Origin of the sequence: Actinoplanes nipponensis (genome assembly GCF_016862275.1) — a bacterium.
In the GTDB taxonomy this organism is placed as follows: Bacteria; Actinomycetota; Actinomycetes; order Mycobacteriales; family Micromonosporaceae; genus Actinoplanes; species Actinoplanes nipponensis.
Genome location: NZ_BOMQ01000024.1, coordinates 111,377 through 152,757 on the forward strand (window position 1 = coordinate 111,377; position 41,381 = coordinate 152,757).

The window sequence follows — 41,381 nt, forward strand, 5'->3', positions numbered from 1 at the left end:
CAGGTAGCCGTACGTCACGTGCTCCTCCTCGCCGGGCCCGGGTCACCCGCCGGGCGGGCTGTTCCCGGCCCCGGCGACATTACGCCGGACGGCGTCCCGACGTCGGAGGGGCACCGGGACGGCGGCCGCGCCGCCGCGGGTCAGCTCGCCGGCAGGGGCGCCGCCACGGGGCTGCGGTGCCCGTCGCGGTCCACCGCGCGCACCCCGAAGAAGACGTTGTCCTTCGACAGGTCGATCGTCACCGTGGTCACGTCCCCGACCGCCAGCACGTTCGTCCAGTCCGGCGCCGTCGTCTCGCGCCAGACCACCTCGTAGCCGGCCAGGTCGGCGCTGGTGCCGCGCTGCCAGCGCAGCGTCGTCTCGTTGGTCAGCTGCGTCGTGTCGATGACCACGCCCTTGGGGGTGCCGGGGGCCTGGGCCAGCGACCACAGCGCCGCCGCGTTCACCCGGGTCACCCGGGCGATGTAGCGGAAGTCGCAGAACTCCACCAGGTCGCCGTACTGGACGCCGTTCTCCACGCGGACGTTCTGGTGCTCGTGGGCGAAGTTCTCCCGGGGCTCGGTCAGGCGCGCGGCCGGGTAGCCGCGGAGCAGGAACGAGATGTGGTCGCTGCCGCGCAGGTAGCGGTCGCGGCGCCAGATGACCCGTACCCTCATGCCGGTCTGCGGGTTCTCCGCGACGTCGTGGACGAAGCGGCCGAGCTGGCGCGACGGGCCGTCGTTCTCCCCGCCGACCGACTTGCGGACGGTCGCCTCGGCGGCCGTCTCGGCGGTGGGCACACCCTCCACGAACAGCCGTACCGTGCGCGGGTCGCCGGCCGTGCCGTCGTGGGCGTCGCCGGTGCCGACGATGTCGTTGCTGAACATGGCCTGCACGTCGGTGCCGGCGTCCTTGAACTGCTGAGCCAGGTGGTCGGAGCCGTACAGGCCCTGCTCCTCGCCCGCGACGGCGGCGAACACGATGGTGGCCTCGGTGTGCCGGGTCGCCATCACTCGGGCCAGCTCCATGATCGCCGCCACCCCGGACGCGTCGTCGTCGGCGCCGGGCGCGTCGCTGGTGGCGTCCAGGACGTCGGAGGCCCGGGAGTCGTAGTGGCCGGTGACCACGTACACCCGGCCGGGGTCGGTGTCGCCGCGCAGCGTGGCTACGACGTTGGTGATCCGGGTCGGCGTCGGGATCCGCGGGGACACCGGCTGGATGAACGACTGCAGCTCGACGGTCATCCGGCCGCCGGAGGCCGCCGCGTACGTGCGCAGCTGCTCGTGGATCCAGTCCCGGGCCGCGCCGATGCCGCGCACCGGGTCGTCCTGGGCCGACAGGGTGTGCCGGGTGCCGAACGCGGCGAGCCGAGTCACGATGGCGCCGATCCGGTTCGGGTCGATCTCGCGCAGCAACGCCCGCAGCTGCCGGTCGGGTGACTGTTTGTGCAGGCCGTGGCCGGTGGCATGGGCCGCGCGCGCGCCGAGGACCGGGGTCGCTGCGACGGCTGCGGAGGCCGCCAGGAACGCGCGCCGCGACGGGATGAGCTTCTCGCGGTGATCCGTCATACCCCAGCATCGTCGTCCACCCGGGCCGAGATGTCCACGTTCATCGATGCCAGATGTCGGCCGGGACCCCGGCCGGGACGCGCCGCCCGGCGCGCCCCGGCCGCGAGCGCGGCGCCGGGACGGCTCAGCCGCCGCTGACCGGGTGGAACGGCTTCGGCAGGGTGCGCGGCACCGCGGTGCGGGCCGTCGTCGCAGGGGCGGCCGGCAGGTTGTCGAACATGGTGCGGCCGATCTTGGCGTGGGCCTGCACCGCCGGGTGGGTCGCGCCGTAGTTCTCGGGGTCGCCCAGACCCTCGGCGAACATCGCGTAGGTCAGCAGCGGCGCCCCGTCCGCGCTGAACATGATGCCGGCCTCGTGCCGGGACTCGCCCAGGTCGTTGAAGTCCGCGCCGTACTTCGTGGCCACCCGCTCGCGCTCCTTGGAGGACATCACCCGGCGGACCCCGTCGTGGTAGCCGTTGATCCAGCGGGTGATGCTCAGCAGGAAGTCGCACGACTCCGGCTTGAGCAGCGTCTTGGTCGCCAGCCGCCACAGCAGGTCGTGCATCTCCCGCGGGGTCGTCGTGCCCAGGAAGAAGCGGTTCGGGTTGGCCACCGGCTCGACCCGGGTGTGCACGAAGCCCTTGGCGGCCAGGATCTCGTTGATCTCCAGCGCCGGCGCCACCCGGCCGCACATGCGCACGGCCGTGTTGTCGGAGACCAGCAGCATCGCGGTCAGGAAGTTGGCCACGGTGATCTCGTCGCCCCACACCCGGTGCAGGTGGTAGATGCCCGAGCCGCCCAGGATGATGTCGGCCTGGAGGTCCAGCTTGGTGCCCAGGGTCAGCAGGCCCCGGTCGATCTTGTCCATGACCGCGGTCGCCACCGCGAGCTTCTGCACGCTGTAGCCGTACGTGACGTGGTCGGCGTCGTCCTCGACGATCGGCTTGAGCGCGCCGGTCGCGTCCACGGCGGCGATGTGGGTGTGCCACAGGCCGCCGACCTTGGCCTTCTCCTTCTCGTAGACCTTCTTGATGCTCGCCGGGCCGGCCGCCGCGGCCTGGGCGGGGGTGCTCACGCCGACCCCCGCGACCGCTGCGGCGGCGCCGAGACCGAGTGCCGAACGGCGGGACATGCTGGTTGACATCGTTCTCCCTCAATGGACGGACGGTGGACCACGCGGCAAGGTACACCACGCCCGCTCATGACCGGAGGTACCGCAGCACGGCCAGCACCCGGCGGTGGTCGGTGCGCGCCGGCGGCAGGTCGAGCTTGGTGAAGATGGCCGTGACGTGCTTCTCGACGCTGCGTTCGACCAGGTGCAGGGCCTCGGCGACGGCCACGTTGGAGCGTCCCTCGGCGAGCAGGGCGAGGATCTCGCGCTCCCGGTCGCTGAGCCGGGCCAGGCCGGCGTCGACCGCCGGCGCGGCGAGCAGCTGCCGCACCACCTCCGGGTCCAGGGCCGTGCCGCCGTCGGCCACCCGCCGCAGCGCCCCGACGAACTCGCCGGTGCTGACGATCCGGTCCTTGAGCAGGTAGCCCACCCGGCCCGCGTTCTCGGAGAGCAACTGCCGCGCGTAGCCGGTCTCGACCCACTGGGAGAAGACCAGGACCCCGACCCCCGGGTACGCCGACCGGATGGTCAGCGCCGCCCGCAGCCCCTCGTCGGTGAACGTGGGTGGCATCCGCACGTCCACGATCGCGGCGTCGGGCGGATCGGCGGCGACGGCGGCGAGCAGCCCGGCGGCGTCGGGAACCGCGCCCGTCACCTCGATGCCCTGCTCGGCCAGCAGCAGCGCGATGCCGTCGCGCAGCAGCGCGTTGTCCTCGGCGATCACCACACGCACGGTCGGCCTCCGATCGCCGGGGTCGTCGGGTGCGGGCGGCCCATCCGGCGTCACGCCCGCTCGGGAAGGATCATGGTTACGGTGGTCGGCCCGCCGGCGGGGGAGTCGACGGTCAGCGAGCCGTCCAGCGCGGTGGCCCGCCGCGCCAGCCCGGCCAGCCCGGTGCCCGTGGACGGTGCGGCCGCCCCCGGCCCGGCCACCGCGGGGCCGGCCGGTGCGGAGCCGGAGGTGAGCAGCGCTGCGCCGCCCTGGCCGTCGTCGGTCACGGTCAGGCGCAGGCAGCCGTTCCCGCCGCGCAGGTCGACCCGGACCCGGGTGGCGTCCGCGTGCCGGGCGATGTTGGTCAGCAGCTCCGCCACCGCGAAGTACAGCGCCGAGGCCGTCGCGTCCGGGGGCCGGGCGGCCAGGGACACCGTCACCGACGCGGGCACGGCGCTGCGCGCGGCCAGGGTGGTCAGCGCCACCTCGAGGCCGTCGTCCAGCGCCGGCGGGTGCATGCCGCGGACGATGTCCCGCAACTCGGCCAGCGCCTCGGTGACGGTGCCCCGGGCGTCCGCCGCGAGCGCGCGGACCGGCTCCTGGGTGCTGCGGCTCTCGATCCGGGACAGGGTCAGGCCGAGCGCGACCAGCCGGGCCTGCGTGCCGTCGTGCAGGTCGCGTTCGACGCGGCGCAGCAGGGCCGCCGCGTCCGACCGCAGGGCGGCCCGGCCCGCCTCCAGCTCGGCGATGCGCTGCTGGGACCGGCTCGGGTGCAGCAGCCCCCGGACCAGGAAGCGGTCGAGCAGCACCACCAGCCGCAGCCACCAGGGGGTCGCGAGCAGCAGCGCCAGCCCCTGCAGCGCGATCCACCAGGTGTGGCCCCAGGTGTCGCTGTCGAACGCGCGGAAGCCGTCCGGCAGCAGCCACCACCACAGCGGATAGGTCAGGCCCAGCGGGGCGAGCACCACGCCGAGCACACCCGGGTACGCCCCGGCGACCATGAGCGGCCAGCGCGCGAAGCAGTAGGCCAGGGCGCGCCACGCCGTGGGGTCGCCCGGCAGCGCGCGGATCCGTCCCCACCGGCCGCGGGCCGGCAGCGGGGGCGGGTCGCCCCAGTCCCAGCCCAGCATCGCGCGGGCCGGGCCGCGGAAGTAGCCGGGGGTGAGCCGGGCCAGGGCCAGCACCCCGACCAGCAGGGGCAGGCCGACAGTCAGCACCGACGCGGCGGCGGCGACGGTGCCGACCACGGCCAGGACGAAGGCGGGCAGGCCGATGAGGACCCCGGAGACCAGGTACGCCAGCTCCCGCCAGGTGCGGCCGGTCAGCCACGCCCTCAGCACGATCACCACCAAGCCCCCGGCCCGGGGCGCCCCGGCGATTGCCGGCCGGGTGCGGGGGCCCATCAGGAGACCACCTCGATGGGCGGGCGCCGCAGCGCGAGCGCGGCGGGCAGGGCGGTGCCGGCCAGGACCAGGGCCGTGCTGCCCAGGACGCCGGTGAGCAGCCAGCCCACCGGCATCCAGGGCCGCCAGGTGCCCAGCGCGGTGTGCAGCAACGGCAGGGTCGTCGTCGCGGCCACCGCCGCGCTGACCGCCAGCGCGGTTCCGCTCACCAGCAGAGCCTCGCAGACGACGACGGCCAGCGCGCGCCGCCGGGTCGCCCCGGCGAGCTGCGTGACCGCCAGGTCCCGGCGCCGGCCCAGCACCACGGTCACCAGCGTGTTGACCGCGGCCACCGCCGCGAAGGCGACGTAGACCGACGTGCCGGAATACTCCAGCCACCGTTCGGCGGCGGCCGGGGCGGCGCCGGTCTCGTGCTCGAACGTCTTCAGCATGATCACCTTGACCCCCGTGAAGGCGATCGCCAGGGTGAGCGGCACCAGCGCCCCGGACAGCGCCCGGGCCTGGACCGCGACGGTGTCGCCGGCCAGCCGGCCGGTGTCGCCGAGCCGCCGGCCCACCAGCGCGGTCACCCGGAGCAGGGCCGGGCCGAGCAGGCCGGCGCCGACGCACAGCGCGAGCATGACGAACAGGCCCAGCGCGTCGGCGGTCTCCGCGTCCAGCCGGGCGATGGCGGCGGAGAGCACGCTGCCGCCGGTCACCAGGACCAGGCCGGCCGTCGTGCGCAGGCCGCCGACCCCCCGCGGGGGCGCCGCCGCCTCGGCGAGCGCCGCCGCGGGCCGGACCCGCGACGGCCGGATCGCCGCGACCAGCGCCCCGGCCACCGAGGCGCCGACGGTGGCGGCCAGCGCGATAGGCAGGGCGGCCGGGTGCGGGTGGAAGGTCACCGCGGCCGGGGCCAGGCCGCGCGTGACCACGCCGTCGATCCAGGCCCGGCCACCGAGGGCGCCCAGCGGGACCCCGAGCAGCGTCGCGGGCACCGCGACGAGCGCCGCCTGCGCCGCCACCGAGCGGCGGACCCGGCCGGGGGTGGCGCCGAGCGCCCGCACCAGGGCGATGTCGCGGGCCTGCTGGGCGACCGTGGCCACCATGGTCACGCCGACGATGACGACGGTCAGGTAGATCGCGAGCGTGACGAAGACGACCGCGATGTCGGTGAGGCCGGTGTCGGTCACGGCCCGCCGGGCCGCGGCGCCCAACGGGGCCCGGTCGATCGAGGTGAGGATGCCGAGCCCGGCGGCCACCAGCGCGGCGGCCAGCAGCTGGGTGCAGAACGGGCCGAGGAACGACCACGGATTGCGCCGCAGCGCCTGCCGGATCATGCCGCCACCGCCGTCGACACGGCCCGCAGCCGGTCGGCGATGGCCGGCGCGTCCGGGGTGGCCGCGTCCGCGGCCACCGTGCCGGCGCGCAGCAGGACGAGCCGGTCGCTCCAGGCCGCCGCGGCCGGATCGTGGGTCACCATGAGCACGGTCACCCCGTCCCGGTCGACGGCGCGGCGCAGCAGGCCGAGGATCTGGCCGCCGGTGGTTGGGTCGAGCGCCCCCGTGGGCTCGTCCGCGAAGATCACCGAGGGGCCGGTGACCAGCGCCCGGGCGATCGCCACGCGCTGACGCTGCCCGCCGGACAGCTCGCCCACCGGCCGCGGGCCCGTGTCCGGGAGGCCGACGGCCGCCAACACCTCGTCGATGCCGCGCCGGCGCGGCCCGCCGAGCCGGGCGGGCAGCGCGAGGTTCTGCCGCACGGTCAGCTCGGAGAGCAGGTTGTAGGACTGGAAGACGAAGCCGACCCGGTCGCGCCGCCACCGGGTGAGCGGCCGCTCGCGCAGCCGGCTGATCTCGCGGCCGGCCAGCCGCACCGAGCCGGAGCTGGGCCGGTCCAGACCGGCGGCGCAGTGCAGCAGCGTGCTCTTGCCCGAGCCCGTCGCTCCCATGACCGCGACGAACTCGCCGGCGGCCACGGTCAGCGACACCTCTCGCAGCGCCACGATCCCCCGCGGGAAGACCCGCGCCACGTCCCTGAGCTCCAGCACCGGTTCCATGCCGATCAGCCTGCCCGCCGGGCGCCCCGGCGGCAGCGGGGCTGGCTGGTGTCCGTGGGTGCGGATAACCGCACCCCGGGCGTGGGCACTACGGCAGGAACTGCTCCTCGATCCTGGTCACCTCGCCCTTCTTGACGGTGAACCAGAACAGGGTGCCGTTCAGCAGGGTCCCGTAGTGTTTCGGGATCGCGGCCACCGTGATGGTGTCCTCGGTGCCCGGTCCGGCCTTCCCGACCGCCTTCACCACGACGTCCGGGGAGAGCGGCAGCTTCCGCAGCTTGGTGTTGTCGTTGACGATGAAGTAGTCGTTGTCGGGGGTGTCCTGCCCCGAGTCGGGGTACTTCTTCTGCCACGCCTTGGCGGCGGCCTCGCCGGTGAGGAATTCCACCAGGTCCATGGAGACCGCGTCGCTGCTCACCTTCTTGAGGTAGCCGGGCCAGCGGCCGTCGGCCAGCAGCGGAGCGGGCGGGGCCGAGGGCGTCGCGGCCGGGGTCGCGGTGGCCGCGGTGGGCGCGGGGCCGTCACCGAACTCGGCCGTGGCGACGGGCGCGGCGGCCGGCGGGGCCGCGGCCTTGTCGGGCGACTGCTGGGAGCAGGCGGTGAGGGTGAGCACGGAGACCGCGAGGCCGGTGACGGCGAGCAGTCTGGGCAGTCGTGACGGCATGAGCAGAACATCGCACACCCGCGCCACCCCTCGGGGGCGGGACCGGTCCTAGCTGTTCAGGGCCGCCTCGACGCCCGGCTCGAGCGGGCCGAGGAAGACCGGGTCGCGCCGGGACACCACGTCGGCGAGGGCCTTGACCACCGCGCCGCGCTCGCGCACCACGCTGTGGAGCCACGGCTCGCGGTAGACGCGGACGGTGTCGTCGCCCACCCCGGTCGCGTCGACGCCCAGCCGCCGGCACAGGGCCACCGCGCGGTCGATGTGGTAGCTCTGGGTCACCACGATGGCCGCGCCGACCCCGAACACCCGGCGGGCCCGGGCACACGAGTCGTACGTGTCGAAGCCCGCGTGGTCCAGCACGATCCGCTGGCTCGGCACGCCCCGGTCGACCAGCCACTGGAACATCGCCCCGGGCTCGTTGTAGCCCCAGTCCATGTGGTCGCCGGAGACCAGGATGGCGCGGACCTTGCCGGCGGCCAGCAACTGCCGGGCGATCTCCAGCCGCGCCGCCAGGAACGGTGACGGTTCGCCGCCGGGATACACCTCGGCGCCGAGCACCAGCGCCACCGGGGCGGCGGGCACGGACGCCACGCTGTGGACGCGGCCGTGGGCCTCCGCGCGGACCCAGAGGTCGCCGACCGCCATGGCCAGGACCGCCGCCGCCGCACTGAGCGCGCCGGCCACGACGGCGCGCCGGAACCAGATCCTGATCATGCGGTCACCATGCCAGCAGCCGTCAAGCGGGCCGCCGCGCGGGCGCGGCATGATGGTCGGTGATGATCACCTTGAACCGCATCGCCCCCGACGACGATCCGTTGCTGCTCTGGACCGCCCAGGACATGGCCACCGGGGCCCGGGCCTGGGCGCTCGGCGACGCCGCCGCCGTGGCCTGCCGGGACGTGTGCCGCCGCGACCGCCTGGCGCTGCGGGGCAGCCCGCCGGACGCCGCCGAGCTGCTGCGCCGGATCCGGGGGCAGGTGGCCGGCTTCCACCCGGTGGCGGACGTCGCTCTGATCGACGCGCTGGTGGAACGGGTGGACGGGCTGGCGCCGGTGGCCCGGTTCGGGTGGATGGACACGACCGGCCCGGCGCCGCTCCCGGCGCGCGCGGACCCGGCGCCGCGCTGGCTCACCGACGCCGAGCTGCCCGAGGTCGCCGCGCTGCTGGACGCGGAGCATCCCGGCTCGTGGGCGCGCCCCGGCGGTTCCGGCGTGCGGCGCTGGGCCGGCCTGCGCGACGCCGCCGGGGTGGTGCAGGCCGTGGCGGCCGACGCGTGGTCCGTACCGGAGATCGGTTTCGTCGCCGGGGTGGCGACCCGGGTCCGCGCCCGCGGGCGGGGCCTGGGCGCCACGCTGTGCGCGTTTCTCACCGGCGAGCTGATCACGGGCCGGAGCCGGGTGGCGCTGCTGGTCGACCGCGACAACGGCGCGGCGATCCGGACCTACGAGAAGCTGGGCTACCGGATGCGCCCGATCGCGGCGGCCCGGTTCAGCTGACGGCGTCGCGCCAGCTGTGCTCGGGCTCGTAGCCCAGCAGGCGCCGGGCCTTGTCGATCGAGAGCAGCGTCTCGTGCTCCCCGAGCTCCTTGGTCACCGGTACGCCGGGAAACACCTCCGCCGCCAGCGACGCGCTGGACCGGCTCATCACCGTGTCGGCGTTGGCGATGACGAAGACCTCCACGCCGGGGGTGTTGTACGCCAGCGCCCTGCGCACCGCCTGCGCGCCGTCCCGGGCGTCGATGTAGCCCCACAGGTTCCAGCTGCGGCTGCGCGGGTCCGCGTCGAACGACGGGAACTCGGCGTAGTCCTCGGGGTCCATGACGTTGGAGAACCGCAGCCCGGTCATCGTCAGCTCGGGGTTCCACCGGCAGAACTGCGCCGCCATCGTCTCCTCGAGGTGTTTGACCAGCGAGTACGTCGACTCGGGGCGGGCCGGGTAGGCCTCGTCCACCGGGATGTACGGCGGCGGCGTGGTGAACGGCAGCCCGAGCACGGTCTCGCTGGAGGCCCACACGACGTTCGTGATGCCGGCCAGCCGCGCCGCGGAGAACACGTTGTACGTGGCGGTGATGTTGTTGTGGAAGGTCGCCGCGTTCGGGATGAGTCCCGGCGCGGGGATCGCCGCCAGGTGCACCACCGCGTCGATCCTGTCGTAGCGGTCGTCGATGGCGGTCAGCGCCTCGACGGTCTGCCCGTAGTCGGTCAGATCGATCTTGAGGGCGGGGCGCGGGGCGGCGACGTCGAGGTTGACCACCTCGTTGCCGTGCGCGGTCAGGTCCGCGACCACCGCCCGTCCCAGCTTGCCGCTTCCGCCGGTCACCGCGATCCGGGTCATGTCAGTCCTCTCGGGTGTGCTGCTCCGCCCCCCAGGATTGCCGATCATCGCCGGGCCCGCTGGGTGACGGGGGTCAGCCGATCCGGAAGCGGGCGCTCAGCAGGCTGCCGGGGCGCGAGTTCGGGCCGACCAGCAGGTCGAACTCGCCGGGCTCGACCACCCGGCGGGCGTCGGCGGTGACCAGGGAGCAGTCGGCCGCGGCGAGCTGGAGGTCGACCGTCACGCTCGTCCCGGCGGGCACCGCCACCTGCCGGTACGCCTTGAGCTCGCGCGCCGCCCAGGTGACGCTGGTGACCAGGTCGCTGATGTAGACCTGCACGGTCTCCAGCGCCGGCCGGCTGCCCGTGTTGGTGAGCCGGACGCTGGCCCGGACCGTGCCGTCCGGGGCCACCCGGGGCTCGGCGATCGTCAGGTCGGCGTACTCGACGGTGGTGTAGCTCAGGCCCTCGCCGAAGGCGAACAGCGGGTCCTGGGTCAGGTCCGCGTAGCGGGTGCCGTGCTGGCCGCGGATCTGGTTGTAGTAGACCGGCTGCTGGCCGACGTGCCGGGCCGCCGACAGCGGCATCCGCCCGGTCGGCTCGATCAGCCCGAGCAGCAGCTCGGCCAGCGCCCGGCCGCCGCGCATGCCGGGGTTGAACGCCTGCACGACGGCGGCCGAGGCCAGCGCGGAGGGCGGCAGCGCGGCCGGCTTGGAGTTCAGCAGCACGAGCACCACCGGGGTGTCCAGCTCGGCCAGCGCGTCCAGCAGCGCGATCTGGCCGCCCTGCAGCTCCAGCGTGGCGGTGGACCGGCTCTCGCCGGTCAGCGCGACCGTGTCGCCGACCACCACGACCGCGTAGTCGGCGGCCCGGGCCGCGGCGACGGCCTCGGCGATCATCGCGGGGTCGGCGGTGGCCGGCTCGGAGATCGGCGGCCGGGGCTGCCCGTCCGGGTACGTGGCGCCGGCCGGGTCCGGCACCAGCCGCTCGATCTCGGCGCCGCGCGCGGTGGTGATCGTCCAGTCGGCCGGGGCGACCGCCCGGAAGCCGTCGAGCACGGTCTCGATCAGCTCGCGGGGCTGGCCGTCGGGCATCCAGTCGACCTGGCCGGAGGCGCCGGCCCAGTCGCCGAGCTGGGACTGCGGCGCGTCCGCGTTCGGGCCGATCACGGCGACGGTCCGCGCGGCGCCGGCGCTCGTGGCGCGGCCGTCGCGGCCGGCGGTCAGCCCGCCGGCCAGCGGCAGCGTGCCGTCGTTGCGCAGCAGCACCAGCGAGCGGCGGGCGATCTCCAGGTTGAGCGCGGCGTGCTCGGCGTGCCCGATCACCGCGGCCTGCCGCTCGGCGTCGGGGGCGCGCGGGTTCTCGAACAGCCCGAGCTCGAACTTGAGCCGCAGGATCCGCCGGACCGCGGCGTCGATCTCGGCCTCGGCCAGGCGGCCCTGCTCCACGGCGGCCTGCGCCCCCTCGAAGAAGCCCGGGGTGGTCATGACCAGGTCGTTGCCCGCCCGGACGGCCTGCGCGGCGGCGTCGACCAGGTCGGCGCAGACCTTCTGCTCCCACACCATCCGGCCGACGTTGTCCCAGTCGGTGACCAGCGTGCCGGTGAAGCCCCACTCCTGCTTGAGGACGTCGTTGAGCAGCCAGCGGTTGAGCGTGATGGGCACGCCGTCCATCGACTGGTAGCCGAGCATGAAGGTGGCGCAGCCCTCACGGGCCACCCGCTCGAACGGCGGCAGGAACCAGGAGCGCAGCTTGCGCGGGCTCAGGTCGGCCTCGCTGGCGTCCCGCCCGCCCTGGGTCTCGGAGTAGCCGGCGAAGTGCTTCGCCGAGGCCAGCACGGCGGTCGGGTCGGTCAGCCCGTCGCCCTGGTAGCCGCGGACCATCGCCGACCCCAGCTCGCCGATGAGGTACGGGTCCTCGCCGAACGTCTCGTCCACCCGGCCCCAGCGCAGGTCCCGGGTGATGCACAGCACGGGGGAGAAGGTCCAGTGGATGCCGGTCGCGGAGACCTCGATCGCGGTGACCCGGGCGACCCGCTCGACCAGGGCCGCGTCCCAGCTGGCGGCCATGGCGAGCTGGGTCGGGAACACCGTGGCGCCGGGCCAGAAGCCGTGGCCGTGGATGCAGTCCTCGGCGGTGATCAGCGGGATGCCGAGCCGGGTGTTCGCGGCCAGGTCGATGGCCTCGAGCATGCGCTCCGGGGAGGCGTGCAGGATGGAGCCGGCCAGCCGCGTGCTGACCGCGTCCTTGAGGTTGCCCCGGGCGTCCAGCTGCAGCATCTGACCGATCTTCTCGGCCAGGGTCATCCGGCCCAGCAGGTCCTCGACACGCCGTTCGACGGCGAGCGAGGGATCACGGTACGGGTCCGCAGGGGCCACGAGATTTCCTCCGAAACGCAACACATCGGTAAGCGTCGGAAGTGTCGCACAGCCCGGAACCGGTACCGGGGACCGCAGGGGTCGGATCTTCGGTCAACCGGTACCGGAACCGCGCAGGCGTCCTGGGTGGCCTCCTCGCGCCGGGCCGGGGGGTGGCGTGCCCGGCCCGCACGGCCACCGCGCCGCTGACCGCCGTCAGTACGCCGGGCAGATCCGCGCGCGCACCACGTCGAGGATGCGGGCCGCCTCGGCCTCGCCGAACCCGTCCGGGTGCCCGGGAGCGGCGAACCGCCGGCCGGTCTCGCGCACGAGGGCGGGTCGGTCCCCGGGATGCTGCCGGATGCTGCGGCACTGGAGCAGGCCGCGGTCGACGAGCGTGCGGAGGTCGGCGGCGCCGACGATGGCCGGGTCGATCCGGCGCAGGTCGGCGACGTAAGCCTCCGCGGCGGCGCGGTCCGGTGGGGCCGGCGCGCCGGGCGGTGGCGCTCCGGGTGGCGGCGGGGCGCCCGGCGGGAGGGCGGCGCCGGCCGGGGGCGGGGCCCCGGGTGGTGGCGGGCCCCCGGGCGGTGGTGAGGCGCCGGGTGGAGGGCCGGCGGGCGGCGGTGGGCCGGCGGGGGATGCGGCGGCGCAGCCGCCCGCGAGGGTGGCCAGGATCAGGCCGGCGACCAGGACGGGACGTGCTCCCACGGCTGCCTCCCCGGGGACGTGGGCGATCCCGCCACGGTAGCGACCGGCCCGCACCGCTGGCCGCACCACCGGTGCGGGCAGTTCCTGCTCCGCGACGGCTTGGTCGGTCACGCCGGGAGGTCCGCGACCTGATCGGGTGACCGCCTCACCATTCGAGGTTGCCGGATGGCTATGCGCGTTGATACGGTCCTCTGCATAGTCATGCGGAGGTAAGTATGGGAATCAGGGTCGCTGTCGCCGGGGCGAGCGGGTACGCCGGGGGCGAGCTGCTGCGCCTGATCGCCGGGCACCCCGAGCTCGACCTGGTCGCCGCCACGGCCCACAGCCAGGCGGGCACGCCGGTGGCCGCCGTACACCCGCAGCTCACCGGCCTGGACCTGGTCCTCGGCGCGACCGACGCGGCGACGCTGGCCGACGCCGACCTGGTCTTCCTGGCCCTGCCGCACGGGCAGTCGGCCGCGCTGGCCGCCCAGCTGCCCGCCGGGGTCAAGATCGTCGACCTCGGCGCCGACTTCCGGCTGCACGACGCCGACGCCTGGGGCCGGTACTACGGCGGCACGCACGCCGGCACCTGGACGTACGGCCTGCCGGAGCTGCCCGGGCACCGGGCGGCCATCGCCGCCAGCGACCGGGTGGCCAACACCGGCTGCTACGCGGCCACCATCGCCCTGGCCCTGGCCCCGCTCATCGCCGCCGGGGCCGCCGATCCCGCCGACGTGGTGGTGGTCGCCTCCTCGGGCACCTCCGGCGCCGGCCGCGCGGCCAAGGTCAGCCTGCTGGCCAGCGAGGTGCTGGGCGACCTTTCGCCCTACAAGGTCGGCGCGCACCAGCACGTTCCCGAGATCAAGCAGGCGACCGGGGCGACCTCGCTGTCGATGACGCCGGTGCTCGCGCCGATGCCGCGCGGCATCCTCGCCACCGTCACCGCCCGCCCGCTCGGCGACGCCGACCCGCGCGCGGTGCTCCAGGCGGCCTACGCCGACGAGCCGTTCGTGCACGTGCTGCCGGCCGGCGCCTGGCCGCACACCGCGGCCACGGCCGGCTCCAACTCGTGCCACCTGCAGGCCACCCTCGACGTCGACTCCGGCCGGATCGTCGTCGTCAGCGCCCTGGACAACCTCGGCAAGGGCGCCGCGGGCCAGGCCGTGCAATGCGCCAACCTCATGCTCGGCCTGCCGGAGACCGCGGGCCTGAAGGTATTCGGAGTCGCACCGTGACCGTCACCACCCCCAAGGGCTTCCGGGCCAGCGGCGTCGCCGCCGGGCTCAAGAGCGGCGGCGGCCTCGACGTCGCGCTCGTCGTCAACGACGGGCCGGACACCACCGTGGCCGGCGTCTTCACCGCCAACCGGGTCAAGGCCGCCCCCGTGCTGTGGAGCCAGCAGATCCTCAAGGGCGGGATCGTGCGCGCCGTGGTGCTCAACTCGGGCGGCGCCAACGCCTGCACCGGCAGCCAGGGCTTCCGCGACACCCACGCCACCGCCGAGCACACCGCCGCCGCGCTGCGCGGCGGGCCCAAGCCGCTGCTGGTCGGCGCCGGTGACGTCGCGGTCTGCTCGACCGGCCTGATCGGCGAGCTGCTGCCCATGGACAAGCTGCTGCCCGGGGTGAGCGCCGCGGTCAAGACGCTGCGGCCCGACGGCGGCGCGGCCGCCGCGAGCGCCATCATGACCACCGACACGGTGGCCAAGAACGCGGTCGCGCACGGCGCGGGCTGGTCGGTCGGCGGCATGGCCAAGGGCGCCGGGATGCTCGCCCCGGCCCTGGCCACCATGCTGGTCGTGCTCACCACCGACGCGGTGGCCGGCTCCGAGGCGCTGGACACCGCGCTGCGCGAGGCCACCCGGCTGACCTTCGACCGCATCGACGCCGACGGCTGCATGTCCACCAACGACACGGTGCTGCTGCTGGCCAGCGGCGCCTCCGACGTGCAGCCCACGCAGGAGGAGCTGACCGCCGCGGTCACCGCCGTCTGCGCGGACCTGGCGCACCAGCTGATCAACGACGCCGAGGGCGCCACCAAGCACATCGCCATCGAGGTGCTGGGCGCCGCCAGCGAGGCCGACGCGGTGCAGGTCGGCCGCACGGTCGCCCGCAACAACCTGGTCAAGACGGCGCTGTTCGGCAACGACCCGAACTGGGGGCGGATCCTCGCCGCGGTCGGCACCACGGACGCCGCGTTCGTGCCGGACCGCATCGACGTGGCCGTCAACGGCGTGTGGGTGTGCCGGGGCGGCGCCGCCGCGGAGGACCGCTCCAAGGTGGACCTGAAGGGCCGCGACGTGACCATCACCGTGCACCTGCACGAGGGCGAGATGAGCGCCACCATCCGCACCACCGACCTGTCCCACGCGTACGTGCACGAGAACTCGGCGTACTCCTCGTGAACGCCTCCGACAAGGCCGCCATCCTCATCGAGGCCCTGCCCTGGCTGGAGCGGTTCCACGGCACCACCGTCGTGATCAAGTACGGCGGCAACGCGATGATCGACCCCGAGCTGCAGCGGGCCTTCGCCGCCGACATGGTGTTCCTGCGCTACGCCGGGATCAGGCCGGTCGTGGTGCACGGCGGCGGACCCCAGATCTCGGCGATGCTCGGCCGGCTGGGCATCGCCAGCGAGTTCCGCGGCGGCCTGCGGGTCACCACCGCGGAGGCGATGGACGTGGTCCGGATGGTCCTGGTCGGCCAGGTGGGCCGCGAGCTGGTCGGGCTGATCAACGAGCACGGGCCCTTCGCCGTCGGCCTGTCCGGCGAGGACGCCCGGCTGTTCACCGCCGTGCGCCGGCCCGCGGTCGTCGACGGCGAGCCGGTCGACATCGGCCGGGTCGGCGACGTCGCGGCGGTCGACACCTCGGCCGTGGACGACCTGATCGCCGCCGGGCGCATCCCGGTCGTGGCGAGCGTGGCCCCCGACGCCGACGGCGTGGTGCACAACGTCAACGCCGACACCGCCGCGGCCGCCCTGGCCGTCGCGCTCGGCGCCCGCAAGCTGGTCGTGCTCACCGACGTGCCCGGCCTCTACACCAACTGGCCCGACACCTCGTCGCTCACCTCGCAGATCGACACCGACGCCCTGGAGAAGCTGCTGCCCGGCCTCCAGTCCGGCATGGCGCCGAAGATGGAGGCGTGCCTGCGGGCGGTGCAGGGCGGTGTCCCGGCCGCGCACGTGGTCGACGGCCGCGTCCCGCACTCCACACTGCTCGAAGTGTTCACCTCGGAAGGATTCGGCACGATGGTGACTTCCTCATGACCTCGTTCCGCGACCGGTGGTCGCAGAGCATGATGAACAACTACGGCACGCCGTCGCTGGGCCTGGTCAGCGGCTCCGGCGCCGTCGTGGTCGGTGAGGACGGCAAGGAGTACGTCGACCTGCTCGGCGGCATCGCCGTCAACGCCCTGGGCCACGCCCACCCGGCCGTCGTCGCCGCCGTCTCCCAGCAGGTCGCCACGCTGGGCCACGTCTCCAACCTGTACATCGCCGAGCCGCCGCTGGCCCTGGCCGAGCTGCTGCTGGCCCTGGCCGGCCGCCCCGGCAAGGTCATCTTCGGCAACTCGGGGGCCGAGGCCAACGAGGCGGCGTTCAAGCTGTCCCGGCTCACCGGCCGCACCCAAGTGGTCGCCGCCGAGGGCGGCTTCCACGGCCGCACGATGGGCGCGCTCGCGCTGACCGGCCAGCCCGGCAAGCGCGAGCCGTTCCGGCCGCTGCCCGGCGAGGTCACCCACGTCCCGTACGGCGACAGCGAGGCGCTGCGGGCGGCCGTCACCACGGAGACGGCCATGGTCGTCCTGGAGCCGATCCAGGGCGAGATGGGCGTGGTCGTCCCGCCGCCCGGCTACCTGGCCGCGGCCCGGGAGATCTGCACGGCCGCCGGCGCCCTGCTGGTGCTCGACGAGGTGCAGACCGGCATCGGGCGCACCGGGCACTGGTTCCACCACCAGAGCGAGGGCGTCGAACCCGATGTGATCACGCTGGCCAAGGGGCTCGGCGGCGGCCTGCCGCTGGGCGCGTGCATCGCCTTCGGCGCGGCCGCCGACCTGTTCCAGCCCGGCTCGCACGGCACCACCTTCGGGGGCAACCCGGTCAGCTGCGCCGCCGGGCTGGCGGTCATCCGGACCATCGCCGGCGAGGGCCTGCTGGACCACGTCAAGCGGGTCGGCGAGCTGATCCGGCGCGGCGTCGAGGGGCTGGGCCATCCCACCATCGCCGGGGTGCGCGGCGCCGGGCTGCTGCTGGGCATCGTGCTCACCGAACCGGTCGCGGCCGAGCTGGCCGCGCGGCTGGGCGACGCCGGCTTCCTGGTCAACCCGATCCAGCCGGACGTCATCCGGCTCGCCCCGCCGCTGATCCTGACCACCGAGCAGGCCGAGGCGTTCGTCGCGGCGCTCGGGGAGGTGCTCTCATGACCCGGCACTTCCTGCGCGACGACGACCTGACGCCGGCCGAGCAGGGCGCCGTGCTGGACCTGGCCGCGGCGATGAAGGCGGACCGGTTCGGCTACCGGCCGCTGGCCGGCCCGCGGTCGGTGGCCGTCTTCTTCGACAAGGTGAGCCTGCGGACCCGGCTGTCGTTCGAGACCGGCATCCCCGAGCTGGGCGGCAACGCCATCGTGGTGGACACCCAGGCCACCCACTTCGGCCGCGGCGAGTCGCTGCTGGACGCCGGCCGGGTGGTGTCGCGGTACGTGGCCGCGATCGTGTTCCGCACCTCCGGCGACGAGCGGCTGGCCGAGCTGGCCTCCGACGTGCACGTGCCGGTGGTCAACGCGCTGACCGACGGCTTCCACCCCTGCCAGCTGCTGGCCGACCTGCAGACGATCCGCGAGCGGCTGGGCGGCACGGCCGGGCGCACGCTGACCTACGTGGGCGACGCGGCGAACAACATGGCGCACTCCTACCTGCTGGCCGGGGCGACCGCGGGCCTGCACGTGCGGGTGGCCGGACCGGAGGGCTTCGACCCGGACCCGGCGGTGGTGGCGCGGGCCGCCGAGATCGCGGCCGGCACCGGCGGCTCGGTCCGCGTGCTGCGCGACCCGCGGGAGGCCGCGGCCGGCGCGCACGTGCTGGCCACCGACGCGTGGACGTCCATGGGCATGGAGCACGACGGGATCGACCGGCACACGCCGTTCCGGCCGTACCAGATCAACAAGGACCTGCTGGCCGCGGCCGCGCCCGACGCGATCGTGCTGCACTGCCTGCCGGCGCACCGCGGCGAGGAGATCACCGACGAGGTGATGGACGGCGCCCACAGCGCGGTCTTCGACCAGGCCGAGAACCGCCTGCACGCGCAGAAGGCGCTGCTCGCCTGGCTGCTGGAGCAGCAATGACCGGGCCGGGCACCCGGGCCGCGCGGCACGCGCGCATCGTCGATCTGGTCCGGGACAAGGCGGTGCGGTCGCAGACCGAGCTGGCCGACCTGCTGGCCGTCGATGGCGTCCAGGTCACCCAGGCGACCCTGTCGCGGGACCTGGAGGAGCTGCGGGCGGTCAAGGTCGGCGGGGTCTACGTGATCCCCGAGGACGGCCTGCCCGCGCTGCGCCCGGTGGAGCAGGCCCCGGCCCGGCTCATCCGGCTGCTGCGCGAGCTGCTCAACTCGGTGGACGTCAGCGGCAACCTGGTGGTGCTGCGGGTGCCGCCGGGGGCCGCGCAGTTCCTGGCCAGCGCGCTGGACCGCTCGGGCCTGCCGGACGTGGTCGGCACCATCGCCGGCGACGACACGATCCTCGTGGTGGCGCGCGACTCCGGCGACGGGCCGGGCGCCGCGCTCGCCGAGAAGCTGACGGCCTGGAGCCGGGCCGACCCCGAAGGGAGCACGTCATGATCGACTGCACCGAGCCTCGCTCGGCCGCACCTCGCCCCGGCCCGGACGGCGAGGGCCAGGAGGGCATGACAGAGGAGGCGCAGTCATGACCGCCGTCGAGGCACATTTCCCCGGCTTCGCCGACAACATGCAGAAGCTCGTCGGCCACGGCCTGGAGTTCTACCTGGCGTCCAACGAGTCGCTGCGCCCGTTCCTCAACGAGGCCCCGTACGGCCACAAGCTCACCTGGCTCGACTTCACCGACACCACCGGGGACAAGGGCTGGGACACCGGCGAGTTCCTCAACCTGTTCAACGTGATGAACGGCATCGCGTTCGGCGACCGGGGCATCCCGATGCCGCAGTGGGTGATGGTCGACCTGATCCTGATGCCGTCCGCCGCGGTCATCGCCGCGCTGCCGCAGTCGTCGTTCACCGAGATCCTCGAGACCAGCGCGTTCGACGAGGACGCCAAGCGGCACATGCGGGCCGTCTTCGACAAGGCCAAGCTGAGCTCCTACAACGGGCCGATCCCGATCGCCGGCTACTGCGCGGCGCCCAGCGCGGCCCCGGGCACCTGGGTCGGCTGGTCGCTGTGGTCGCTGTGGACCAGCGTCGGGCTGGGCAAGGCGCTCAAGGCGCTGGCGCTGTCGGCGTACCAGGCGCAGAAGCTGGACGGCGTCACCCAGTACGACAACAGCGCGCTGCGCGTGCACACCCGCTTCGGCCGGCTGCGCGTCATGGTGGCCACCGTGCCGTTCCACACCTCGCCCGGCTCGTTCGTCTACGAGAACGACTTCACCGTGCCGGTCACCGCGCCCGAGCCGGAGCCGACGTTCCTGCTCGACCCGTTCGACTACGAGCGGCAGCGGGCCATGCAGAAGGCCATCGAGCGCCACGAGTCGGTGTTCTACGTGCTCGCCCCCGGTCACCTGGTCCGGGACGGCCGGACCTACGTGCCGATCCTCGAGATCCCCGCCTGATAAGGAAACCTGATGTCCAAGCGCAAGATCGTCCTCGCCTTCTCCGGTGGCCTCGACACGTCGTACGCCCTGGTGTCCCTGCGCGAGCAGGGCTGGGAGGTGCTGACCGCCAACATCGACACCGGCGGCCTGCACAGCGGCGAGGGTGACGTGGTCCGGGCCCGCGCGGAGGAGCTGGGCTCGGCGCGGCACTTCGTCATCGACGCCCGCGAGGAGCTGTACGCCCGCGTGGTCACCTACGCGATCAAGGCGAACTACCTGCGCAACGGCGGCTACCCCTCGTGCGTCGGCGCGGAACGGCTGGTGCAGGCGGAGAAGGTCGTGCAGTGCGCGCTGGACAACGGCGCCGACGCGGTCGCGCACGGCTCCACCGGCGCCGGCGCCGACCACGTGCGATACGACTCGGTGATCCGGGCGCTGGCGCCGCAACTGGAGATCATCACGCCGATCCGCGACGAGCGGCTGACCCGTGAGTTCGAACGCGACTTCCTGCGGCAGCACGGCTTCGAGACCAGCGACAAGGTCACCACGTACTCGATCAACGAGGGCCTGATCGGCACCTCGATCGGCGGCAAGGAGACCTACGGCTCGTGGGACTACCTGCCCGAGGAGGCCTGGGAGAGCACCAGGTCCATCAAGGACGCGCCCGAGGACGGCGTCGAGCTGATCCTGGCCTTCGACAAGGGCGAGGTCACCTCGGCGACCACGCTCGACGGCGCCCCGATCGAGGGCACCGGCCCGGGCACGCCCAACTACGCGATCCTGCGCGCCCTCAACGTGCTGGCCGCCGAGCACGGCGTCGGCCGCGGCATCCACATGGGCTCCACCATGGTCGGCAACCTGGCCCGGGTCGGCTTCGAGGCCCCGGGCATGCTCACGCTGATCGCCGCGCACCGGGAGCTGGAGCGCCTGACGCTGAGCAACCGGCAGCAGGCCACCAAGCTGCAGCTCGGCAACACGTACGGGGACCTGCTGCACGAGGCGGTCTACTACGACCCGATCCTGGACGACTTCCGGGCGTTCCTGGACTCCAGCCAGGCCCGGGTCACCGGCGAGGTGCGGGTACGGCTGCAGAAGGGCAACGTCATCCCCCTCGGCAGCCGCAGCCCGTACAGCCTGCTGGACGCCGCGACCCGCCAGGGCGTGGTCTACGGCTACGGCTCGTCGCTGTGGACCGGCGAGCAGGCCCGCGCCTTCGCCCACATGTACGCCATTCCCGGCGCCATCGCGAAGAACGCGGGTCCGCAGGACAAATGACGTCAGGACAACCAGGCGGTCAGCACCCGCTCGCATTCGCGGATCTCGGCGACGGGGACGTACTCCTCGTCGGTGTGGGCCAGCAGCGGGTCGCCCGGCGCGTAGTTCACGGCCGGGATGCCGAGTTCGGCGAAGCGGGCCACGTCCGTCCAGCCGAACTTCGGCGCCGGCTCCTTGCCGACCACGGCCAGGAACTCGGCCGCCGCGGGCCGGTCGAGGCCGGGGCGCGCCCCCGGCGCCTGGTCGCGGATCTCCAGCTCGTAGCCGGCGAAGACCTCCCGCAGGTACGCGTAGGCCTCGGCGATGCCGCGGTCCGGCGCGAACCGGTGGTTGATGTCGATGACGCACTCGTCGGGCAGCACGTTGCCCGCGATGCCGCCGGAGATGTTCACGGCGTTCAGGCCCTCGTGGTACTGCAGCCCGTCGACCATCGGGCGGCGCGGCTCGTAGGCGTTGAGGATGGCCAGCACGGGGGCGGCGGCGTGGATCGCGTTGACCCCGCGCCAGGCCCGGGCGGTGTGCGCGGCCTTGCCGCGCAGCGTGATCCGCACCCGCATGGTGCCCTGGCAGCCGCCCTCGACCCCGCTGTTGGAGGGCTCGCCGAGGATGGCGAAGTCGCCGGCCAGCCAGTCGGGGTGGTTGCGCACGAGCCGGCCCAGCCCGTTGCGGACCGAGGCGACCTCCTCGTTGTCGTAGCAGACGAAGGTGAGGTCGTGGCGCGGCTCGGTGACGGTCGCGGCGATGCGCAGCTGGGTGGCCAGGCCGGCCTTCATGTCGCAGGTGCCGCGCCCGTGCAGCAGCTGGGCGTCGCCCTCGCCGGTGGTCCAGGTCGGCAGATTATCCTTGATCGGTACCGTGTCCAGGTGCCCGGCCAGGACGATCCGCTTGTCCCGGCCCAGGTTCGTGCGGGCCACCACGGCGTCGCCGTCGCGCAGCACCTCGAGGTGGCCGAGCTTGCGCAGGGAGGCCTCCACGGCGTCCGCGAGCGTGGCCTCGTCCCCGCTCACCGAGGGGATGTCGCAGAGCGCGCGGGTCAGTGAGACAACATCATCGTGCAGGTCGAGCGTCATGGCATCGACCCTATCGTTGGTACCGGGAAACGATTGAAGGAGTGAACGCGTGCCGGAGACCGAAGGTCCGACCAGGCTGTGGGGTGGCCGTTTCGCCGGCGGACCGGCGGACGCCCTGGCCCGGCTGAGCGTGAGCGTGCATTTCGACTGGCGCCTGGCGCCGTACGACATCGCCGCCTCCCGCGCCCACGCCCGCGTGCTGGCCGGCGCGGGCCTGCTCGACAACGACGAGCTGGGCCAGATGCTCGCCGCGCTGGACGACCTGGAGTCGGCGTGCGCGGCGGGGGAGTTCCGCCCGACCGTCGAGGACGAGGACGTGCACACCGCGCTGGAGCGCGGGCTGCTGGAACGCCTGGGCACGCTGGGCGGCAAGCTGCGCGCCGGCCGCTCCCGCAACGACCAGGTCGCCACCGACCTGCGGATGTACCTGCGCGACCACGCCCGCGGGGTGGCCGCCGCGGTCGTCGAGCTGGCGGACGCGCTGCTGGAGCAGGCCGGCCGGCACGTCGACACCCCGGCGCCGGGCCTGACCCACGTGCAGCACGCCCAGCCGGTGAGCTTCGGCCACTGGCTGCTGGCCCACGTCCAGCCGCTGCTGCGCGACCTGGACCGGCTGCGCGACTGGGACGCCCGCGCGGCGATCTCCCCGCTGGGCTCGGGCGCGCTGGCCGGCTCGTCGCTGCCGCTGGACCCGGCCGCGGTCGCCAAGGAGCTGGGCTTCCAGGCGCCGGCGCAGAACTCGATGGACGCGGTGTCGGACCGCGACTTCGTGGCCGAGTTCCTGTTCATCACCAGCCTGATCGGCGTGCACCTGTCCCGCCTCGGCGAGGAGGTGGTGCTCTGGACCTCCCAGGAGTTCGGCTGGGTGATCCTCGACGACGCGTTCGCCACCGGCAGCTCGATCATGCCGCAGAAGAAGAACGCGGACATCGCGGAGCTGGCCCGCGGCAAGGCGGGCCGGCTGATCGGCGGCCTGGTCGCGGTGCTGACCATGCTCAAGGGCCTGCCGCTGACCTACGACCGCGACATGCAGGAGGACAAGGAGCCGGCCTTCGACGCGATCGACACGCTGCTGCTCCTGCTGCCCGCGCTGGCCGGCATGATCTCCACCATGACGGTCCGGGTGGACCGCCTGGCCGCGGCCGCGCCGGTCGGCTTCTCGCTGGCCACCGAGGTGGCCGACTGGCTGGTCCGCAAGCACGTGCCGTTCCGCGACGCCCACGAGATCACCGGCCGGCTGGTGGCGCTGTGCGCGGCCCGCGAGTGCGAGCTGGAGGACGTCTCGGACGAGGACCTGAAGACGGTCAGCGAACACCTGGACCCGTCGGTGCGCGAGGTGCTCAGCGTCCGGTCGGCGCTGGCCGGGCGGACCACGCCGGGCTCGACCGGGCCGGGCCCGGTCGCCGACCAGCTCCAGACGGCGTCCGACAAGCTCGACAGCTGGCGGGAATGGTCCATCGAGCCGGTGGTGCCGCGCTAGTCCCCAATCCGGTATGGGTGGTCTTCTCCTCAGGTACGGGTGTGTGCCGACCACCACCGCACCACCGCCGCCCGCCACCACCACGCAGCTCCGATCGGCTCCGGCCCGGCGGGCGACCGCCGGGCTGAAGCCGTGGACGACACCGCCTGCGTAAGTAGTTGCTCACCTTGCCCGCCCGTCGCCATGCCCACCTTCGATCAGGCGCCGCCACCCGGAGAGGGCGGACGGTGCTCGTGGTGGAGGACGAACCGGCACTGGTCCGCATTGCCGGCAACGGCGGACATCACCGGGCTCGTGGCCCGCAGCGGCCAGGGTCGGCGGGCGGGCGGCGACGGCGGCCGCCGGTTGCTCGCGCCGGTCACCAGCGCAGCTTCACCGGGACCGGCCGGTCACCTTTCGGCGGGGGCTGAAAGGTGTGGCCGGTGGTTCCGGGCGCTCCGCACGATGGGGGCACCGGATTCATCGGTCGACAACGGAGGCACCCCATGCGCTCAGTGCTGCGGAACAGCGGGACCCGGCTGGCGATGGCGCTGCTGCTGGCCGTCGGCGGGCTGGTCGGCTTCACGCCGGCTCCCGCCTCGGCGGCGGCCTGCTACGCCGGCAGCTGCGACTACTGGGACCCCGGCACGGCGGGCTGCACCGCCGGCTCCGAGGTCCGGAGCGAGTTCTCGATACGCAGCTGGCGGTACAAGGTGATGTACTCGCCGGCCTGTCACGCCGGCTGGGCCGAGGTGACCTCGGGCGGCCCGTACGAATGCGTGGCCCCGTACCTGCACCTGCTCGTGCGCACGAGCTCCGTGGGCTCACCGGTGAGCCGCCGGGTGAAGTACATCCCCAGCTGCCTGGATGTGGGGCAGACGGCCCGCACGACCATGGCCTCGTACAACTACTGGCTGCAGACCTGCGCCTCGAACCTGGAGAACGACATCTTCCCGGCCGGCCGCTGCACCGGAGTCGTCTAGGAGCCGTCTTCTGCGGCGATGGGCCTGTGGGTCGGACGGTTGCGGGATCGTCGCCCGGTTGTAGTGCCGGTGCCGCCAGTCGCGGATCGCGCGCGAGGACTACGCCTTGTCGGTAAGCATCCGGCGCGGGCGTTGCCGCGGCCGTCCACCGCCGAGCCGGGGCACTGCGATGGCCTTCATGACCGCAGCAAACTGCGGGGCATCACCGGCCTGTCCGGCCGTGCTGTGGCCGCCTTTCCCAGCCGCACCCCAGCAGCATGCGGATGGGCTCGGACTACGGTCGAGTCGACCGCGGCGACCAGCCAGTCCCACTCGCCGTCGGCGTCCGCGTCGTCCTGCACCGCAACCGACAGCCGCGGCCAGGTCCCGTCGATTGACCAACGCCGCCACCGCGGGTAGGCGCCTTGGCATGACCGAACTCCGCCCACATCCCGTCGGAGACCGATCGACGAACTGCCATGACCTCACCACGAGCGATAGATCCGGAAGACGCTCCTCAGGTGAGCCGCTGCGCTGACCCGGCGGATCGCGTTCGCCGGGTCAGGGGGCGCTGACGCGCTCGTCGTGGTCGTTGTCGGCGGGCTGGTGCTGCGCCGGCGTCGCCGTGGCCGCCGGGCGGCGGGTGCGCTGCCGGATCGCCAGTCCCAGGGCCGTCAGCACCGCCGCGCCGGTGACCAGGCCGACCGTCGCGGTCGGGACGTCCAGCAGCTTCAGCGAGCTGGCCAGCAGCACGACCACCAGCGCGGCCCGCACGATGCCGCCCGGCGCCCGCGACGAGATCCGGGCGCCCAGCAGCACGCCCGGGATCGAGCCGATCAGCACCGCGCCGGCGATGTCCAGCTGCAGGTCGCCGAAGAGGGCGTGTCCGACGGCGGCCGAGACGACCAGCGGGATCGCCTGGATCAGGTCGGTGCCGACCAGGTCGTTGGCGCGCAGCCGGGGGTACAGCGCGAGCAGCGCGACGATGATCAGCGAACCGGAGCCGACCGAGGTCAGCCCCACGATCAGGCCGCCGCCCACGCCGACCAGCAGCGTCGGCAGCGGGCGTACCTCGATCGGCTCGGCCGGGCCGTCGGCCCGCTGGTGGCGGGTCACCCAGGCCTTGAGCAGCATGCCGCCGGCCGCCAGCAGCAGCGCGACGCCCAGCGCGACCTTGATCGTGTGCTGCACGGTCTCGTCGTCGCCGAGCACCCGCAGCAGCAGCACGCCGAGGAAGGCGCTGGGCACGCTGCCGGCGCACAGCCACCGGACGAGCCGCCAGTTGACCGTGCCCCGCAGGGCGTGCACCCAGCCGCCGAACGGCTTCATGACCGCGCTGGCGGCCAGGTCGCTGGAGACGGCGGCGACCGGCGGGATGCCGAAGACCAGCACCAGGATGGGGGTCATCAGGGCGCCGCCGCCCATGCCGGTGAGGCCGACCACGATGCCGACGCCGAGACCGGCGAGCGCCAGGGTGAGATCCATCGGTCGAGTCTCGGCCAGAATCCCTGCCTTGTCTACTAACTCGGTCGACTATATCAACTATTGGAACAGGGATCACGCGTACGGGCGCCCGCCCGCGACGGCCGTCGCGACGCCGGGCAGCGGCGCGTCCTTGTCCTCGCAGGTCTGGCAGTGCTTGGCCGCGGCCGGGCCGACCGCGATGGTCAGCGCGCAGACCAGACCGGTCAGCGCGGCGATCACGACGGCGGGCCCGCGCCGGTGGAGGTGAGTGTTCATGTCCATGAGGCCTTCCTGATGGTGGGTGCGGGCGGCGTCCGCCCGTCATGACCATCGGAGCGCCGGAGCGCCGCCGGAATACACTCCCGGGCCGATGGCTCGGGAAAACCTCGATGTGACCGCTAACATCGCCCTTGTTGCCGCTCTGTTGCGGCTTGACTACGGGAATGTTAGCGATAACACTGCGAGGACGGATCGATGGAGACGAGCGGGGTCACCGAGGAGGTCGCCCATGAGCACCCTGCCCCGCCCCTCCGCCCTGCACGCCGTCTCCGACACCGTCGGCGGCAACCGCATCGAGCTGCGCCAGCTCCGCTACTTCGTCACCCTGGCCGAGGAGCTGCACTTCGGCCGGGCCGCCGCCCGCGAGCACATCGTCCCGTCCGCGCTCAGCGTCCAGGTGCAGCGCCTGGAGCGGGCCGTCGGGGTGCTGCTGGTCGATCGCACCACCCGGCACGTCGCCCTCACCCCGGCCGGGGCCCGCTTCCTGATCGAGGCGCGGCAGATCGTCGAGCACGTCGACCGGGCCGCCGTGATCGCGCAGGGCGCCGCACTGGCCGTGCCCACCCTGCGCGTCGGGGTGCTCGACGAGGCGTACGACGCCGTCCGGCCGGTGCTGCGCGCCGTGCAGAGCGGCCACCCCGAGCTGGAGATCCACCAGGTGCTGGCCGGGGTGCCGGAGCAGTGCCGGCTGCTCGCCGACGGCCGGCTCGACATCGGCGTGGGGCGGTTGCCGGACGCCGCTCCGGAGATCGCCGCCGAGCTGTTCCGCCTGGACCCGCTGGGCGTGCTGGTGCCGGCCACGCACCCGTACGCCCGCCTCGGCCACGTCCCCGTCGGCGACCTGCGCGGCGAGACGCTGCTGCTGGCCGACGAGCACCGGGCACCCGAGTTCCGGGCCTTCGTCACCGGGATCTGCCGCGCCGCCGGTTTCTTCCCGGTCCTGTTCACCGGCAGCGTGCAGACCCTGCGGGCCGCCGCCGACCTGGTGCTGCAGGGCCGCTGCGTGCTGTGCACCCCGGAGTCGACGGCCGGGGTCTCGGCCGAGCTGACCTGGCGCCCGCTCGGCCCGTCGGTGCCGCGCTACCCGTGGTCGATGCTGTGGCGGGCCCACGACCCGTCCCGGTGGGCGATCGAGCTCGTGGCCACCGCCCGCGCCCTCTCGGCCGAGCTGGGCTGGCGCGACGAGGCCCCCGACCGGGCCAGCTGACCGGGCCAGCTGACCGGGCCAGCTGACCGGGCGGGGCGCGGGCCCCGGTCAGCTCAGCCGGATCATGTTCCAGGACAGGGCCGGAAGCGTCACCTGCAGCCGGCCGCCGTCCACCTTGGGCTCGGCCAGCTCGCGCGGGGTCACCCGGTCCGGCTGCTGCGCGGTGTTCACCGCGTCCGGGTCGTCGTCCGCGAGCGCCGTGTGGGTGGCCGTGGTCAGGCCGGGCAGCGCGCGCAGGTCCACCTCCAGCGACATCGGCTCGGTCTGCGACCGGTTCACCGCGAACAGCACGACGCCGGGATCGGTGTGCACCGCCACGGCGTCGAGCAGCGGGACCTCGCCGTGCCGCGCCGTCTCGTACGTGGGCGCGGTGATCGCCGGCCGCAGCACCGTGCCGCGCCCGTAGCGGGTGGTCAGCGCGTACGGGTGGAAGCTGGCCTGCCGCCACGCCGCCCCGCCCGGCTCGGTCATGATCGTGCCGATGACGTTGACCAGCTGCGCCTGGCAGCCGATCTTCACCCGGTCGGCGTGCCGCAGCAGGCTGATCAGCAGGTTGCCGACCACCACCGCGTCGGTCACCGAGTAGACGTCCTCGATGAGCCGGGGCGTCTGCCGGATCTCCAGGGCGGTCTCGCCGGCGAAGCGGCTCAGGTACCAGACGTTCCACTCGTCGAAGGCGATGTGCAGGCGCTTGCGGTGCCGGCCGACCGCGCGTACGTGGTCGGCGGTGGCCACCACCTCGTCGATGAACGCGTCCATGTCGGTGGCGCAGGCCAGGAAGCTGTCCCGGTCGTCGCCGTGCTGCTCGTAGTAGCCGTGCATCGAAACGTAGTCGACCGCCTCGTACGTCTCGGCCAGGACCGTCGCCTCCCAGCTGCCGAAGGTGGGCATCTGCCGGCCCGAGCTGCCGCAGGCCACGAGCTCGATGGACGGGTCCACCTGGCGCATCGCGCGGGCCGTCTCCAGGGCGAGGCGGGCGTACTCGTGGGCGGTCTTGTGGCCGATCTGCCAGGGCCCGTCCATCTCGTTGCCCAGGCACCACAGCTTGATCCCGTACGGGTCCCCGCCGCGCAGGTCCGACCAGTGGGTGCCGCCGGGCAGGTTGCAGTACTCGACCAGGGACCGGGCCGCGTCCAGGCCGCGGGTGCCCAGGTTGACCGCCATCATCGGCTCCACGCCGACGCCCCGCGCCCAGGTCATGAACTCGCCGATGCCGACCTGGTTGGTCTCCAGCGAGCGCCAGGCCAGGTCCAGGCGGGTGGGCCGCTCGCCGGGCGGGCCGATGCCGTCCTCCCAGCGGTAGCCGGAGACGAAGTTGCCGCCGGGGTAGCGCACCAGCGGGGCGCCGAGCTCGCGGACCAGCTCGGCGGTGTCCTGCCGGAAGCCGTCCGCGTCGGCGCGCGGGTGGCCCGGCTCGTAGATGCCGGTGTAGACGCAGCGGCCCATGTGCTCGACGAACGAGCCGTAGAGCCGCGGGTCGACGTCGCCGACCCGGAACGCGGGGTCGACGGTCATGGAGCTGGAAAGCATGCTCAACCTTTCAGGCCGCTGCCGGCGATGCCCTCGACGATCTGACGCTGGAACAGCAGGAACACGGCGATCAGGGGGATCGCGCCGAGGATCGCGGAGGCCATCGTGTCGGCGTACCGGATGCCGAACGCGCCCTGCACCGTGGCCAGGCCGACCGGGATCGTCATGATGTCGGGGTTGCTCAGCACGAGCAGCGGCCACAGCAGGTCGTTCCAGGACGTGACGAAGGTGAAGATGGCCACGGCGGCGACCGCGGGCCGGGCCAGCGGCATGATGATCCGCCGGTAGATGCGCAGATAGCCGGCGCCGTCCAGGCGGGCGACCTCCTCCAGCTCGCGGGGCAGGCCGTCGAAGAACTGCTTGAAGATGAACACGGCGATCGCGGTGGGGATCTGCGGCAGGCTCACCGCCCACCAGGTGTTCAGCAGGCCGAGGGCGTCGAACTCGCGGAACCAGGGCACGATCAGCACCTGACCGGGGATCATGATGCCGGCCAGCACGGCCCAGAAGACCGCGGTGCGGTAGCGGAAGCGCATCCGCGACAGCGCGTACGCGGCCAGGCTGGCCACCAGCACGGTGCCGGCCGCGGACAGCGTCGAGATGAACAGGCTGGAGCCGAACCAGGTCAGGATGTCGGTGTCGCGCAGCACCCGGCCGAACGCGTCCACGGTCGGGTCGTCGATCGCCCACGTGGTGCGGGTGGTCTCGGCGTTCGGCTTGAGCGCGGTGTCCAGCGCCCACAGCAGCGGCACCAGCCAGAGCAGCGCGAAGGCGATCAGGACGCCGAAGCAGATGCGGTTGAAGAGCTTGACCCGGAATTGCGCCCGCTGGGCGAGATCGGTCACGGGATCACACCTCCTTCTCCTGGCGACGCACCAGGCTGAACCAGACGGCCGAGACCAGGAGCACGACCAGGAAGAAGAGCATCGACACGGCGGCCGCGTAGCCGACCCGGAAGTTGGTGAAGCCCTCGTCGTAGACGTACTCCAGGATCGAGCGGGTGGCGAAGTTCGGCCCGCCGCTGGTCATGATGTACATCTGGTCGAAGACCTTGAGCGAGGCGATCACCTGCAGCACCGCGACCAGCGTCGTGGTGCGGCCCAGCATCGGAATGGTGATCTTGCGGATCTGCTGCCACGGCGAGGCGCCGTCCATCGCGGCGGCCTCGTAGAGGTCCCGCGGGATCTCCTGCAGGCCGGCCAGGTAGAGCACGAAGTTGAACCCCAGCGTCCACCAGATGGTGGTGAACGCCAGCGAGGGCATCGCCCAGGACGGGTCGCCGAGCCAGTTGGGCGAGGTGATGCCGAGCTGGCCCAGCCCGGTCTCGATCAGCCCCAGCCCCGGCGTGTAGATGAAGATCCAGATCAGCGCCACCACGGCCGAGGGCAGGATGTACGGCGCGAAGAAGGCCAGCCGGAAGAACCACCGGCCGCGCCGGGCCCGGTCGGCCAGCACGGCGAAGACGAACGCGAGCACGATCAGCGGCGGCGTGGTCAGCACGGTGAACCACACCGTGTGCCACAGCGAGGACCAGAAGCCGCTGCTCTGCAACGCCTCGGTGTAGTTGCCGAAGCCGGCGAACCCGGACAGCCCGGGCTTGACCAGGCTGGTGTCGAAGAAGCTCATCACCAGGCCGTACAGGGCCGGGCCGATGATGAACGCCAGGTACAGCACCAGGAACGGCGCCAGGAAGCCCAGCGCGGGCAGGCCGGTGCCGTGGCGCTGCTCGGGCGGCGCCCCGTCCGCGGTGGCGGGACGGGGACGGACGACGGTCTCGGTGGTCATCGGGCACCCCCCTTCAGATCGGTGACGCGGTCAGGGCCAGGTTCCGCAGCTGGTCGTGCATCTGGGCGAGCGCGCCGGCCGGGGACTGCTGGCCGCCGAGGACGGTGGCGACGGCGGAGCCGGTGACGATCTCGAAGTTGGAGCCGGACCCGGAGTACCAGCCCTCGGGGTCGTAGACGGCGTTGTCCGCGGCCGCCGCGTAGTTGGACTGCGGGGTCATCGCCCGGTACTCCGGGCTGTCGCGGAAGGGCCGCCAGGTGGGCACGTGACCGCCCTCGGCCCAGGTCTTGCTCTGGTCCAGCAGCGAGCGGACCAGCCGCAGCGAGCGGTCGAGCTGGGCGGGGTCCTGCGCCGGCTGGCGCGGGATGACCAGGGTGTGCGAGTCGGCCTGCACGGCGTACCGGCTGCCGCCGTACAGGTTGGGGAACAGCGTCATCGAGAACGGCATCTTGGCGGTCTGGAAGGTGGAGATCTCCCACTCCCCCTGGAAGTAGAAGCCGGCCTGGCCGTTGGCGAACGTCGCGATCGCGCCCTGGTAGTCGATGCCCGCGGGGAACAGCCCGCTCCTGGTCAGCGACTGCAGGAACGCGAGGACCTGAGTCGCCTTGGCGTCGTCGAGCACGACCCGGCGGCCCTCGTCGGCCAGCATCTCGCCGCCGAGCTGGCTGTAGAGCGACTGGAAGATCCGCCACGGCGTCGAGGTGTCGTTGTTGATCGCCACCACCCCGCCGTACGCGCCGGAGGCCGCCTTGGCCCGGCGCATCGCGTCGGTGAACTTCTCCGGGCTGTCCAGCGGGGTCAGCGCGCCGGACGGGTCGAGCAGCCCGGCCTTGGCGCAGATGTCGGTGTTGTAGAACATGACGAACGGGTGGGTGTCCATCGGGATGGCGTACGCCCGGCCCTCGACCAGCCCGGCCTGCCAGGCCCGCGGGGTGAACAGGTCCGCGCTGATGCCGTGCCGGGCCAGGTCGGCCGGCCGCAGCTCCTCCAGCAGGCCCGAGGCCACCAGGGTCTTCATCCGGGTCAGGTGCGAGATGGCCACGTCCGGCGGCTTGTCGCCGAGCGTCGCCAGCGCCAGCTTGGTGTAGTACGGGTTGCCCCAGGCGAGGGTGACCGCGCTCAGCGTGATGCCGGGGTCGGCGGCCCGGAAGCCGTCGAGCATCTGGGTCATCCGGACGCCGTCGCCGCCGCCGAACAGGTTCCAGAAGTCCAGCGAACCGCTGCTGCGGCGCCCGGGCGTGACGCCGCTGCACCCGCTCACCCCGAGGGCCGCCGCGGCGGCCGCGCCGCCGAGCAGCGCGCGTCGGCTCAGTGTCATGACTGGAGCGTGCCGCCGGGCCGGACCGGGAGTCCAGGGCCGGGCCTTCGCAAGACGAGAAGGACCGCGCACGAATCGAGAAGGATCGACGGGCCGGTCCGCTCAGGCGCCGAGGGCCACCGGGCTGAGCAGGGACGTCACCTGGTCGCCGGTCATCGGGCGGAAGAAGTGGAAGCCCTGGGCGTACCGGTAGCCGGCCTGGTGCAGCCGGCGGGCCTGCGCCTCGGTCTCCACGCCCTCCGCGACGGCCTGGATGCCCAGCCCGGTGGTGATGGCGATCAGGCTGTCGACGATCACCGCCTGGGCGGTGCCGGCGGTGACCCCGTCGACGAACGACTTGTCGACCTTGAGGACCTGCACCGGGCAGTCGACCAGCAGGCTCAGCGACGACTGGCCGGTGCCGAAGTCGTCCAGCGCCACCGGCAGGCCCAGCTCGTGCAGCTCGCGGACCGCGTCCAGGCCGGGACCGGTGCCCAGCACCGCGGTCTCGGTGATCTCGGCGGTGATCCGGGCCGGGTCCGTCCCGGTGCGGGCCAGCAGCGCCGCGACGCCGGCCACGAAGCCGGGCTCGTGCAGCTCGCGCGGGGAGATGTTGACGCTGATCCGGCGGGGCGCGTGCGCGCCGAGCGCGCGGTCCCACCGGGCGGCCTGCGCGGTCACCTGCTCGAGGATCCAGCGGCCGAGCTCGATGATCGTGCCGTTGCGCTCGGCCAGCGGGATGAACAGCGCGGGGGACACCTGGCCGTGCTCCGGGTGCTGCCAGCGGACCAGCGCCTCCACGCCGGCCAGCCCGCCGTCCGGCAGCTCGACGATGGGCTGGTAGACCAGGGAGAGCTCGCCGCGGGCGACGGCCTGGCGCAGGTCGGCGCCGAGCCGGGCGTCGCGGGCGGCGAGCCGGTCCATCGCCGGATCGAACCACGCCACCCGGCCGCCGCCGGCGTTCTTGGCGGCGTACATGGCGACGTCGGCGCGGCGCAGCAGCTCCCCGGGGGTGTCGCCGGGCTGGGCCGCGGTGACGCCGATGCTGATCCGCGGCGTCATCTCGTGTCCGTCGATGAGCACCGGCTCCTGCACCTCGGCGACCACCCGGCGCAGCAGGACGGCGGCCTCGGCCCCGCTGAGCCGGGGCAGCAGCAGGGTGAACTCGTCGCCGCCGAGGCGGGCCACGGTGTCCCCGGGGCGCAGCCGGCCCAGCAGGCGCCGGCTGACCGCCTTGAGCAGGGCGTCGCCGGTGCCGTGCCCGAGCCGGTCGTTGACGGTCTTGAAGTCGTCGAGGTCGAGCAGCGCGACCAGGAAGTCGCCGCCGGCGAGCCGGCCGGTGATCTGTTCCTCGAAGTTGGCCCGGTTGGCGATCTCGGTGAGGGCGTCGTGCCGCACCTGGTGCGCGAGCTGCTCCTGGTACACCCGCAGTTGGGCGAGGTTGCTGTCCACCGTGGCGAGCAGCCGGCTGTTCTCCCGCAGGGCGGTGACCTGGCGGATCACCACGAGGGCGGTGATCGCCACCGTGCCCAGGACGATGATCCGGCTCTCGCCCGCGGGGACGTCGGCGCCCAGCAGCATCGCGTCCATGCCGGCCACCGCGAGGTACGGCACCACGCTGACCCGCCGGGCGGGGCGCGGTGCGGCCGCCGCCGCGGCCGGGGCGTGCAGCTGACGGTGCGCGGCCAGCTGCACGAGGAAACAGGCGAGCGGCACCGCGAGGAAGGTCGCGTTCAGCGCCGGGTGGTCGGCCAGGAACGGCGTCAGCGACCCGGTCGCGGCGGCGAGCGCGGTGCCGAGCGACAGCAGGTGCACGGCGCGGCGGTCCAGCCCGCCGGCGCCGGCGAAGGCGACCTTGACGAACGCGATCAGCGACACCGAGGTGACCATGATGATGGCCAGCAGCGGCGCGGCCGAGCCGGTCTGCGCCGCCCAGCCCGCCGCGCGGCTCAGCGCGAAGTGCCAGACCAGGATGCCGCTGGTGATCAGGATGATGCCGGCGTCGAGACCGAAGCGGGCCCACTCGCCGCAAGTGCGCTCGCCCGCCGGCAGCCGCATCAGCGCCCAGACCAGAACCAGCAGGATCACCAGGTACAGCCCGGTGGTCGGCGGGCTGATCCGCTGCACCGGGCCGGCGAGCGCGTCGCGGGCGTGGAACACGAGCGTGACGGCCAGGACGGCGAGGCAGCCGGCGAAGCGACCCCAGAACCGGCGGGTCGGCGCGGACAGCCCGGGATGCCGGGTGACCCGCCAGGACGCGTACGCCGTCAGCGCCGCCATCGCCGGCAGCGGCAGCCAGCCCAGCACCGCGGGCACGCCGGCCCCGCCCAGCCCGGCGGCGAAGTGCGCCAGGCTGAACGCGAGCAGCCCGCCGCCGGCGGCGGCGGGCACACGCGGTCCTGGGCTCATGAACCCGCCCATCGGACGGGCGGGGCGGATCTGAAGGACTTCGGGTCAGGCGGTGTCGCGGGCTTCCGCGTGGTCGCCGGCCGCCTCGCCCTCGGCCGGGGCGTCGGCCCGTTCGTCGCCGGCGCCGTCCGCCTCGGCGCGCACCTGCCCGGTGTGCGAGCCCTCGGGGCCGCCGACGCCGGTCGCCGGGGTCTGCAGGTCGGTGCCCACCTGCGGCCGGTCGACCCAGAGCGAGCGCAGCTGGCCCTGCATGAACGTGGTCAGCCGGGCCCGGTACTCGCGGTCGAAGTGTTCCAGCGCCTCGATCTGCTGCTGCAACGCCTCGCGCTTGGCGATCAGGCTGCCGACCGAGTCCTCGTAGCGCTGCTGGGCCTGCAGCTTGAGCTGTTCGGCGTGGCCGCGGGCGTCGCCGACGATCGCGTCCGCCTCGCCCTTGGCCTCGGCCAGGATCTGGTCGGCCGAGCGCTTGGCGTCGTCGGCGCGCAGCCGGGCGTCGCGGGCCGCCTGCTCCGAGGTGGCGCGCGCCTCGGCGAGCACCTTGTCGGCCTCGCAGCGCACGTTGTGCGCGTGCACCTGGGCGTCGCGGGCCGACTGGTCCGCGGCCGCCTGCGCGTCGGAGCGGATCTTGTCCGCCTGGCGTTTGGCTATCGCGACGTGTTCCTCGGCCGTGCGCTGGGCCAGGGTCAGCACCTGCAACGCGTGGTCGTTGTGCAGCGGACCGCCGGGCACGACCAGCGGGTGTTCCGAGGTCGCGGTGTCCGCGGCCGTGCCGTTGAGCACCGCCTTGACCCGCGCCTTGATCTGGTTGTCAGTCACGAAAGACCTCCGGTAGGCATCGCTGGGCCCGCGCCGTCGGGCCATGCCCCCCTCCTAACGGGCCAGGGCGGCCGGACGCCACGGCCCGGGCCGGGTTCATTGCCGGTGGTAGTCCTCACGCCGGCCGGGTAAGAGGCGGGGCATGGAGCAATTGCAGTGGCTGGGCGTCATCCGTCATGGGCAGAGCACCGGCAACGTGATCGCGCAGGACGCCGAGACCGGCGGGCTGGAGGCCATCGACATCCCGGAACGCGATGCCGACGTGCCGCTGTCCGGGACCGGCCGGGACCAGGCCGGGGCGGTGGGCAGCTGGGTGGGCGAGCTGAAACCGGACGAACGGCCGCAGGTGGCGATCGTGTCGCCGTACCTGCGGGCCCGGCAGACCGCCGAGCTGGCGCTGGCCGGCACCGGCATCCCGGCGGTCGTCGACGAGCGGCTGCGCGACCGGGAGCTGGGCGTGCTGGACCTGCTCACCGGCCGCGGGGTGCAGGCCCGGCTGCCGGCCGAGTTCGCCCGCCGGGCCCGGCTCGGCAAGTTCTACTACCGGCCGCCGGGCGGTGAGTCCTGGGCCGACGTGCTGCTGCGGCTGCGTGCCCTGCTGCGGGAGCTGCGCGACGACCACCCGGGCGGGCGGGTGCTGCTGTTCGGCCACGAGGCGACGGTGCTGCTCGTGCGCTACCTCGCCGAGTCGCTCGACGAGGCCGAGCTGATGGCGGTCGCGCACGCCACCGCCGTGGCGAACTGCTCGATCAGCACCTGGCGGCGGGAGGGCGAGCTGATGCGGCCCGAGCTGTTCAACTCCGTCGCCCACCTGCACCGCGAGGGCGCGCCGCACACCCGGCAGGAGGACGTCAATGCCGAGCCCGTCTGAGCAGGAGCGGGTCATCACGCCGCAGGTGCTGCGGGACTGGCCGCTGCCGGACCCGCAGGGCGGCAAGGAGGCCCGCGGCACGGTGCTGGTGGTGGGCGGGTCGCGGTCCACGCCGGGCGCCGTGCTGCTGGCCGGGGTGGCCGCGCTGCGGGCCGGCGCCGGCCGCCTGCAGCTGGCGGTCGAGGCCTCCACGGTGAGCGCGCTGAGCATCGCGGTGCCCGAGGCCAAGGTCGTCGCCCTGGGCGAGGACGAGCAGGAGCTGCGGCAGCTCGCGGCGGACGCGGACGTCGTCGCGCTGGGCCCCGGCCTGGACGACATCGACCTCACGTCCCGGCTGCTGCACGCCGTGCTCGACGCCGTCGGCCGGGACACCGCTCTGGTGCTGGACGCGTACGCGCTGGGCGCGCTCAGCAAGGAGCCGGACCTGCTCGCCGGCCGCGGGCAGCGGGTGGTGCTCACGCCCAACGTCACCGAGGCCGAGCGCCTGCTGGACCGCGCGCCGGGCGAGGACCTGGCCGCCGAGGCGCACAACCTGGCGCGGCGCTACGAGGCGACGGTCAGCCTCTTCGGGCACATCGCCACCCCGGAGGGCGGCCGCTGGCGCGAGGAGAGCGGCGACGTGGGCCTGGGCACCTCGGGCAGCGGCGACGTGCGCGCCGGGATCGTGGCCGGGCTGCTGGGCCGCGGCGCCGAACCGGCCCAGGCGGCCTGCTGGGGGGCGTTCGCGCACGCGGTCAGCGGTCAGCGGCTGGCCCCGCGCTACGGGCGGACCGGATTTCTGGCCCGCGAACTCGTCGACGAGGTGGCCTACACGATTGCCACGGTCTGAAGCGGGTACGCGTCCGGTATCCACCGAGCGAAGGGAGACCCCCGATGACGACCGCCCGCGAGATCATGACCCCCGACGTGACCTGCATCGGTGAGAAGGAGAGCCTGGCCGAGGCGGCCCGCAAGATGGCCGACCTCGACGTCGGTTCGCTGCCCATCTGCGGCGCCGACGACCGGCTCAAGGGCATGATCACCGACCGCGACATCGTCGTGAAGATCGTGGCCAAGGACCGCAACCCGGCCGACTGCACGGCCGGCGAGCTGGCCCAGGGCAAGCCCGTCACGATCGGCGCGGACGACGACGCGGCCGAGATCCTGCGCACCATGAGCGAGCACAAGGTGCGCCGCCTGCCGGTGATCGACGGCCACCGGCTCGTCGGCATCGTGGCGATCGCCGACGTCGCCAAGGCCCTGCCCGACCGGCCGGTCGGCGACCTGATCGACGCCGTCACCTCCTAGAGGCGCCCGGCCCCGGGGTGGGGATCGCGGGACCCGATTCCCACCCCGGGGTGCGCTAGGCGGTGACCAGCACCTCGTAGATCCGGGCGGCGCCGCTGCCGTCCGAGGTCGGGGTCAGCACCGCCACCCGCACGTAGCGCGCGTCCACCCCGACCGCCGTGGTGGTGGAGTCGGCCGTGTTGCCGCGCACCTGCGCCCTGGTCGTCCAGGCCGACCCGTCGTCGGAGGTCTGGACGTCGAAGTCGCGGGTGTTCCAGGCCGGCAACTCGCCGCCGGCGCCGGCGTGCCGGATCACCACCGAGCCGACGCGCTGCTTGCTGCCCAGGTCGGCCTGCACCCACCGGGCCGAGCCCTGCGAGCACCACTTGTCGGCCCAGCCGCCCAGCCAGCTGCCGTTGAACGCCTTGGCCGGTCCCTCGTTCGCCCCGCACGCGGAGTCCGCGGCGGCCGGGCGGTTCAGCGCCAGGTCGGCCGGGGCGCTGCTGCTGCCGTACACCTCCAGCTCGTAGATCCGGGCCGCCGCGCTCGCGTCGCCGGCCGGCTGGGTCGCCTCGAACCGCACGTAGCGGGCGCTGCGCGCCGCGATCGGGGTGTAGGTGCGGCTGTTCCGGGAGGCGGAGACGGTCACCGCGGGGGTGAAGGTGGCGCCGTCGGTGCTGGTCGCGATCGTGAACGCGCCGGTGTTCCAGGTGGTGTTCTCCCCGCCCAGCCCGGCGTGCTCGACCACGAACGACGAGACCGTGCGCGCCGCGCCCAGGTCCACCTGGAGCTGGCGGGGCGCGGTGGCCGAGCACCACTTGCTGTTGCCGGCGATCGCGCCGTCGACCGCCCGGCCGGCGGCCTCGCTCGCCGCGCAGGCCGCGGAGCCGGTCACCGGCCGGCCCAGGGCCAGGTTCGCCCCGAGATCCGGTTCCGCAGGCGGCTGGGTCGCCCCCGCGGCGAAGCTCGGGGGTACGTCGGAAGCGCCCGTGCCCCAGCCCGACGGGCTGCCGCCCATGGTGAAGGCGACGGTCCCGCCGTCCGCGATGTCGCCGTAGCGCAGGTAGCTGTGGCTGGTCGCGGCGCCGTCGACGGCCAGCGACTGCACGTACCGGTCGGCCGCGCTGCCGCCGGTGATCGTGATGTCGCCCGGCCCCCGCCGGATCAGCACGCTGGGGAACAGCGCGCCGTGCGCGGCCAGGGTGTCCGCGCCCGGCGTGACCGGGTAGAGCCCCAGCGCCGACCAGACGTACCAGGCGGAGGTCGCGCCCAGGTCGTCGTTGCCGGGCAGGCCGCCCGCGCCGGTGGTGAACGACTCGGCCATCACCCGGCGCACCGCGTCGCTGGCCCCGGCCGGCTTGCGCGCGGCGTGGTAGGTCCACGGCACGTTGTGCTCGGGCTCGTTGCCGATGTAGAAGTACGGCCGGCTCAGCCCGCCGTTGAGCTCGGTGAAGTGGTGGTCGAGGCGCCGCACCGCGGTGGCCGGCCCGCCCATCAGCGTGACCAGGGCGCCCAGGTTGTGCGGGACCATCCAGGTGTACTGGGCGGCGTTGCCCTCGACGTACGGGCTCTCCTGGGCCGGGTTCAGGTTCGCCGACCACGCCCCGCCGCCGTCGCGGGTGTGCAGGTAGGACGACTCGCCGTTGAACAGGCTGCGCCAGTACTGCGAGCGCGCCGCGTACGTGTCGTGTCCGGCGGTGTCGCCCTGCGCCGCGGCGAACCGGGCGATGGCGAAGTCCGAGGCCGCGTACTCCAGCGTCTCCGAGGGGTTGCCGGGGATGAAGTGGTTGGCCTGGTAGACGGCCTGGTTGCCGCGCAGCACCACGCCCTGCGTCGCGCCGCCGCTGCCGCTCTTCTTCATCAGGGCCAGCGCCGCCGCCGTGTCGAAGTCGCGCACGCCGAACGCGTACGCGCTGGCCACGATGATCGGCCCGGGGTCGCCGGGCATCACGAAGTCCTCCACCGTCTGGTGCGACCACTTGGGCAGCAGCCCGCCCTGCTGGCCGTCGAGCACCATGGACCGGACGATGTCGGTCATCACGTCCGGGGCGATGAGCGCGACCAGCGCCGCCCAGGACCGGTAGATGTCCCAGCCGGAGTAGTTCTGGTAGACGGGGTGGCTCGCGGTGTGCACGGCGTTGTCGAAGCCGCGGTACTCGCCGTTGGTGTCGCTGGCCAGGTTGGGGTTCTGCAGCACGTGGTACAGCGCGGTGTAGAACTTCTGCAGGTCGGTGCCGCTGCCGCCGGTCACCTGGACGCGGTTGAGGGCGCTGTTCCAGGCGGCCTTCGCGTCGGCGCGCACGGTCGCGAAGGGAGCGGCCTCGGCCGTGGCGTTGTTCTGCGCGTTGGCCACGCTGACGAAGGAGATGCCGACGGTGGCGGTGACCACCGCGTTCGACGTGGTGTCGAAGGTGACGTACGCGCCGGTGCCGGTCCCGCTGGTGGTGGACGAGCCGGCGGTGACCGTGCCGGCCTTGAATGTGCCGAAGCCGGTCGGCGTGCGGTCGAACAGGATCGAGTAGTACATCTTGAACGTCTTGCCGCCGCAGAAGCCGCCGGCGGTGTGCTCGCCCCAGACCCGGTTCCCGGTGATCGTGACGTTGCCGTCGCGGTCCCCGGTGGCCGAGCGGCTGGCGTTGATCAACACCCGGGCGGTGGTGCTGGCGGGATAGGTCAGCTTCAGCGCGCCGGTGCGCTTGGTGGCGCTCAGCTCGGCGTCCACCCCGTACTTGTCGAGCCGGTTGCGGTAGTAGCCGGGCGTCGCGCTCTCGTTGGTCTTGGTGTACCCGGACGCGTAGCTGGTCCAGCTGGAGCCGGGGGAGGCGCCCAGGTTGCCGGTGATCGGCAGGATCGGGAGGTCCTCGTTGTTGGGGCAGCCGGCCCCGTTGAAGTGGGTGAGGCTGAACGACTCGATCGTGCGGTCCCGGTCGCGGTAGCCCGACGGCGAGCCGGTGGGGGTGTCCGGGCTGAACTGCACCATCCCGAACGGCACGGTGGCGCCGGGGAAGGTGCTGCCGCCGGCGCCGCCGCCGACCGGGTTGGGGGAGTTGCTGTCGTCGGTGCCGATGAACGGGTTGACGTGCGGGGTGAGGTCCGGGTCGGCGGCCGCGTGGGCGGCGGCCGGAACCGAGAGGGCCGCGGCGGCGAGCAGGACCGCCGTGGCGAGGGTACGGAGCATGAGGAGCCGTCCCTTCGTGGTGACAACGATGTCAAATCGCGTGCCTCATAGAAGCATGCAGATATCACTAGTTGTCAATCCGTTGGACGGGCGGTGCGGTTCCGGATCAGGCGCGGGCGCGGGCGGTCCGCCGTACCCGCCGCAGCGACGCCGCCGCCAGCGCGGTGCCGCCGGTACCGACCCCGCCGAGCACCCCGAGCGCGAAGCGCTGCTGATGATCGGCCTGGCGCCGCTGCGCGCCGGTGTCGCCGGCCGGGATCTGCTGGCTCATCCCGGCGATCGCGCTGATCCCGGCGAACCAGAACGCGAAGAACACCACGGCGGTGAGCGCCAGCCCCCAGCGCGGCAGCTCGGGCGGCGACCAGACGGACCGCACCCACCCGCTCTGCGGCTGGCGTCCCCGCACGACCCGCCGGTTGGTCAGCACCCCGGCGGTGAAGCCGGGCAGCACCAGCACCGCGGCGACCACCACGGCCACGGTGGTCGAGGCCAGCCGGTCGCCGCCGAGCAGGGCGCCGATGAGCACGCCGGCCCACCCGACGCCGGCCAGGCCCAGGACGTCGAGCAGCAGCAACATCCGACGCGAGATCACCAGCAGACACGCTAGTTCGCGGCCCGGCCCCGCGGGCCGGATCCCCGATTTACCGCACCCGGGCGGTGTGCCGGCGGTAGGCGCTGACGGTCGGGTCCCCGGCGAGCCAGAACCGCCACGGCACGTCGTGCGCCGAGGTGACGCCGACCCGCGGCCCGGCGGCCATCGCGGCGGCCGGCACCGGCTCGGCGGGCGGCGTGAGGGTCGCGGGCCCGGAGCCGTCCACGACGGAGCTCGCGTTGGCCCGCCGGTCGAGCGCCAGCACCTGCATCAGCTTGGCCGGCCCGGCGGCGAGGTCGCGGTCCCGGCGGGCGGCCGCCCGCCGCG

Annotated in this window: 39 protein-coding genes (1 of these 39 cut by a window edge); 15 read left to right on the plus strand and 24 right to left on the minus strand. The window is 73.7% G+C overall.

Features of this window, described 5'->3' with window-relative positions:
- From Ani05nite_RS09680 to Ani05nite_RS09720, 9 genes are all read right to left on the minus strand, one after another.
- Positions 1-18, minus strand: partial view of a putative quinol monooxygenase gene (locus Ani05nite_RS09680; RefSeq protein ID WP_203766932.1) — the 5' end (the start) only. It extends 279 nt beyond the left edge of the window; 18 of the gene's 297 nt are visible here — the first part of the coding sequence; the start codon lies at positions 16-18; the stop codon falls past the left edge of the window.
- Positions 19-140: 122 nt separating this feature from the next.
- A complete protein-coding gene (locus Ani05nite_RS09685) occupies positions 141-1,547 on the minus strand; it encodes a M20/M25/M40 family metallo-hydrolase (RefSeq protein WP_203766933.1) in 1,407 nt (468 codons plus the stop codon).
- Positions 1,548-1,671: 124 nt separating this feature from the next.
- The gene (locus Ani05nite_RS09690; protein ID WP_203766934.1) at positions 1,672-2,673 is read right to left on the minus strand and encodes a serine hydrolase; all 1,002 of its coding nucleotides are present in this window, start codon (positions 2,671-2,673) and stop codon (positions 1,672-1,674) included.
- A 55-nt stretch (positions 2,674-2,728) separates the two neighbouring features.
- On the minus strand, positions 2,729-3,373 hold the full coding sequence (locus tag Ani05nite_RS09695) for a response regulator (RefSeq protein WP_203766935.1): 645 nt from the start codon (positions 3,371-3,373) through the stop codon (positions 2,729-2,731).
- A 50-nt stretch (positions 3,374-3,423) separates the two neighbouring features.
- Positions 3,424-4,755: a sensor histidine kinase gene (locus tag Ani05nite_RS09700; RefSeq protein WP_203766937.1), complete on the minus strand. Its 1,332-nt coding sequence runs from the start codon at positions 4,753-4,755 to the stop codon at positions 3,424-3,426.
- Positions 4,755-6,074 (minus strand): FtsX-like permease family protein, encoded by a 1,320-nt coding sequence (locus Ani05nite_RS09705; protein ID WP_203766938.1) that lies wholly within the window; start codon positions 6,072-6,074, stop codon positions 4,755-4,757. The genes Ani05nite_RS09700 and Ani05nite_RS09705 overlap by 1 nt, the downstream gene beginning before the upstream one ends.
- A complete protein-coding gene (locus Ani05nite_RS09710; protein WP_203766939.1) occupies positions 6,071-6,793 on the minus strand; it encodes an ABC transporter ATP-binding protein in 723 nt (240 codons plus the stop codon). Before Ani05nite_RS09710 ends, Ani05nite_RS09705 begins: the two co-directional genes overlap by 4 nt.
- 88 nt (positions 6,794-6,881) lie before the next feature.
- Positions 6,882-7,457: a hypothetical protein gene (locus tag Ani05nite_RS09715; RefSeq protein WP_203766940.1), complete on the minus strand. Its 576-nt coding sequence runs from the start codon at positions 7,455-7,457 to the stop codon at positions 6,882-6,884.
- Between the two features lie 48 nt (positions 7,458-7,505).
- A complete protein-coding gene (locus Ani05nite_RS09720) occupies positions 7,506-8,171 on the minus strand; it encodes a SanA/YdcF family protein (RefSeq protein ID WP_239129562.1) in 666 nt (221 codons plus the stop codon).
- Between the two features lie 62 nt (positions 8,172-8,233).
- Between Ani05nite_RS09720 and Ani05nite_RS09725 the strand changes: the two genes are divergently transcribed.
- Positions 8,234-8,953 (plus strand): GNAT family N-acetyltransferase, encoded by a 720-nt coding sequence (locus Ani05nite_RS09725; protein WP_239129563.1) that lies wholly within the window; start codon positions 8,234-8,236, stop codon positions 8,951-8,953.
- On the opposite strand, the gene Ani05nite_RS09730 is transcribed toward Ani05nite_RS09725, so the two are convergent.
- From Ani05nite_RS09730 to Ani05nite_RS09740, 3 genes are all read right to left on the minus strand, one after another.
- A complete protein-coding gene (locus tag Ani05nite_RS09730; RefSeq protein WP_203766942.1) occupies positions 8,946-9,791 on the minus strand; it encodes an NAD-dependent epimerase/dehydratase family protein in 846 nt (281 codons plus the stop codon). The two genes, Ani05nite_RS09725 and Ani05nite_RS09730, sit on opposite strands and share 8 nt — an antisense overlap.
- A 73-nt stretch (positions 9,792-9,864) precedes the next feature.
- Complete coding sequence (locus Ani05nite_RS09735) at positions 9,865-12,147, minus strand: exo-beta-d-1,3/1,6-glucosidase (protein WP_203766943.1); 2,283 nt, start codon at positions 12,145-12,147, stop codon at positions 9,865-9,867.
- 195 nt (positions 12,148-12,342) lie between these two features.
- Complete coding sequence (locus Ani05nite_RS09740) at positions 12,343-12,834, minus strand: hypothetical protein (protein WP_203766945.1); 492 nt, start codon at positions 12,832-12,834, stop codon at positions 12,343-12,345.
- A gap of 215 nt (positions 12,835-13,049) precedes the next feature.
- Here Ani05nite_RS09740 and argC point away from each other — a divergent pair, with 215 nt between their 5' ends.
- The 8 genes from argC to Ani05nite_RS09780 all read left to right on the plus strand — a co-directional run bounded on the left by argC (position 13,050) and on the right by Ani05nite_RS09780 (position 20,869).
- Positions 13,050-14,051, plus strand: coding sequence for an N-acetyl-gamma-glutamyl-phosphate reductase (argC, locus tag Ani05nite_RS09745; RefSeq protein WP_203766946.1), 1,002 nt, complete (start codon positions 13,050-13,052; stop codon positions 14,049-14,051).
- Positions 14,048-15,220, plus strand: coding sequence for a bifunctional glutamate N-acetyltransferase/amino-acid acetyltransferase ArgJ (argJ, locus tag Ani05nite_RS09750; RefSeq protein WP_203766947.1), 1,173 nt, complete (start codon positions 14,048-14,050; stop codon positions 15,218-15,220). Before argC ends, argJ begins: the two co-directional genes overlap by 4 nt.
- Positions 15,217-16,083, plus strand: a complete 867-nt coding sequence (gene argB, locus Ani05nite_RS09755) for an acetylglutamate kinase (protein WP_203766948.1) — start codon at positions 15,217-15,219, stop codon at positions 16,081-16,083. Before argJ ends, argB begins: the two co-directional genes overlap by 4 nt.
- Complete coding sequence (locus Ani05nite_RS09760; protein ID WP_203766949.1) at positions 16,080-17,237, plus strand: acetylornithine transaminase; 1,158 nt, start codon at positions 16,080-16,082, stop codon at positions 17,235-17,237. The genes argB and Ani05nite_RS09760 overlap by 4 nt, the downstream gene beginning before the upstream one ends.
- Complete coding sequence (argF, locus tag Ani05nite_RS09765; protein ID WP_203766950.1) at positions 17,234-18,157, plus strand: ornithine carbamoyltransferase; 924 nt, start codon at positions 17,234-17,236, stop codon at positions 18,155-18,157. The genes Ani05nite_RS09760 and argF overlap by 4 nt, the downstream gene beginning before the upstream one ends.
- Complete coding sequence (locus tag Ani05nite_RS09770; RefSeq protein ID WP_203766952.1) at positions 18,154-18,651, plus strand: arginine repressor; 498 nt, start codon at positions 18,154-18,156, stop codon at positions 18,649-18,651. Before argF ends, Ani05nite_RS09770 begins: the two co-directional genes overlap by 4 nt.
- An 85-nt stretch (positions 18,652-18,736) precedes the next feature.
- Positions 18,737-19,612, plus strand: coding sequence for a hypothetical protein (locus tag Ani05nite_RS09775; protein ID WP_203766953.1), 876 nt, complete (start codon positions 18,737-18,739; stop codon positions 19,610-19,612).
- A 12-nt stretch (positions 19,613-19,624) separates the two neighbouring features.
- Complete coding sequence (locus tag Ani05nite_RS09780; RefSeq protein ID WP_203766954.1) at positions 19,625-20,869, plus strand: argininosuccinate synthase; 1,245 nt, start codon at positions 19,625-19,627, stop codon at positions 20,867-20,869.
- A 2-nt stretch (positions 20,870-20,871) separates the two neighbouring features.
- Here Ani05nite_RS09780 and dapE read toward each other — a convergent pair whose 3' ends face one another.
- Positions 20,872-21,939 (minus strand): succinyl-diaminopimelate desuccinylase, encoded by a 1,068-nt coding sequence (gene dapE / locus Ani05nite_RS09785; RefSeq protein WP_203766955.1) that lies wholly within the window; start codon positions 21,937-21,939, stop codon positions 20,872-20,874.
- 49 nt (positions 21,940-21,988) lie between these two features.
- On the opposite strand from dapE, the gene argH reads away from it, so the two are divergent.
- Both argH and Ani05nite_RS09795 read left to right on the plus strand, forming a co-directional pair.
- Positions 21,989-23,419: an argininosuccinate lyase gene (gene argH / locus Ani05nite_RS09790; RefSeq protein ID WP_203766956.1), complete on the plus strand. Its 1,431-nt coding sequence runs from the start codon at positions 21,989-21,991 to the stop codon at positions 23,417-23,419.
- Positions 23,420-23,904: 485 nt separating this feature from the next.
- A complete protein-coding gene (locus tag Ani05nite_RS09795) occupies positions 23,905-24,381 on the plus strand; it encodes a hypothetical protein (RefSeq protein ID WP_203766957.1) in 477 nt (158 codons plus the stop codon).
- Positions 24,382-24,921: 540 nt separating this feature from the next.
- Here Ani05nite_RS09795 and Ani05nite_RS09800 read toward each other — a convergent pair.
- Both Ani05nite_RS09800 and Ani05nite_RS09805 read right to left on the minus strand, forming a co-directional pair.
- The gene (locus tag Ani05nite_RS09800; RefSeq protein ID WP_203766958.1) at positions 24,922-25,845 is read right to left on the minus strand and encodes a sulfite exporter TauE/SafE family protein; all 924 of its coding nucleotides are present in this window, start codon (positions 25,843-25,845) and stop codon (positions 24,922-24,924) included.
- Between the two features lie 72 nt (positions 25,846-25,917).
- On the minus strand, positions 25,918-26,100 hold the full coding sequence (locus tag Ani05nite_RS09805; RefSeq protein WP_203766960.1) for a hypothetical protein: 183 nt from the start codon (positions 26,098-26,100) through the stop codon (positions 25,918-25,920).
- A 232-nt stretch (positions 26,101-26,332) separates the two neighbouring features.
- Between Ani05nite_RS09805 and Ani05nite_RS09810 the strand changes: the two genes are divergently transcribed.
- Positions 26,333-27,310, plus strand: coding sequence for a LysR family transcriptional regulator (locus Ani05nite_RS09810; RefSeq protein ID WP_203766961.1), 978 nt, complete (start codon positions 26,333-26,335; stop codon positions 27,308-27,310).
- 48 nt (positions 27,311-27,358) lie between these two features.
- Here Ani05nite_RS09810 and arfA read toward each other — a convergent pair whose 3' ends face one another.
- The 6 genes from arfA to Ani05nite_RS09840 all read right to left on the minus strand — a co-directional run bounded on the left by arfA (position 27,359) and on the right by Ani05nite_RS09840 (position 35,147).
- On the minus strand, positions 27,359-28,840 hold the full coding sequence (gene arfA / locus Ani05nite_RS09815) for an arabinosylfuranosidase ArfA (protein ID WP_203766962.1): 1,482 nt from the start codon (positions 28,838-28,840) through the stop codon (positions 27,359-27,361).
- Between the two features lie 2 nt (positions 28,841-28,842).
- Entirely contained in the window at positions 28,843-29,685 is an 843-nt protein-coding gene (locus tag Ani05nite_RS09820; RefSeq protein WP_203766963.1) for a carbohydrate ABC transporter permease, read from the minus strand.
- Positions 29,686-29,689: 4 nt separating this feature from the next.
- Positions 29,690-30,625 (minus strand): carbohydrate ABC transporter permease, encoded by a 936-nt coding sequence (locus Ani05nite_RS09825; protein WP_203766964.1) that lies wholly within the window; start codon positions 30,623-30,625, stop codon positions 29,690-29,692.
- Positions 30,626-30,638: 13 nt separating this feature from the next.
- Positions 30,639-31,943: an extracellular solute-binding protein gene (locus tag Ani05nite_RS09830; protein ID WP_203766965.1), complete on the minus strand. Its 1,305-nt coding sequence runs from the start codon at positions 31,941-31,943 to the stop codon at positions 30,639-30,641.
- Positions 31,944-32,045: 102 nt separating this feature from the next.
- On the minus strand, positions 32,046-34,313 hold the full coding sequence (locus tag Ani05nite_RS09835; RefSeq protein WP_239129564.1) for a putative bifunctional diguanylate cyclase/phosphodiesterase: 2,268 nt from the start codon (positions 34,311-34,313) through the stop codon (positions 32,046-32,048).
- 63 nt (positions 34,314-34,376) lie between these two features.
- Positions 34,377-35,147 (minus strand): V-type ATP synthase subunit E family protein, encoded by a 771-nt coding sequence (locus tag Ani05nite_RS09840; RefSeq protein WP_239129565.1) that lies wholly within the window; start codon positions 35,145-35,147, stop codon positions 34,377-34,379.
- A 142-nt stretch (positions 35,148-35,289) separates the two neighbouring features.
- Between Ani05nite_RS09840 and Ani05nite_RS09845 the strand changes: the two genes are divergently transcribed.
- Genes Ani05nite_RS09845 through Ani05nite_RS09855 form a run of 3 tightly spaced genes read left to right on the plus strand, consistent with a single transcriptional unit; the run spans position 35,290 to position 37,305 of the window.
- Entirely contained in the window at positions 35,290-36,018 is a 729-nt protein-coding gene (locus Ani05nite_RS09845) for a histidine phosphatase family protein (protein WP_203766968.1), read from the plus strand.
- Positions 36,002-36,847, plus strand: a complete 846-nt coding sequence (locus Ani05nite_RS09850) for an NAD(P)H-hydrate dehydratase (protein WP_203766970.1) — start codon at positions 36,002-36,004, stop codon at positions 36,845-36,847. The genes Ani05nite_RS09845 and Ani05nite_RS09850 overlap by 17 nt, the downstream gene beginning before the upstream one ends.
- 44 nt (positions 36,848-36,891) lie before the next feature.
- The gene (locus tag Ani05nite_RS09855) at positions 36,892-37,305 is read left to right on the plus strand and encodes a CBS domain-containing protein (RefSeq protein ID WP_203766972.1); all 414 of its coding nucleotides are present in this window, start codon (positions 36,892-36,894) and stop codon (positions 37,303-37,305) included.
- Positions 37,306-37,360: 55 nt separating this feature from the next.
- On the opposite strand, the gene Ani05nite_RS09860 is transcribed toward Ani05nite_RS09855, so the two are convergent.
- The 3 genes from Ani05nite_RS09860 to Ani05nite_RS09870 form a co-directional block, all read right to left on the minus strand.
- A complete protein-coding gene (locus Ani05nite_RS09860; protein WP_203766974.1) occupies positions 37,361-40,462 on the minus strand; it encodes a GH92 family glycosyl hydrolase in 3,102 nt (1,033 codons plus the stop codon).
- A 106-nt stretch (positions 40,463-40,568) separates the two neighbouring features.
- On the minus strand, positions 40,569-41,054 hold the full coding sequence (locus Ani05nite_RS09865) for a hypothetical protein (RefSeq protein ID WP_203766976.1): 486 nt from the start codon (positions 41,052-41,054) through the stop codon (positions 40,569-40,571).
- Positions 41,055-41,103: 49 nt separating this feature from the next.
- Positions 41,104-41,381, minus strand: a 278-nt coding sequence (locus Ani05nite_RS09870; protein WP_203766978.1) for a DNA-3-methyladenine glycosylase, incomplete at its 5' end; no start/stop codon positions are given.

What these genes read in the sequence shown, in the direction of transcription:
- Ani05nite_RS09710 (WP_203766939.1), bottom strand. Translation starts at nt 6,793, where the DNA reads ATGGAACCGGTGCTGGAGCTCAGGGACGTGGCGCGGGTCTTCCCGCGG.
- Ani05nite_RS09800 (WP_203766958.1), bottom strand. Translation starts at nt 25,845, where the DNA reads ATGGATCTCACCCTGGCGCTCGCCGGTCTCGGCGTCGGCATCGTGGTC.
- Ani05nite_RS09690 (WP_203766934.1), bottom strand. Translation starts at nt 2,673, where the DNA reads ATGTCAACCAGCATGTCCCGCCGTTCGGCACTCGGTCTCGGCGCCGCC.
- Ani05nite_RS09725 (WP_239129563.1), top strand. Translation starts at nt 8,234, where the DNA reads ATGATCACCTTGAACCGCATCGCCCCCGACGACGATCCGTTGCTGCTC.
- Ani05nite_RS09730 (WP_203766942.1), bottom strand. Translation starts at nt 9,791, where the DNA reads ATGACCCGGATCGCGGTGACCGGCGGAAGCGGCAAGCTGGGACGGGCG.
- Ani05nite_RS09770 (WP_203766952.1), top strand. Translation starts at nt 18,154, where the DNA reads ATGACCGGGCCGGGCACCCGGGCCGCGCGGCACGCGCGCATCGTCGAT.
- argF (WP_203766950.1), top strand. Translation starts at nt 17,234, where the DNA reads ATGACCCGGCACTTCCTGCGCGACGACGACCTGACGCCGGCCGAGCAG.
- argC (WP_203766946.1), top strand. Translation starts at nt 13,050, where the DNA reads ATGGGAATCAGGGTCGCTGTCGCCGGGGCGAGCGGGTACGCCGGGGGC.
- Ani05nite_RS09825 (WP_203766964.1), bottom strand. Translation starts at nt 30,625, where the DNA reads ATGACCACCGAGACCGTCGTCCGTCCCCGTCCCGCCACCGCGGACGGG.
- Ani05nite_RS09685 (WP_203766933.1), bottom strand. Translation starts at nt 1,547, where the DNA reads ATGACGGATCACCGCGAGAAGCTCATCCCGTCGCGGCGCGCGTTCCTG.
- Ani05nite_RS09810 (WP_203766961.1), top strand. Translation starts at nt 26,333, where the DNA reads ATGAGCACCCTGCCCCGCCCCTCCGCCCTGCACGCCGTCTCCGACACC.
- Ani05nite_RS09705 (WP_203766938.1), bottom strand. Translation starts at nt 6,074, where the DNA reads ATGATCCGGCAGGCGCTGCGGCGCAATCCGTGGTCGTTCCTCGGCCCG.
- Ani05nite_RS09780 (WP_203766954.1), top strand. Translation starts at nt 19,625, where the DNA reads ATGTCCAAGCGCAAGATCGTCCTCGCCTTCTCCGGTGGCCTCGACACG.
- Ani05nite_RS09860 (WP_203766974.1), bottom strand. Translation starts at nt 40,462, where the DNA reads ATGCTCCGTACCCTCGCCACGGCGGTCCTGCTCGCCGCCGCGGCCCTC.
- Ani05nite_RS09775 (WP_203766953.1), top strand. Translation starts at nt 18,737, where the DNA reads ATGACCGCCGTCGAGGCACATTTCCCCGGCTTCGCCGACAACATGCAG.
- dapE (WP_203766955.1), bottom strand. Translation starts at nt 21,939, where the DNA reads ATGACGCTCGACCTGCACGATGATGTTGTCTCACTGACCCGCGCGCTC.
- Ani05nite_RS09830 (WP_203766965.1), bottom strand. Translation starts at nt 31,943, where the DNA reads ATGACACTGAGCCGACGCGCGCTGCTCGGCGGCGCGGCCGCCGCGGCG.
- arfA (WP_203766962.1), bottom strand. Translation starts at nt 28,840, where the DNA reads ATGCTTTCCAGCTCCATGACCGTCGACCCCGCGTTCCGGGTCGGCGAC.
- Ani05nite_RS09760 (WP_203766949.1), top strand. Translation starts at nt 16,080, where the DNA reads ATGACCTCGTTCCGCGACCGGTGGTCGCAGAGCATGATGAACAACTAC.
- Ani05nite_RS09720 (WP_239129562.1), bottom strand. Translation starts at nt 8,171, where the DNA reads ATGATCAGGATCTGGTTCCGGCGCGCCGTCGTGGCCGGCGCGCTCAGT.
- Ani05nite_RS09850 (WP_203766970.1), top strand. Translation starts at nt 36,002, where the DNA reads ATGCCGAGCCCGTCTGAGCAGGAGCGGGTCATCACGCCGCAGGTGCTG.
- Ani05nite_RS09805 (WP_203766960.1), bottom strand. Translation starts at nt 26,100, where the DNA reads ATGAACACTCACCTCCACCGGCGCGGGCCCGCCGTCGTGATCGCCGCG.
- Ani05nite_RS09855 (WP_203766972.1), top strand. Translation starts at nt 36,892, where the DNA reads ATGACGACCGCCCGCGAGATCATGACCCCCGACGTGACCTGCATCGGT.
- Ani05nite_RS09845 (WP_203766968.1), top strand. Translation starts at nt 35,290, where the DNA reads ATGGAGCAATTGCAGTGGCTGGGCGTCATCCGTCATGGGCAGAGCACC.
- Ani05nite_RS09700 (WP_203766937.1), bottom strand. Translation starts at nt 4,755, where the DNA reads ATGGGCCCCCGCACCCGGCCGGCAATCGCCGGGGCGCCCCGGGCCGGG.
- Ani05nite_RS09715 (WP_203766940.1), bottom strand. Translation starts at nt 7,457, where the DNA reads ATGCCGTCACGACTGCCCAGACTGCTCGCCGTCACCGGCCTCGCGGTC.
- Ani05nite_RS09795 (WP_203766957.1), top strand. Translation starts at nt 23,905, where the DNA reads ATGCGCTCAGTGCTGCGGAACAGCGGGACCCGGCTGGCGATGGCGCTG.